The 48,116-nt window shown below is 46.8% G+C and carries 49 protein-coding genes (1 of these 49 running past the window's edge); 19 read left to right on the plus strand and 30 right to left on the minus strand.

Translation table 11 applies throughout. The features are described 5' to 3' along the window. Positions 1-837 carry the 5' portion of a LysM peptidoglycan-binding domain-containing protein gene (locus J4N43_RS15500; RefSeq protein WP_158159525.1) on the minus strand. 258 nt of this gene lie to the left of the window's left edge, so only the first 837 of its 1,095 coding nucleotides appear in the window; its start codon is at positions 835-837; the stop codon falls past the left edge of the window. 138 nt (positions 838-975) lie between these two features. Here J4N43_RS15500 and def point away from each other — a divergent pair, with 138 nt between their 5' ends. From def to J4N43_RS15530, 6 genes are all read left to right on the plus strand, one after another. Continuing rightward, a complete protein-coding gene (def, locus tag J4N43_RS15505) occupies positions 976-1,494 on the plus strand; it encodes a peptide deformylase (protein ID WP_158159524.1) in 519 nt (172 codons plus the stop codon). 33 nt (positions 1,495-1,527) lie between these two features. After that, the gene (gene fmt / locus J4N43_RS15510) at positions 1,528-2,475 is read left to right on the plus strand and encodes a methionyl-tRNA formyltransferase (protein ID WP_158159523.1); all 948 of its coding nucleotides are present in this window, start codon (positions 1,528-1,530) and stop codon (positions 2,473-2,475) included. A gap of 80 nt (positions 2,476-2,555) precedes the next feature. Continuing rightward, entirely contained in the window at positions 2,556-3,839 is a 1,284-nt protein-coding gene (rsmB, locus tag J4N43_RS15515; RefSeq protein WP_158159522.1) for a 16S rRNA (cytosine(967)-C(5))-methyltransferase RsmB, read from the plus strand. A gap of 63 nt (positions 3,840-3,902) precedes the next feature. After that, positions 3,903-5,279, plus strand: a complete 1,377-nt coding sequence (gene trkA / locus J4N43_RS15520) for a Trk system potassium transporter TrkA (protein WP_005379062.1) — start codon at positions 3,903-3,905, stop codon at positions 5,277-5,279. Positions 5,280-5,288: 9 nt separating this feature from the next. Next, positions 5,289-6,734 carry a TrkH family potassium uptake protein gene (locus tag J4N43_RS15525; RefSeq protein ID WP_017821575.1) on the plus strand — a complete coding sequence of 482 codons (1,446 nt, stop codon included), beginning with the start codon at positions 5,289-5,291 and terminating at the stop codon, positions 6,732-6,734. Between the two features lie 26 nt (positions 6,735-6,760). Beyond that, positions 6,761-7,345, plus strand: a complete 585-nt coding sequence (locus tag J4N43_RS15530) for a DUF3157 family protein (RefSeq protein WP_025768917.1) — start codon at positions 6,761-6,763, stop codon at positions 7,343-7,345. Between the two features lie 33 nt (positions 7,346-7,378). Here the strand turns inward: J4N43_RS15530 and trhA are convergent, their stop codons facing one another. Together trhA and J4N43_RS15540 are read right to left on the minus strand one after the other, a co-directional pair. Next, the gene (gene trhA, locus J4N43_RS15535) at positions 7,379-8,032 is read right to left on the minus strand and encodes a PAQR family membrane homeostasis protein TrhA (protein ID WP_025768918.1); all 654 of its coding nucleotides are present in this window, start codon (positions 8,030-8,032) and stop codon (positions 7,379-7,381) included. Positions 8,033-8,102: 70 nt separating this feature from the next. After that, positions 8,103-8,909 carry a sporulation protein gene (locus J4N43_RS15540; protein WP_017821573.1) on the minus strand — a complete coding sequence of 269 codons (807 nt, stop codon included), beginning with the start codon at positions 8,907-8,909 and terminating at the stop codon, positions 8,103-8,105. 296 nt (positions 8,910-9,205) lie between these two features. Here J4N43_RS15540 and J4N43_RS15545 point away from each other — a divergent pair, with 296 nt between their 5' ends. From J4N43_RS15545 to J4N43_RS15565, 5 genes are all read left to right on the plus strand, one after another. After that, positions 9,206-9,373 (plus strand): hypothetical protein, encoded by a 168-nt coding sequence (locus tag J4N43_RS15545; RefSeq protein WP_005379043.1) that lies wholly within the window; start codon positions 9,206-9,208, stop codon positions 9,371-9,373. A gap of 166 nt (positions 9,374-9,539) precedes the next feature. Further along, positions 9,540-9,806 carry a YihD family protein gene (locus tag J4N43_RS15550; protein WP_033906580.1) on the plus strand — a complete coding sequence of 89 codons (267 nt, stop codon included), beginning with the start codon at positions 9,540-9,542 and terminating at the stop codon, positions 9,804-9,806. Positions 9,807-10,113: 307 nt separating this feature from the next. Beyond that, positions 10,114-11,535 carry a cytochrome c oxidase accessory protein CcoG gene (ccoG, locus tag J4N43_RS15555; protein ID WP_033906581.1) on the plus strand — a complete coding sequence of 474 codons (1,422 nt, stop codon included), beginning with the start codon at positions 10,114-10,116 and terminating at the stop codon, positions 11,533-11,535. 53 nt (positions 11,536-11,588) lie between these two features. Then, positions 11,589-12,575: a serine/threonine protein kinase gene (locus J4N43_RS15560; RefSeq protein ID WP_005379037.1), complete on the plus strand. Its 987-nt coding sequence runs from the start codon at positions 11,589-11,591 to the stop codon at positions 12,573-12,575. Between the two features lie 34 nt (positions 12,576-12,609). Beyond that, on the plus strand, positions 12,610-13,212 hold the full coding sequence (locus J4N43_RS15565; protein ID WP_005379036.1) for a thiol:disulfide interchange protein DsbA/DsbL: 603 nt from the start codon (positions 12,610-12,612) through the stop codon (positions 13,210-13,212). Positions 13,213-13,258: 46 nt separating this feature from the next. On the opposite strand, the gene yihG is transcribed toward J4N43_RS15565, so the two are convergent. Further along, a complete protein-coding gene (gene yihG / locus J4N43_RS15570; protein ID WP_005379035.1) occupies positions 13,259-14,137 on the minus strand; it encodes a 1-acylglycerol-3-phosphate O-acyltransferase, YihG family in 879 nt (292 codons plus the stop codon). Between the two features lie 149 nt (positions 14,138-14,286). On the opposite strand from yihG, the gene J4N43_RS15575 reads away from it, so the two are divergent. Then, a complete protein-coding gene (locus J4N43_RS15575) occupies positions 14,287-15,243 on the plus strand; it encodes a DUF2860 domain-containing protein (RefSeq protein ID WP_158159521.1) in 957 nt (318 codons plus the stop codon). Between the two features lie 58 nt (positions 15,244-15,301). Here J4N43_RS15575 and J4N43_RS15580 read toward each other — a convergent pair whose 3' ends face one another. Beyond that, on the minus strand, positions 15,302-16,825 hold the full coding sequence (locus J4N43_RS15580) for a YifB family Mg chelatase-like AAA ATPase (protein WP_053350674.1): 1,524 nt from the start codon (positions 16,823-16,825) through the stop codon (positions 15,302-15,304). A gap of 465 nt (positions 16,826-17,290) precedes the next feature. Between J4N43_RS15580 and ilvG the strand changes: the two genes are divergently transcribed. Genes ilvG through ilvA form a run of 5 tightly spaced genes read left to right on the plus strand, consistent with a single transcriptional unit; the run spans position 17,291 to position 23,589 of the window. After that, positions 17,291-18,937, plus strand: a complete 1,647-nt coding sequence (ilvG, locus tag J4N43_RS15585; RefSeq protein WP_053350673.1) for an acetolactate synthase 2 catalytic subunit — start codon at positions 17,291-17,293, stop codon at positions 18,935-18,937. A gap of 11 nt (positions 18,938-18,948) precedes the next feature. Further along, positions 18,949-19,233: an acetolactate synthase 2 small subunit gene (ilvM, locus tag J4N43_RS15590; RefSeq protein WP_005378958.1), complete on the plus strand. Its 285-nt coding sequence runs from the start codon at positions 18,949-18,951 to the stop codon at positions 19,231-19,233. A 12-nt stretch (positions 19,234-19,245) separates the two neighbouring features. After that, positions 19,246-20,184 (plus strand): branched-chain-amino-acid transaminase, encoded by a 939-nt coding sequence (ilvE, locus tag J4N43_RS15595; protein WP_025768922.1) that lies wholly within the window; start codon positions 19,246-19,248, stop codon positions 20,182-20,184. A gap of 13 nt (positions 20,185-20,197) precedes the next feature. Beyond that, the gene (ilvD, locus tag J4N43_RS15600) at positions 20,198-22,039 is read left to right on the plus strand and encodes a dihydroxy-acid dehydratase (RefSeq protein WP_132937262.1); all 1,842 of its coding nucleotides are present in this window, start codon (positions 20,198-20,200) and stop codon (positions 22,037-22,039) included. Between the two features lie 2 nt (positions 22,040-22,041). Further along, positions 22,042-23,589 carry a threonine ammonia-lyase, biosynthetic gene (ilvA, locus tag J4N43_RS15605; protein WP_017635600.1) on the plus strand — a complete coding sequence of 516 codons (1,548 nt, stop codon included), beginning with the start codon at positions 22,042-22,044 and terminating at the stop codon, positions 23,587-23,589. Between the two features lie 54 nt (positions 23,590-23,643). Here the strand turns inward: ilvA and punR are convergent, their stop codons facing one another. Beyond that, positions 23,644-24,546, minus strand: coding sequence for a DNA-binding transcriptional activator PunR (punR, locus tag J4N43_RS15610; protein ID WP_005378948.1), 903 nt, complete (start codon positions 24,544-24,546; stop codon positions 23,644-23,646). Between the two features lie 152 nt (positions 24,547-24,698). On the opposite strand from punR, the gene punC reads away from it, so the two are divergent. Then, positions 24,699-25,904, plus strand: coding sequence for a purine nucleoside transporter PunC (gene punC, locus J4N43_RS15615; RefSeq protein ID WP_054579443.1), 1,206 nt, complete (start codon positions 24,699-24,701; stop codon positions 25,902-25,904). 44 nt (positions 25,905-25,948) lie between these two features. On the opposite strand, the gene J4N43_RS15620 is transcribed toward punC, so the two are convergent. Beyond that, positions 25,949-26,725 carry a transporter substrate-binding domain-containing protein gene (locus J4N43_RS15620; protein WP_005378944.1) on the minus strand — a complete coding sequence of 259 codons (777 nt, stop codon included), beginning with the start codon at positions 26,723-26,725 and terminating at the stop codon, positions 25,949-25,951. 115 nt (positions 26,726-26,840) lie between these two features. On the opposite strand from J4N43_RS15620, the gene J4N43_RS15625 reads away from it, so the two are divergent. Next, positions 26,841-27,581 carry an amino acid ABC transporter permease gene (locus J4N43_RS15625; RefSeq protein WP_005383852.1) on the plus strand — a complete coding sequence of 247 codons (741 nt, stop codon included), beginning with the start codon at positions 26,841-26,843 and terminating at the stop codon, positions 27,579-27,581. Between the two features lie 80 nt (positions 27,582-27,661). Here the strand turns inward: J4N43_RS15625 and glmU are convergent, their stop codons facing one another. The 23 genes from glmU to J4N43_RS15740 form a co-directional block, all read right to left on the minus strand. Continuing rightward, positions 27,662-29,023, minus strand: coding sequence for a bifunctional UDP-N-acetylglucosamine diphosphorylase/glucosamine-1-phosphate N-acetyltransferase GlmU (gene glmU, locus J4N43_RS15630; protein WP_158159520.1), 1,362 nt, complete (start codon positions 29,021-29,023; stop codon positions 27,662-27,664). Positions 29,024-29,172: 149 nt separating this feature from the next. After that, a complete protein-coding gene (locus tag J4N43_RS15635) occupies positions 29,173-29,595 on the minus strand; it encodes a F0F1 ATP synthase subunit epsilon (protein ID WP_005378937.1) in 423 nt (140 codons plus the stop codon). An 18-nt stretch (positions 29,596-29,613) separates the two neighbouring features. Then, positions 29,614-31,017 (minus strand): F0F1 ATP synthase subunit beta, encoded by a 1,404-nt coding sequence (gene atpD, locus J4N43_RS15640; protein WP_005378933.1) that lies wholly within the window; start codon positions 31,015-31,017, stop codon positions 29,614-29,616. 35 nt (positions 31,018-31,052) lie between these two features. Further along, positions 31,053-31,919 (minus strand): F0F1 ATP synthase subunit gamma, encoded by an 867-nt coding sequence (gene atpG / locus J4N43_RS15645; protein ID WP_005378932.1) that lies wholly within the window; start codon positions 31,917-31,919, stop codon positions 31,053-31,055. Between the two features lie 44 nt (positions 31,920-31,963). Next, positions 31,964-33,505: a F0F1 ATP synthase subunit alpha gene (gene atpA / locus J4N43_RS15650; RefSeq protein ID WP_005378931.1), complete on the minus strand. Its 1,542-nt coding sequence runs from the start codon at positions 33,503-33,505 to the stop codon at positions 31,964-31,966. Positions 33,506-33,518: 13 nt separating this feature from the next. Beyond that, positions 33,519-34,052, minus strand: coding sequence for a F0F1 ATP synthase subunit delta (gene atpH / locus J4N43_RS15655; RefSeq protein ID WP_005378930.1), 534 nt, complete (start codon positions 34,050-34,052; stop codon positions 33,519-33,521). Positions 34,053-34,066: 14 nt separating this feature from the next. Next, positions 34,067-34,537 carry a F0F1 ATP synthase subunit B gene (atpF, locus tag J4N43_RS15660; protein ID WP_005378929.1) on the minus strand — a complete coding sequence of 157 codons (471 nt, stop codon included), beginning with the start codon at positions 34,535-34,537 and terminating at the stop codon, positions 34,067-34,069. Positions 34,538-34,611: 74 nt separating this feature from the next. Beyond that, positions 34,612-34,866: a F0F1 ATP synthase subunit C gene (gene atpE, locus J4N43_RS15665; protein ID WP_002540812.1), complete on the minus strand. Its 255-nt coding sequence runs from the start codon at positions 34,864-34,866 to the stop codon at positions 34,612-34,614. Between the two features lie 57 nt (positions 34,867-34,923). Beyond that, complete coding sequence (gene atpB, locus J4N43_RS15670) at positions 34,924-35,736, minus strand: F0F1 ATP synthase subunit A (protein WP_005378922.1); 813 nt, start codon at positions 35,734-35,736, stop codon at positions 34,924-34,926. Between the two features lie 8 nt (positions 35,737-35,744). Next, positions 35,745-36,134 (minus strand): F0F1 ATP synthase subunit I, encoded by a 390-nt coding sequence (locus J4N43_RS15675; RefSeq protein ID WP_005378921.1) that lies wholly within the window; start codon positions 36,132-36,134, stop codon positions 35,745-35,747. Between the two features lie 189 nt (positions 36,135-36,323). After that, positions 36,324-37,205: a ParB/RepB/Spo0J family partition protein gene (locus J4N43_RS15680; protein ID WP_005383840.1), complete on the minus strand. Its 882-nt coding sequence runs from the start codon at positions 37,203-37,205 to the stop codon at positions 36,324-36,326. A gap of 24 nt (positions 37,206-37,229) precedes the next feature. Beyond that, a complete protein-coding gene (locus J4N43_RS15685) occupies positions 37,230-38,003 on the minus strand; it encodes a ParA family protein (protein ID WP_062730793.1) in 774 nt (257 codons plus the stop codon). Positions 38,004-38,013: 10 nt separating this feature from the next. Then, positions 38,014-38,649 carry a 16S rRNA (guanine(527)-N(7))-methyltransferase RsmG gene (gene rsmG / locus J4N43_RS15690; protein WP_005378902.1) on the minus strand — a complete coding sequence of 212 codons (636 nt, stop codon included), beginning with the start codon at positions 38,647-38,649 and terminating at the stop codon, positions 38,014-38,016. Then, on the minus strand, positions 38,649-40,544 hold the full coding sequence (gene mnmG, locus J4N43_RS15695; protein ID WP_062730794.1) for a tRNA uridine-5-carboxymethylaminomethyl(34) synthesis enzyme MnmG: 1,896 nt from the start codon (positions 40,542-40,544) through the stop codon (positions 38,649-38,651). Before mnmG ends, rsmG begins: the two co-directional genes overlap by 1 nt. Positions 40,545-41,021: 477 nt before the next feature. Beyond that, the gene (gene mioC / locus J4N43_RS15700; protein ID WP_005378900.1) at positions 41,022-41,456 is read right to left on the minus strand and encodes an FMN-binding protein MioC; all 435 of its coding nucleotides are present in this window, start codon (positions 41,454-41,456) and stop codon (positions 41,022-41,024) included. A gap of 100 nt (positions 41,457-41,556) precedes the next feature. Continuing rightward, on the minus strand, positions 41,557-42,918 hold the full coding sequence (mnmE, locus tag J4N43_RS15705) for a tRNA uridine-5-carboxymethylaminomethyl(34) synthesis GTPase MnmE (RefSeq protein WP_005383836.1): 1,362 nt from the start codon (positions 42,916-42,918) through the stop codon (positions 41,557-41,559). A 130-nt stretch (positions 42,919-43,048) separates the two neighbouring features. Beyond that, positions 43,049-44,671, minus strand: a complete 1,623-nt coding sequence (yidC, locus tag J4N43_RS15710; RefSeq protein WP_005383834.1) for a membrane protein insertase YidC — start codon at positions 44,669-44,671, stop codon at positions 43,049-43,051. A gap of 2 nt (positions 44,672-44,673) precedes the next feature. Continuing rightward, positions 44,674-44,931, minus strand: coding sequence for a membrane protein insertion efficiency factor YidD (gene yidD, locus J4N43_RS15715; protein ID WP_005378822.1), 258 nt, complete (start codon positions 44,929-44,931; stop codon positions 44,674-44,676). Then, positions 44,898-45,221 (minus strand): ribonuclease P protein component, encoded by a 324-nt coding sequence (gene rnpA / locus J4N43_RS15720; RefSeq protein ID WP_005394102.1) that lies wholly within the window; start codon positions 45,219-45,221, stop codon positions 44,898-44,900. Before rnpA ends, yidD begins: the two co-directional genes overlap by 34 nt. Before the next feature lie 46 nt (positions 45,222-45,267). Then, positions 45,268-45,402, minus strand: a complete 135-nt coding sequence (gene rpmH / locus J4N43_RS15725; protein ID WP_005378825.1) for a 50S ribosomal protein L34 — start codon at positions 45,400-45,402, stop codon at positions 45,268-45,270. Between the two features lie 242 nt (positions 45,403-45,644). After that, positions 45,645-46,382, minus strand: a complete 738-nt coding sequence (locus tag J4N43_RS15730; protein ID WP_005378827.1) for an amino acid ABC transporter ATP-binding protein — start codon at positions 46,380-46,382, stop codon at positions 45,645-45,647. After that, positions 46,379-47,050, minus strand: coding sequence for an amino acid ABC transporter permease (locus J4N43_RS15735; protein ID WP_005378829.1), 672 nt, complete (start codon positions 47,048-47,050; stop codon positions 46,379-46,381). The genes J4N43_RS15730 and J4N43_RS15735 overlap by 4 nt, the downstream gene beginning before the upstream one ends. Positions 47,051-47,164: 114 nt before the next feature. Then, positions 47,165-47,911: an amino acid ABC transporter substrate-binding protein gene (locus J4N43_RS15740; RefSeq protein ID WP_005378831.1), complete on the minus strand. Its 747-nt coding sequence runs from the start codon at positions 47,909-47,911 to the stop codon at positions 47,165-47,167. Positions 47,912-48,116: the final 205 nt, after the last annotated feature.

Below are 48,116 nucleotides of genomic sequence, written 5' to 3' on the forward strand. Positions count from 1 at the left end.
CAGATTGTCTGACGTGCCTTTATCAATCACCACGACTTGGTTAGTTGAACTAAAGCGAATGCCTTCGATATTACCTAGCAACTTTGCAGAACTGCCTTGTGGCGACGGCAGCGGATAGAACGTAGTCGTGAAGTCAGTATTCTCAACCGATTGATTTGGCAACGCGATATCGTTACGTAGGATTTCTTGCATTTGCGATGTAAGCTTCAAACCTGAATAATCACTCGAAGCTTCAACGAGCTCGCCTTTGGCAATCAAACGCAGCGCGGTAATCTCTTCGGACACATCGCCACGCGAAAAGGTAGCTACTGGTCGGTAAATAGCCCAACCTGTCGCGGTCTGATTGCCATTGATATACAGCACATCTTCTGCAGTCAGATACTTACTGCCTTTGCTGCTACCCATCACTTTTGCTGCTCTGTTCAACGAATCTTTATCTAGCAACCGATCCGATTTAAGGTAAGGCATCACCAAACCTTCCGCGACCGTTGGTACGGCTTTCTTTTCTGTGATGCGAGCTTTCGGGCTAAGCTTCTTAACCGGTTTTAGGCTCAACACGGGCTGACCGTTAATCCACACCAAAGACAGCTTATCTCCGGGATAAATTAAATGAGGGTTATCGATTTCCGGGTTTACTTGCCATAAACGAGGCCACAACCACGGGCTATCTAAGTACATGGCCGAAATATCCCATAGCGTATCGCCCTTCACGACTACATACGTTTGTGGCGCATCATCTTTAACAGTCAGTGGGTTCGCATCCACATTTGCTACAGCGTTGAAAGAGAAAAGTAACGGCAACGTAACACTGGCAACGTTGCGGAAAATTCGATTCATGACCCTCGTCCTTGGTCTATTAAGCAGGAACCAGAATGGAAATTGGTGCAAGGATGCTGTCATTTAGGCTATAAAATGTCTAGAATTGAGCCAACAAGGTTTGTGCTGTTTCGGCACAGTTCAATATTTCGAGTGAATATGTCTGTATTACAAGTATTAACATTCCCGGATGATCGCCTGCGCACAGTCGCAAAGCCTGTTGAAGCGGTGACCCCTGAGATTCAAAAAATCGTCGATGACATGATTGAAACCATGTACGACGAAGAAGGTATTGGCCTTGCTGCAACGCAGGTTGATATCCACAAACGTATCGTAGTGATTGATATTTCAGAAACTCGCGATGAGCCGATGGTGCTAATCAACCCTGAGATTCTGGAAAGGCGTGGCGAAGATGGCATCGAAGAAGGCTGTCTGTCGGTACCAGGTGCGCGCGCACTTGTGCCTCGCGCTGCAGAAGTTACCGTAAAAGCACTGGATCGTGATGGCAAAGAGTTCACCTTTGAAGCCGACGACCTGCTAGCGATTTGTGTTCAACACGAGCTTGATCACTTACAAGGTAAGCTGTTCGTGGATTACCTATCGCCACTGAAACGCAAACGCATTCAGGACAAGCTAGCGAAAATCAAACGCTTTAACGAGAAGCAGCAAAACGCTTAATCTCGAACCATACCAATTAGAAGGAAGTCTACCTTGAGTCAGTCTTTACGAATTGTCTTTGCAGGTACTCCGGATTTCGCCGCCCGTCACTTGGCGGCGTTGTTGTCTTCGGAGCATGAAGTCATCGCGGTTTACACAAACCCAGATCGTCCAGCGGGTCGTGGCAAAAAATTGGCTGCGCCACCGGTAAAACAACTGGCGCTAGAACACAATATCCCGGTTTACCAACCTGAAAGCTTTAAGCCCGACGAAGCGAAACAAGAACTTGCCGATCTGAACGCCGACCTCATGGTTGTCGTGGCGTACGGTATGCTGCTGCCACAAGCGGTTCTTGATACCCCTAAACTGGGTTGTATCAACGTACATGGTTCTATCCTACCTCGTTGGCGTGGTGCGGCTCCAATCCAACGCTCTATTTGGGCGGGCGATGCAGAAACTGGCGTGACCATCATGCAGATGGACATCGGTCTCGACACTGGTGATATGCTGAAGATTGCAACTCTGCCAATCGAAGCGACAGATACCAGCGCTTCAATGTACGAAAAATTGGCTGAGCTTGGTCCAGAAGCCCTGATTGACTGCCTAGTAGACATTGCTGCGGGTAAAGCAGTGCCAGTGAAGCAAGACGATGAGCTAGCGAACTATGCGAAAAAGCTCAGCAAAGAAGAAGCACGCATCAACTGGAACGACGATGCGGCGCACATTGAGCGCTGCGTTCGTGCATTTAACCCATGGCCAATGAGCCACTTTGAGGCGGCAGAAAACAGCATCAAAGTATGGCAAAGCCGTGTGGCAGAGCAAACCAGTGACAAGCCAGCCGGCACCATCGTACAAGCAGATAAAACCGGTATTTATGTTGCGACAGGCAACGGCGTACTGGTGCTAGAGCAACTGCAAGTTCCTGGCAAAAAAGCCATGTCAGTTCAGGATATTCTGAATTCGCGTGCGGCTTGGTTTGAAGTTGGCACTCTGCTGGTTTAAGCCATATTAGGGGTTATCATCCCCAATTATACGAACTTTTAGAGGGCAGAGATGCCCTCCTTTACTTTAAGGTACTCATCATGAATGTTCGCGCTGCGGCTGCTAACGTCCTGTATCTTGTCGTCGACAAGGGCCACTCACTTTCAAGCGCTCTTCCAGCGGCTCAACAAACGGTACGACCTCGTGACCACGCTCTGTTACAAGAGATCTGTTACGGTGCGCTACGTTACCTCCCTCGCCTAGAAATGATCGCAAACCAGTTGATGGATAAGCCCCTCAAAGGCAAACAACGTGTATTCCATCACCTAATTCTGGTTGGTATTTACCAACTGAGCTTCATGCGTATTCCTGCGCACGCAGCAGTCGGTGAAACGGTTGAAGGCACTAAAGAGCTGAAAGGTCCTCGTCTGCGTGGTTTGATTAACGCGGTATTGCGTAACTACCAGCGCAACCAAGAAGAACTCGACCAAATGGCCGTCAGCAACAACGCTGGCAAGTACGGTCACCCAAGCTGGTTACTAAAACTGCTGCAAGAGGCCTACCCACAGCAATGGGAAAGTATTGTTGAAGCGAACAACCAAAAAGCACCAATGTGGCTGCGTGTGAACCATCAACACCACACTCGTGATGAATACCTTGCGCTGCTCAAAAATGAAAACATTGATAGCACGCCACACACAGAAGCAATGGACGCCATAAAATTGGCCGCACCATGTGACGTGATGAAGCTACCTGGTTTTGATAAAGGTTGGGTTTCGGTACAAGATGCGGCGGCGCAGCTTTCGATCAACTACCTAAAACCACAAGACGGCGAACGGATTTTAGATTGCTGTGCTGCGCCAGGTGGCAAGACTGCGCACATTCTAGAGCGCACGTCGGGCAGTGAAGTGGTCGCGATTGACTGCGACGACACACGCTTGAAACGTGTGCATGAAAACCTGAAGCGTCTCAACCTTCAGGCAAAAGTGGTTTGCGGTGATGCGCGTAATCCACAAGAATGGTGGCAAGGCGAGCAATTTGATCGCATTTTGCTGGATGCCCCATGTTCTGCGACTGGCGTGATTCGTCGTCACCCAGACATCAAATGGCTACGTCGTGCAGACGACATCGCCGCATTAGCAGAGCTGCAAAGTGAAATTTTTGATGCCATGTGGACGCAACTGAAGCCCGGCGGCACCATGGTTTACGCGACTTGTTCAATCACACCGCAAGAAAACGTGGAGCAAGTAAAAGCGTTTTTAGCACGTACCGCGGATGCGCAACTGCTGGATTCTGATCCCGACCAGCCTGGTCGTCAAATTCTACCAGGCGAAGAAGATATGGATGGTTTCTACTACGCAGTGCTAACTAAGACACACGCGTAACAGCATGCTAAATAGGGCGATTGAAGTGATTTCAATCGCCTTTTTCAGATACGAGAAAAGAGTATGAAGATCATTATTCTTGGTGCAGGTCAGGTTGGCGGCACACTGGCAGAAAACCTAGTGGGTGAAAACAACGACATCACCATCGTCGACAATAATGCCGACCGACTGCGTGAATTGCAGGACAAATACGACCTACGTGTGGTCAATGGCCATGCGAGCCATCCAGACGTGCTACACGAAGCTGGCGCGCAAGACGCCGATATGCTCGTCGCAGTAACCAACACTGATGAAACCAACATGGCCGCCTGTCAGGTCGCGTTCACTCTATTCAATACCCCAAACCGCGTTGCGCGTATTCGCTCTCCAGAATACTTGGCAGAAAAAGAAGCCCTGTTTAAATCTGGCGCTATTCCTGTTGATCACCTTATCGCACCAGAAGAACTCGTCACGAGCTACATCGAACGTCTGATCCAATACCCAGGCGCGCTGCAAGTGGTGAGCTTTGCTGAACAGAAAGTCAGCCTAGTGGCGGTGAAAGCCTACTATGGTGGCCCGCTGGTGGGTAATGCGCTGTCTGCTTTGCGTGAGCACATGCCGCACATCGATACCCGTGTGGCGGCTATTTTCCGCCAGGGTCGCCCGATTCGCCCACAAGGCACCACGATTATTGAAGCCGACGATGAAGTGTTCTTCGTTGCAGCAAGTAATCATATTCGCTCAGTGATGAGTGAGCTTCAGCGTCTAGAAAAACCGTACCGCCGCATCATGATTGTTGGCGGGGGTAACATCGGCGCAAGCTTGGCTAAACGCCTAGAGCAAACTTACAGCGTGAAGCTGATTGAGCGTAACTACCAGCGTGCAGAAAAGCTCTCTGAGCAACTAGAAAACACCATCGTGTTCTGCGGTGATGCGGCAGACCAAGAGCTTCTCTCGGAAGAGAACATCGACCAAGTCGACGTCTTCATCGCGCTGACCAACGAAGATGAAACCAACATCATGTCTGCAATGTTAGCAAAACGCATGGGCGCTAAAAAAGTGATGGTGCTGATCCAACGTGGCGCTTATGTAGACCTGGTACAAGGCGGCGTAATTGATGTAGCAATCTCACCTCAGCAAGCCACTATTTCAGCCTTGCTAACGCACGTTCGTCGCGCTGATATCGTAAACGTATCCTCACTTCGCCGCGGCGCTGCGGAAGCGATTGAAGCCGTCGCTCACGGTGATGAAAGTACATCTAAAGTGGTTGGACGTGCGATTGGAGATATAAAGCTTCCACCTGGGACCACCATTGGTGCTATCGTTCGTGGCGAAGAAGTTCTTATTGCCCACGACCGTACGGTCATCGAGCAGGATGACCATGTGGTGATGTTCCTGGTCAACAAAAAATACGTATCAGACGTCGAAGCGCTATTCCAGCCGAGTCCATTCTTCCTCTAGGATTTTCCTATGGTCAACTTACGTCCCGTACTGTTTGTTATCGGGCTGGTTTTATCCAAACTGGCCCTGTTTATGTACGTGCCGACTTTGGTCGCTTTCTTTACCGGTACGGGGGGATTCCTCGATTTCGCCCAAGCCGTTGTGATCACGCACCTTGCCGCCTTCATCTGCCTGACGATCGGTCGCACCGCCAAGTTCAAACTCAGCGTACGCGATATGTTCCTCATCACCAGTTTGGTTTGGACCATCGCGAGTGCGTTCGCCGCCTTGCCATTTGTGTTTATCAACCACATCAGCTTCACCGACGCCTACTTCGAAACGATGTCGGGTATCACCACGACGGGCTCAACGGTGCTCAGTGGCCTAGACAACATGGCACCGAGCATCTTGCTATGGCGCTCTATTTTACAGTGGCTTGGTGGAATTGGTTTTATCGTGATGGCGGTAGCAGTGTTACCTATGCTGAATGTCGGTGGTATGAAGCTATTCCAAACCGAATCATCAGATTGGTCGGATAAAAGTAGTCCAAGAGCGAAAACGGTCGCCAAAAACATCGTAGCGGTTTATTTGATGCTAACGGGCCTATGTATTTTGGGCTACTTGATCACCGGCATGAACCTGTTCGAAGCAATCAACCATGCCTTTACTACGCTATCGACGGGTGGATACTCTACATCTGATGGGTCAATGAACCACTTCTCTAATGGCGCACATTGGGTGGCCACTACCTTTATGTTCTTAGGTGGTTTGCCGTTTTTGCTCTTTATCGCCGCGTTACGTAAACGCCGTATTGATGTGTTGGTTAACGACGCTCAAGTTAGAGGATTTGCGTACCTGTTCGTATTCTCAAGCTTAGTGATTTCAGCTTGGTTAGTGATTCGAGATGGGTACACCATTTTGGATGCCCTGCGAGTGTCGATGTTTAATATTGTCTCTGTCGTCACCACAACTGGCTTTGGCTTAGAAGACTTCACCGCATGGGGCGCATTACCCACTACTCTTTTCGCATTCTTAATGATGGCGGGAGCATGCTCAGGATCAACGTCTGGTGGGATCAAAATCTTCCGCTTCCAAATTGCGATGACGCTGCTAAACAAACAAATGATGAAGTTGATTCACCCTTCAGGAGTGTTTGTACAGCGTTATAACCAGCGACCGGTGAATGATGATATTGTTCGCTCAGTGGTGGCATTTGGCTTGATGTTTTTTATCACTATTATCTTTATCGCGGGTTGTTTAAGTGCACTAGGCCTCGACCCTGTGACCAGTATTTCTGGCTCAATCACCGCCGTTGCCAATGTTGGCCCTGGTATGGGCAGTGTGATTGGCCCGACAGGCAACTTCGCGCCTCTGCCCGATACTGCCAAATGGCTCTTAAGCTTTGGGATGTTAATGGGCCGCTTGGAAATTCTGACTATTCTTGTACTGTTCTTTCCTGCGTTTTGGCGCCGCTAAGCAGACTCTAATTAAAAGGTATAACAATGAAAACATGGATTACTCTGGCGACCCTACTTGCCGCCTCATCCACATACGCCGCCGAGGTCATCACTTTAGCCGATGGTCGAGAAGTGAAGTTGAACGATGACTTTACCTGGGAGTACGTCATGAAAAAACCGGCGCAGCAAGCGACGGAGACACAAACAACAGCAAGCGTAGTTGAAACAATCGCAGCTCCTGCGATTGCGACAATCCCAGTGATAACGAAAACCGTTGGCACGACCGTGGTGGTAAACGCCAAAAAGCCAACCATGCAGCTATCAGATTCAGGTGTGGATGTATTGATTGGTTCAGCAAGCTATCAAAGCGGTGAGCTTGTTTTACCTACATCAATCACTAACCAAAGCTCTCAATCTGTCATTCAAGTGGAAGTTGAGGTGCAAGTGTTTGATATGTCTGGTCAGCAACTGGCAAAAGAAAACGTGACTGTTTGGCAATCCATCAAGCGCATGGCGGATACCTACCTGCGACCTCAGCAAGCGGAGCAAGGTAAGAGCATTAAATTGGCTGTACCGCAATCACAGCAATACCAGTTTTCTGCCAAAGTGCTAGAGGTAAAAACTCGCTAATACGTGTTTAATATTCTTTGTTGAGCCTATCGGCTAGATAGGCTCAACAAAGTAATAAATAGCAAAGAAATGGCACACGCAGCCAGCCAAAACAAAGCCGTGCCAAATCGCATGGTTAAAGGGAATGCGCTTCGCAACGTAGAAAATCACGCCCAGTGAATACACAACTCCACCAGCAGCAAGCAGTGTAAGTCCGCCGACATCCAAGTTAATCGCCAACTGATAAATCACAATCAACGATAACCATCCCATCACCAAATACGTCATCAAAGAAAGCTTTTTAAATCGATAGACGAACGCAACTTTCATGATGATGCCGATCAACGCAATGCTCCAAATAACGATCATCAACCCAAATGCTAGAGGTGTTCTTAAGCTGACTAACAAGAAAGGGGTATAGCTGCCTGCTATCAAAAGATAAATAGCACAGTGGTCGAAGGTTTTTAGCCAACGTTTCGCTTTGGGATGAGGGATCGCATGATAGAGCGTCGAGGCCAAAAATAGCACGATAATACTCGCACCATAAATCGCCATACTGGTAAGCGTTAAAGTGTCAGCTTGATGGTCTATGGCTTTAACTAACAGCAGTATCAAGCCAACAATACCAAAAATCATCCCTATACCGTGGGTGATGGTATTGGCCAGTTCTTCACGTTGACTGTATTGAGGTTTCTGCAGCTCGGACATCAATGCGCCTATACTAGAGTTTGAAATTTGCTCTAGTATGGCACATTAGGCTTACACGTGTAAGCTTAAATTAAGACTCATGAACGGCAGTAGTTTGATCGAGATAATTGAGTACCAGTTCGCCAACTTGATCTGGCTTAGTCGTGGCAGGAATGGTCAGCTCTCGCTTGAGTTTGCCACTACTCAGTAAGCTCGCGAGCATGCCACCTTGCCCCTTGCGTGTGCGGTCAACTTCAAACCACAACTTGAGCTCTTGCTCACTGCGGTGGGCAACAAATTCTAATTCGCGCCACACGCCGTGGTAAGGTCCGTCGGTTGGCACCAGTTCAAACTCTTGCACAAATGGTAGATCGAATCCTTTCACTTCCTCGCATTCCACCTGGCGAATTCGTAAACCTTGCGCTTCAAATGCAGATAGTACCGCATCCATCAGTGGATCAGGTCGGACGGTGAGGATGTCTTTATCAGTCGGATCCAAAGCAGCAGCAACGTCTAAGCCAGTTTCTAACCATACTTTGGCATCACCAATGGTGACAGGCGTGTTCCAAGGCACATCGAGCTTAACATCGAAGGTACGCTCTTCGCCGGAATGGATGGTAAATGCGTAAGGGAGACTCCACTTAGCAAGCACATGAGTTTGAGGTACTCGGCGCATGCTGTGTCCTTCTCGCGCACCACGGTCATCAGGGGCTTCTGCGATGTAGCGGCAACAGAGTTTTAAATCAATGTTGTCGATCGCTTGTTCAGTCGCACCACCATATACATGGATCGACACATCCACACTTTGACCTGGGTATAGCACGTCTTGGTTTAAGATTGAGTCGACCTTCGCGCTCCCAATCCCAAAACTGGCAAGTGTCTTCTTCAAAAATGACATAGGCACCTCCTTCATCGAGATCTCATACTACTACTGCTGATCGTGGGATCAAACAAAAATTGCCTCGAACATCGCGACAAAATGACAAAATCTAAACAATTCAATTGCTCAACTATCGACCAATTATTACAAGGATGCTAATCTTACACTTGATATGCATGCATATCGGTATTCCTGACTCATTAACTGGATTGGCGAGAGCCAGAAGAGTGATTCTTCAATCTTGTTGGAGCCTAGCTCATAATGATTCAGGCCATTACATCGGCAATGGATATGCCTGACAGTTAGGTAAATTAATGCGCCCAACAACAGTCAGGTTCGCACACACTAATACTAGTGCAATGCGCCGCCGCAGTGGCTTTACTACTGCACCAAAGGCAAAGCAAGTTGCGCCAGCAATGACATTGGTTGAGAAGACAGCAATGATGTCGAGTGTTCCGGCCAAAGTTATCAAAGCAGCTTAATCAAAAGCGCGGCGCCAGCTGCGCTTTTTTCTTTGCACGAGACTCATAAAGCTTCAAAGACTTAGAACAAACCACGGTGAAAGAGATCGTTTTTCCTATTTGGTCTTCGCAAAGCAATTTGGTACCTTTACTGCTAATTACACCTATAAATTCTGTGGAGAAAGAAATGAAGTGTCATCGCATTGAAGAGCTGCTTGAGCTACTAGAGCCTGAATGGCATAAAGAGCAAGAGCTGAACCTATTGCAGTTCATCGTTAAGCTGGCAAAAGAAGCAGGCTATGAAGGAAAGCTAGAAGATCTGACCGACGATGTACTGATCTACCACCTTAAAATGCGTAATAGCAGCAAAGATGAAATGATCCCTGGACTCAAAAAAGACCAAGAGGACGATTTTAAAACGGCGATCCTACGCGCTCGTGGCATCATCAAATAACCAGCTCAACAGCCAGTATTCTTTAAGCGACTCTCCTGTGAGTCGCTTTTTTATAACCAAAGTTTTTAGTCCCACAATTGGTTATAACTGTTCAGCCAATTATCAGGTTAACTGTACTGATTTTTGTTGTTAAACATTGACTGCGTTAAAGAAACGGAATTGTTATTGATTGTATAATCGCCGTTCATCAGTATTTACTAAAATAATTATGTTCGGTCATCTTTATGACGGAACGAGCAGCAATGTCATCGAGCGACATCAATAGAAATGACGCCGTACATTATAAAAGCCTAAGAAGGATGAGTGCATGAGTCAGGACAAGATCGATATCAAAGATGTGACTCCTAAAACCTATAATCCCAAAACCCATAAAGGAAACGGGGATCGGTTCAACCCAAGTAATCGCATCTATGTACGCGAAAGCAAAGGGACTTACCAGAAACTGCGTCGTTACGGTGGTTGGTTCTTACTGCTTCTCTTCGCTTTGATACCGTGGATCCCTTACGGTGAACGTCAAGCGATCTTGCTTGATATTGGCAACCAGCAGTTCAACTTTTTCGGTACCACCCTGTACCCACAAGATCTTACCCTACTCGCCTTGCTGTTTGTGATCGCGGCGTTTGGGTTGTTCTTTATTACCACCTTCTTGGGTCGGGTTTGGTGTGGCTATCTCTGCCCACAAACCGTCTGGACCTTCATGTATATCTGGTTTGAAGAGAAGCTCGAAGGTAGTGCCAATAAACGCCGCAAACAAGACTCCAATAAGCTGACGGCGAATTTAGCGATGCGTAAAACCGTCAAACATATAGCTTGGTTTGCCATTGCACTCGCCACTGGTTTTACTTTTGTTGGCTACTTCGTACCAATGAAGCAATTGGTTATCGACTTTTTCACCTTTAACGCCAACTTCTGGCCCGTCTTTTGGGTAATGTTCTTTGCCATTTGTACTTATGGTAATGCTGGTTGGATGCGTTCCATCATGTGTATTCACATGTGTCCTTACGCGCGCTTCCAGTCTGCCATGTTTGATAAAGACACCTTCATCGTTGGCTACGATGCAAAACGTGGGGAAAAACGTGGCCCACGTCCGCGTAAAGCCGATCCAAAGCAGCTTGGTTTGGGTGATTGTATTGATTGTGATTTGTGTGTGCAGGTGTGCCCAACAGGTATCGATATTCGTGACGGCTTGCAGTATGAATGTATCAACTGTGGCGCCTGTATTGATGCGTGTGACAACACCATGGATCGCATGGGCTACGAGAAAGGCCTAATTAGTTACACTACCGAGCATCGCTTATCGGGTAAGAGTACCAAAGTCATGCGTCCGAAGCTGCTAGGCTATGGTGCCGTACTACTCGTCATGGTCGGTCTTTTCTTTGCCCAAATTGCAGCGGTAGACCCAGCCGGCATGAGTGTTATTCGCGACCGTAACCAACTGTTCCGCGTTAATAGCTCGGGAGAAGTAGAAAACACCTACACCCTCAAAGTGATCAACAAAACTCAGCAAGTGCAAGAGTACTCGTTGGATGTTGAAGGGCTATCCGATGTAAGCTGGTATGGTAAGCAGACAATTCAGGTCCAGCCAGGTGAGGTATTGAACCTGCCAATGAGTCTTGGTGCCGATCCTGACAAGCTAAACTCTGCGATTACGACAATTCAGTTTATACTCACCGATAAGAGCAACGAATTCACCATTGAAGTAGAAAGCCGTTTTATTAAAAAACTATAGCGCTACTTCAGTGACTAACGGAAAAAGGCTCAGTAATGAGCCTTTTTGTTTATATGTCCCAAAGTATGTTTAACTTTGACGCCCTTACCCCAGACTTTATGTGGTACGCGTTAGAAAGCATCGGCGTTCGCGCAGAATCAGGCTTTCTTCCCCTCAATAGCTACGAAAACCGTGTTTATCAATTTACTGACGAAGAGCGTCGTCGTTATGTCGTCAAGTTTTACCGTCCTGAACGTTGGAGCAATGAACAGATCCAAGAGGAGCACGACTTTACTTTAGAGCTGATTGGCAATGAGATACCCGTCGCACCACCTGTGCGCATCAACGGTGAAACCCTGCATCACTATCAAGGCTATGCTTTTGCGCTGTTTGATAGCGTGGGTGGTCGCCAATACGAGGTTGACAATTTAGATCAGCTCGAAGGTGTAGGGCGTTTCCTTGGCCGCATCCATAAAGTCGGCAGCCGCCAAGCGTTCCAACATCGCCCTACGATCGGCTTACAAGAATACCTGTATCAACCAAGAGAGATTCTGCAAAACGCCAATATGATTCCAATGCACTTGGAGAACAGCTTCTTCAATGACTTGGATATGCTGATCAAATCAATTGAAAGCCACTGGCAAGAAGGCTTCAATATGATTCGTTTGCATGGCGATTGCCACCCAGGCAATATTTTGTGGCGAGATGGCCCTATGTTTGTTGATTTGGATGACGCTCGTAACGGCCCTGCAGTACAAGACTTATGGATGCTACTGAACGGTGAACGCCAAGACAAACTGATGCAGTTGGATATTGTTTTAGAGGCTTACCAAGAGTTTTGCGACTTTAATCCTGCAGAATTGAAACTAATCGAGCCACTTCGCGGTCTACGAATGGTGCACTATATGGCATGGCTAGCAAAACGTTGGCATGACCCTGCATTTCCTCTCGCTTTTCCATGGTTTAATGAGCCAAAATACTGGGAAGGTCAGGTCCTTGCATTTAAAGAGCAGATCGCCGCTTTAGAAGAAGCACCGCTGTCTTTAATGCCTCAATGGTAAGTCAGGCCAAAAATTCAAAAATGGAGATATTTCGATGAAAAAACTGTTCGCACTGTTTTCTATGCTGATGTTAAGCCTGTCGGCACATGCAGCGCAATTCAAAGAAGGTGAACATTACAAAGTATTGGATCTTGAGGCATCAAAAAAACCTCTTGTGACGGAGTTTTTCTCTTTCTACTGCCCGCACTGTAATAGCTTTGAACCAGTTATCCAGCAACTGAAAAAGCAGTTGCCAGAAGGTACTAAGCTATTAAAAAACCACGTTTCTTTCATGGGTGGCAACATGGGCCCATCAATGAGCAAAGCCTACGCAACGATGGTTGCATTAAAAGTGGAAGACAAAATGGTGCCAGTGATGTTTAACCGCATCCACAATCTAAAGAAGGCGCCACGTAATGATGAAGAACTTCGTCAAATCTTCCTTGATGAAGGTGTAGACGCGAAAAAATTCGATTCTGCATTCAAAGGCTTCGCGGTTGATTCAATGGTTCGCCGTATGGACAAGCAATTTGAAAACAGCGGTCTAACCGGCGTTCCTGCGGTTATCGTTAACAACAAATACCTAGTTCAAGCACAAAGCATCAAAACGATGGATGAGTACTTCTCTCTGGTGAACTACTTGCTGACACTAAAATAAGCACATCGATATCAATCAAAAGGGGAACACGTCGCTCCCCTTTTGTTTATTTGTAAATCTCTTGTAGCAACCGATCTTTTTCTTGCCACACATCCCCCAACCATTGCTGAAATTGTCGCTTATAGGGCTTATCGTTGAAGTAATCACCAAGCACTCTTTCATCAACGGGTAACACATTTACACGCACAACCACCTTGCTCATGCGGCCCATCAATAAATCCTTGAACGGTTTATGCGTATTTTCTGGGTACGCCAACGTAACGTCGATAATGCTCTCGAACTGCTCCCCCATCGCCGCTAACGTGTACGCAATCCCGCCCGACTTTGGTTGCAGCAAATATTGATAGTTTGCTTTACTCTTACGCTGCTTTTCTTCGGTAAATCGGGTTCCTTCGACATAGTTAACCACTGTGGTTGGAGTGTGTTTGAATTTAGCGCACGAGCGACGTGTCGTCTCTAAATCTTGACCTCGCTTATGAGGATTGCGGATCAGATACTCTCGCGAATAGCGACGCATAAATGGCATATCGAGCGCCCAACACGCCATCCCGATGAAAGGCACATACAGCAGTTGTTGCTTGAGGAAAAACTTCGGCATGGGAATACGGTCTTTAAACACGCAGCAAAGCACAACAATATCTGTCCAACTGAGATGATTACTGATCAGCAGATACCACCCGTCTTTTTTAAGCGCTTCACCGCCCTGAACATCCCACTCAACACGGTTAGATACCGCCAGAATGCACGCATTAACGGTAGCCCATAACCACATCACCTTATTGGCACAAGCGGTCGCTATCGCTTTTAGCTTTACGCCAGGAAGCAATATTTTAAATACAGCGATAACACAAATTGCGAGTGAACAAACCGCAGAATTGAGAATCACAAAAGAAGCGTTAAAAAAAAATAACAAATATGCCAACATGATAGTCAAACAACAGTGATAATGTGTGAAGAATAAAACAGCGTGTAATTATACTGCGCCTTTGCCACATTGGAACATGCGTGGGAATGGTCAGATTTGTTACCGCAACCAATATGTGCACCACTCATTCGACAACAAGGAGATAACGAATGAAACCAAGGCTACTTCTCTTGCCTTTGGCCTTTGTCGTCAGTTCTGCTCAGGCTCAACTCGCTGAAACCGCAGGTTTTGGCGGTGAAATTTCGCTGAATGCCGGATTCATATCATCAGAATCCAATTTCAATACAGAAAATAGTAACACCATCGATTCTCTCGATAAGCGTGCCGATAGTGACAGTTCCGTTATCGCTGCACCGCTAGGGAGTGTGACATACACCTTTGGTAGCCGACTCAACCACCAAGTTTACGCCGGTACCACACGCTCAGATGTCGCCGTAGGTACACTCGCTTTTCAGTTGGGCTATCAACACGAGCTACAATCTGGCACCGTGCTCGATGTTTCCTATCTGCCGACGGTACTCAAAGGCGAAACTTGGCGCAACCCTTATCAAGTAGGAACCGCACGTAAAGAGACGGATGTTGACGGCAATGCGTATCGCTTTCAGATCAAAGGGTTAATTGATAAGAACTTCAACCTTGATCTTGCTTATGCTGATAAAGACATCGAGCAGGAGGAAGTGACAGACCACTCACTTGCTCGCGATGCTAACCTTTACTATGTCAAAGGCGACTATCGCATTCCACTCAACCAAACGTCTATGTTGCAACCCGCTTTCACCTACATCAATCAAGATGCCGACGGTAAGGCGGAGTCATTTGATTCGTACGGATTTGACATTAGCTGGTTTAAATTTATCAACCGCCATCGATTGGCCCTCACCGCGGGTTATGCATGGAAAGACTATCAAGCCGCTAGCCAAACTTTTGCTAAAACACGAAATGACGACACCATTAGCCTATTTGCGGCCTACGAATATCAAAACGTATTTGACTGGCAAGACTGGTCGTTCATTTCTTTAGCCGGCTATAGCCAAACTGACTCGAATATCACGTTTTATGAGGAGAAAGAGTACCTATTGTCGCTTGGTCTCAACTACACCTTCTAACGTCCTTCATCGCAACAAGGCGCTCACAACACTTGTTGCGATGACATTTTGCATGTCTCTATACCGCTTGCGCCGTAAGCTGTTTCAGCAAACGGTCCATCGCTCGATACCCAAGAGCTTCAGCCAAGTGCGTTCGTTCAATTTGCTCCGCCCCATCCAGATCGGCGATTGTTCGCGCCACTTTGATAATACGATGATACGCACGAATCGAGAGTCCTAAACGGTGCAAAGCGGTTTCAAGAAACTCAGCATCACTCTTGTGCAAGGGACAAAACGCCTCAATTTCTCGACTACCTAGCAGTGCATTGACCTTACCACTGCGGTTTAGCATATTGTTACGCGCATGGCTCACACGCGCTTTTACGATAGCAGTCGGCTCACCGCGATCACCACCTTCTGCTAATGTCCCTTTGGGCAAAGCTGGGATTTCTAAAGACATATCAAAGCGATCTAACAGTGGTCCAGATAATCGACCAAGGTAGCGCAAAATAGCTTGTGGATTGGTGCGCGCTTGATTGCCTTCGTAATATCCTGTCGGGCTTGGGTTCAAGGCTCCAACTAATTGGAAGCGAGCCGGAAAGCGTGTTTTACCTTGCGCTCGAGAGATAATGATCTCGCCAGATTCGAGCGGTTCGCGTAACGAGTCTAGAACTTTACGATCAAATTCGGGCATTTCATCGAGAAACAATAACCCGTTGTGGGCTAAAGAGATCTCCCCTGGTCTGGGTACCGAACCACCGCCGACTAATGCCGCCATTGAACTTGAATGGTGCGGAGAACGAAACGGACGCGACTTCCAGTTATGCTCATTAATTTCACTCTGAGTCAACGATGCCACCGAAGCGGTTTCCATTGCTTCTTCGTCACTCATTTCCGGTAATAAGTCACACAAACGCGAAGCCAACATCGTTTTTCCAGTACCTGGCGGGCCAAGGAAAAGTAAGTTGTGGTTTCCAGCGGCAGCAATCTCCAGTGCTCGCTTACCTTGTTGTTGGCCAATAATATCTTGTAAGTCTCGACCATGTTTTTCGATCGTTTTTCGCTTAGGCGTTTGAAAAAGATTCAGTCGATGTTGACCACAAAGCTCGGCACATACTTCCAGTAATGATTGGGCCGATTTATGTTGTTCCTTCCCCACCAGCGCCGCCTGATCGCCATTCACATGTGGGACGACCAAATGACGTTGAATCTTACTGGCTTCCAGCGCAGCAGGCAGCACACCTTTTACAGGTCTCAGACCACCAGATAGTGCTAACTCACCCACAAATTCGTAGTTTTTGAGCTTATCTGTCGCGATTTGCTCCGAAGCGGCCAAAACCCCCAATGCTATAGGAAGATCAAAACGTCCTCCCTCCTTGGGTAGATCTGCCGGAGCCAAGTTCACGGTGATCCGCTTAGCAGGAAATTGAAAGTTAGAATTAATGATCGCACTGCGTACGCGATCTTTGGACTCTTTTACCGTTGTCTCTGGCAAGCCTACTAAGGTAAACCCTGGCATGCCGTTGCTGATATGAACTTCTACACTAACCGATGGCGCTTGCACCCCGACGCTTGCTCGACTATGAATGATTGCCAGCCCCATACCTTCCTCAGTTTTTTTGAACACTCTGTAAACAAATGTTTTATCTAGTTGGTTATGTTATATACCGCGTCCCAATTGAGAGTTAATGTGAAAAAAGAATGACTTTTTGCTTGTCATGCAGCGGAATTGTGTGATACCACTAATGACGCAAACAAATTCGTAGAACATTACACAACATTTTTTAACGAAAAAAGAACGACAGACAGATGAACCTTTTCGCTCATATCAACGCACTGCTAGCCCTGATTATCGTGGTCATTATTGGCACCGCGCGGGGTATTGTGGGCGAAAGGTAACCACAAATTACAAAAAACCCCCGCACTGAAAAGTCCGGGGGTTTTTTTACAACTACAAGTTGTCATCTGTCTAACCCTCGGACAGTTTAACGGGAAAAATGGGAGTGCACATGAAGTGCAATAAATATGGCAATCGCTACGAGCCACAACGTAGCAAAGGAGGTTTACGATGACTGGTGCACAACTTGTCGTAGCCGCTTTAAGACAGCAAGGCATCGAAACCGTTTTTGGCTACCCCGGCGGGGCCATCATGCCAATCTATGATGCTTTGTATGACGGTGGGGTGGAACATATCCTATGCCGTCACGAGCAAGGGGCCGCTATGGCAGCTATCGGGATGGCTCGTTCCACTCAAGACGTTGCTGTGTGCATGGCAACTTCTGGCCCAGGAGCCACTAACCTTGTTACCGGCCTTGCCGACGCTTTCCTTGACTCCGTACCTCTAGTTGCCATCACAGGCCAGGTTGCTAGCTCTCATATCGGTACCGATGCATTCCAAGAAATGGATGTGATCGGAATGTCCCTAGCCTGTACTAAGCACAGCTATCTCGTGACCGAAATTGAAGATCTAGCTCCGACACTTGCCGAAGCCTTTGAGGTCGCAAAAACCGGTCGTCCGGGTCCAGTCATTGTCGATATCGCCAAAGACGTTCAACTCGCTCAAGCACCCACAGACCTTCTTCCTCCATACATAGCACCAGCAATCGAAGATGTCAGCGCTGAAGATATCAAACGTGCGCAAGATGTGCTGGCAGCATCTACTCGCCCAGTGTTGTATGTTGGTGGTGGCGTGCAACTTGCGAAAGCAACCGATGCAGTACGCGAATTTCTTCGCTTAAACCCAATGCCTGCAGTTAGCACATTAAAAGGCCTCGGTACCATTGAACGCCATGATCCCCACTATCTTGGTATGTTGGGTATGCATGGCACCAAAGCCGCCAACCTAGTGGTTCAAGAAGCCGATCTATTGATCGTGGTTGGCGCGCGTTTTGATGACCGTGTGACGGGTAAGCTCGATACGTTTGCACCAAATGCGAAAGTGATTCACATCGACATTGATGCTGCGGAGATTCATAAACTGCGCCACGCCAACGCACCATTACGTGGCGACATCAACACCATTCTTCCTCAGCTAGAGCTGACTCAAGATATCTCACCGTGGGTTCATCACAGTGAAAGTCTGCGCAGCGGCTTTAAGTGGCGTTACGACCACCCAGGCGAGTTAATCTACGCACCGTTATTGCTTAAACAACTGTCTGACATGATGCCAGATAGCTCAATTGTCTCGACCGACGTCGGTCAGCACCAGATGTGGACAGCGCAACATATCCAGCCACGCGAACCACAAAATTTCATCACTTCTGCTGGCCTTGGCACCATGGGCTTTGGCTTGCCAGCAGCGATGGGCGCTGCAGTCGCACGTCCTGATGATCAGTCTATCCTTATTACAGGTGACGGTTCATTTATGATGAACGTTCAGGAATTGGGCACGCTGAAGCGTCGTCAGATTCCAGTGAAGATTGTCCTTCTTAATAACCAACGTCTTGGCATGGTTCGCCAATGGCAGTCATTGTTCTTTGACGGTCGCCACAGTGAAACCATTCTTGATGACAACCCAGATTTCGTGATGTTAGCAAAAGCGTTCGATATCCCGGGCAAAACCATCACCAAGAAAGAAGAAGTCGAACCTGCTCTCAAAGAGATGCTAGCGAGTGAAACTTCTTACATGCTTCACGTTTTGATTGATGAAGAAGAAAACGTGTGGCCATTGGTGCCACCTGGCGCATCAAACAGTGATATGTTGGAAAATACATAGGAGACAATCGCATGGACAGATATTTACTCGACATCAAAGCCGATGACAAACCGGTACTGTTGGAGCGCGTTCTACGTGTGATTCGTCACCGAGGTTTCGTGATCAAACAAGTCGCTGCTACGCAAAACCACGAAAGCAAAGTAGCCAGCGTCGAGATCATCGTCGACAGCGATCGACCAATCTCGTTTTTGATCAATCAAATAGAGAAGTTGTGGGACGTTCGTAAGGTTGAGGTGCTAAAAATCCGCAACGATGAACTGCCAAATCACAACTTACAACAACACGTAAGTGCATAAGGAAGGCAACAAATGGCAACGAAAACTGCAGATTTCATTTGGTTTAATGGTGAGATGGTTCCATGGGCAGAGGCGAACGTTCACGTTCTGACTCACGCAATGCACTATGGTACATCCGTGTTTGAAGGCGTGCGCTGTTACAACACACCAAAAGGCCCAATTGTCTTCCGTCACCGTGAGCATGCACAACGTCTAAAAGATTCTGCCAAGATTTACCGCTTTCCGATCCCTTTCTCTGTAGAAGAAATCATGGAAGCGACCCGCGAAACACTGCGCCAAAACAAACTCGACAGCGCTTACATTCGTCCATTGGGTTTTGTCGGGAATGTTGGCTTAGGCGTATGTCCACCAGTTGGCACTGAGATGGATCTAATCATTGCAGCATTTCCTTGGGGCTCTTACTTAGGCGAAGAAGCGCTAGAAAAAGGTGTCGATGCGATGATTTCAAGCTGGAATCGCGCTGCGCCAAACACCATCCCAACTGCGGCTAAAGCAGGCGGTAACTACCTATCTTCACTACTGGTTGGTGGTGAAGCGCGTCGTCACGGTTACGACGAAGGTATTGCGCTAAGCGTAGATGGTTACCTATCGGAAGGGGCTGGTGAAAACATCTTCGTTATCAAAGATGGCGTAATCACTACACCACCAGCAACTAGCGCGATTCTACCGGGCATCACTCGTGACTCGATCATGACAATTGCACGCGATAAAGGCTACAAAGTACGTGAGGCGAACATTGCTCGTGAAGCCCTTTACCTTGCCGATGAAGTCTTCATGACAGGTACTGCGGCTGAGATTGTACCAGTGGCAACCATCGACAAAATTGAAGTAGGTACAGGTAAACGCGGCCCAATCACTAAAGAACTACAAGCAGCCTACTTTGGCCTATTTGACGGCACCACGGAAGATAAGTGGGGCTGGTTAGACTATGTGTACCCAGAACAGAAGTAAGAAGGATTAGGAAATGCCAAAATATAGATCAGCTACCACCACACATGGTCGTAACATGGCGGGTGCACGAGCACTGTGGCGTGCAACGGGTGTGAAAGAAGAAGACTTCGGTAAACCAATCATCGCCGTTGTAAACTCGTTTACTCAATTTGTTCCGGGTCACGTACACCTGAAAGACATGGGCCAGCTTGTAGCGCGTGAAATCGAAAAAGCCGGCGGCATCGCAAAAGAATTCAACACCATCGCGGTTGATGATGGTATCGCAATGGGTCACGGCGGCATGCTGTACTCACTGCCTTCACGCGAACTGATCGCAGACTCTGTGGAGTACATGGTCAACGCGCACTGTGCCGATGCCATGGTATGTATCTCTAACTGTGACAAAATCACTCCGGGAATGTTGATGGCATCTATGCGTCTCAACATCCCGGTTATCTTTGTTTCTGGTGGTCCAATGGAAGCGGGTAAAACCAAGCTTTCTGATCAGATCATCAAACTAGACCTTGTAGATGCGATGATCCAAGGCGCGGATCCAAAAGTGTCTGATGAGCAAAGCGAGCAGATCGAACGCAGCGCATGTCCAACGTGTGGATCGTGTTCAGGCATGTTCACTGCAAACTCAATGAACTGTCTAACGGAAGCACTGGGTCTTTCTCAACCAGGTAACGGTTCTATGCTGGCAACGCACGCTGACCGTGAACAACTGTTCCTTAATGCAGGTCGTCGTATCGTTGAACTGACTCGTCGTTACTACGAGCAAGATGACGAATCAGCACTGCCACGCAACATCGCTACGTTTGATGCGTTCGAAAATGCGATGGCACTGGATATTGCAATGGGTGGCTCAACCAACACCATTTTGCACCTGTTGGCTGCAGCGCAAGAAGGTGAAGTGGATTTCGATATGGAAGATATCGATCGCCTATCACGCCAAGTACCACACCTATGTAAAGTGGCACCATCTACCCAGAAATATCACATGGAAGACGTACACCGCGCTGGTGGCGTCATGGCAATTCTTGGTGAGTTAGATCGTGCAGGTCTTCTACACAATGATGCGCGCACCGTGCTTGGCCTTTCGATGAAAGAGCAGCTGGCGAAATACGACATCATCCAAACTGAAGACGAAGAAGTACTTAAGTTCTACCGCGCAGGTCCTGCGGGAATTCGTACTACTCAAGCGTTCTCACAAGATTGCCGCTGGGATCGCCTTGATGACGACCGTGCGGAAGGCTGTATTCGTACTATCGATCATGCCTTTAGCCAAGAAGGTGGCCTAGCCGTTCTATCAGGCAACATCGCATTAGATGGTTGTATCGTTAAGACTGCTGGTGTGGATGAGAGCATTCATAAATTCACTGGCCCAGCCGTAGTTTTCGAAAGCCAAGAAGACGCCGTAGAAGGCATCTTAGGCGGCAAAGTAAAAGCTGGCGACGTGGTTGTTATCCGTTACGAAGGCCCTAAAGGTGGTCCGGGCATGCAAGAAATGCTTTACCCAACCACTTATCTAAAATCGATGGGCCTTGGCAAAGAGTGTGCACTTCTGACTGACGGCCGTTTCTCTGGCGGCACATCAGGTCTTTCTATCGGCCACGCCTCTCCTGAAGCAGCAAACGGCGGTGCAATTGGCCTGGTAAAAGAAGGCGATATAATCGCAATTGATATTCCAAACCGTTCAATTTCACTCCAAGTGTCTGAACAAGAACTTGCTGAGCGCCGTGCAAAACAAGACGAACTAGGCTGGAAACCAGTTGACCGCCAACGTGAAGTTTCATTTGCACTCAAAGCGTACGCGAGTATGGCAACCAGTGCTGACAAGGGTGCAGTACGAGACAAGTCGAAGCTAGAGGGCTAGCAATGATGGAAGCTCAACCCGAAAAACAAGTGAACCAAACTGGCGCAGATTATCTGCGCCAAATCCTTCGCGCACCTGTTTATGAAGTAGCAACAGTGACGCCACTGCAAGAAATGCCTCGTTTATCTGCACGTATCGGGAATAACGTGCAGATCAAGCGTGAAGATCGCCAACCCGTACACTCGTTCAAATTGCGCGGTGCATACAACATGGTGGCGAGTTTATCTGAAGCACAAAAAGCCGCTGGTGTCATTGCAGCATCGGCAGGTAACCACGCTCAAGGCATGGCGCTCTCTGGTACTAAGCTAGGCATCAAAACCACCATCGTGATGCCTAAAACCACACCAGACATCAAAGTCGATGCGGTACGTGGCTTCGGTGGCAATGTAGTGCTGCACGGCAGCAACTTTGATGAGGCAAAAGCGGAAGCGGAACGCCTTTCTGATCTGCATGGGTACACATTTGTCCCTCCTTTCGATCACCCACTGGTGATTGCAGGTCAAGGCACCATCGGCATGGAAATGCTGCAGCAAAATGGTCACCTTGATTACATTTTCGTCCCTGTCGGTGGTGGCGGTTTGGCTGCGGGTGTTGCGGTACTTGTGAAGCAGCTCATGCCAGAAATCAAAGTGATTGCAGTTGAGCCAGAAGATTCGTCATGCCTCAAAGCTGCTTTGGATGCTGGTGAGCCAGTAGTACTAGACCAAGTCAGCATGTTTGCCGATGGCGTCGCTGTAAAACGCATTGGCGAAGAGACTTTCCGTCTATGCCAAAAGTACATTGATGGCCATATTGCCGTCTCTAGCGATGAAATCTGCGCAGCAGTAAAAGACATCTTTGAAGACACCCGTGCGATTGCAGAGCCTTCTGGCGCGCTTGCTCTGGCGGGTTTGAAGAAGTTTGCTGAGCAAAACAAACTGCAAGGTAAGAATTTAGGTACTGTGCTGTCTGGTGCCAACACTAACTTCCATGGCTTACGTTATGTTTCTGAGCGTTGCGAGCTTGGTGAGAAACGTGAAGGTTTGCTTGCCGTCACCATTCCTGAGCGTCAAGGTGCCTTCTTTGAGTTCTGTAACCTCATTGGCGGCCGCGCCGTAACGGAGTTTAACTACCGCTACAACGATGACGCATTGGCAAATATCTTTGTCGGTGTGCGTTTGCAAGGCGGTCAGGAAGAGCTAGAACATATCATTCACGACTTACGTGATGGTGGCTACCCAGTGGTTGATTTGTCTGATGATGAAATGGCGAAGCTGCACGTGCGCTACATGATTGGTGGTAAGCCGTCTAAGCCGCTTAAAGAGCGCCTCTACAGCTTTGAATTCCCAGAATATCCGGGAGCGCTACTCAAGTTCTTAAGCACACTCGGTACTCATTGGAATATCAGCTTGTTCAACTACCGTAACCACGGCGCTGACTACGGACGTGTTTTATGTGGTTTCGAGTTAGATGAAAGCGATTTAGCTCAGTTTTCTGCACATTTACGTGAACTTGGCTATCAATGCAAAGACGAGACAGACAACCCATCGTATAAGTTTTTCTTGTCATAAAACGCCACATTTTAAACATATCAATGAAAACACCTCGCTAATGCGAGGTGTTTTTTATGACTGTAACCAATCTTTATGTAGCTGATTAGGCGACCCAAGATAGTCCACCATCCACTGGATCAATTTATGATTATCATCTTTGCGCCATACTAAGCAGCAGTGACTGAGCGGTTTATCATCCGGCATGACCTTCTCCACCAGCACACCATCATTGATTAAGGGTGTTGCAATATGACGTGGCATGTAACCCACGCCCACCCCATTTTTTAAACATTCAATCGCACTATACCAATTGGGCAATAATAATCGGCGCTGTTGCGGATAATGGCCAGTATGGCGTTTTGGCAGCACGTTCGAAGTATCATCAAGACAGATCGCCGGAAATTGACTCACAAACGCTTCAGTAAGCACTTGTTGTCGAACGCAAGGATGAGCGGGTGACATTACAAATGCCCAATCTAATACGCCCATATCTTTGACTTCAAAATCTCCCCCAACGGGAACCGCAGATGTCGCGCCAACGACAATGTCGGCTCGACCTTGTGCTATGGCTTCCCAAGAACCATTGAAGACCTCCATATTGATCTGCAATTCAGCAAATTCAAACTCGCGATAGAAATCTTCCACCAAAGGTTTGAGTTTTTCTAACTTCACCACGTTATCTAAGGTCAGCTTTAACGTGCTTTTCCATCCTTGAGCCGCTCGCCGCGTTTGTGCTTTCACCTCTTCCATTTGACGCAGCAAAGAGCGCGCCTCGGCCATAAAAAGTTCACCCGCTGGAGTTAGCTCGACTTTCCTTGGTAAACGTCGAAACAGCACCACATCTAAATCTTGCTCGACCTGCCTTACTCCATAGCTGATGGCTGAGGGGACTTTATGCAATACCTCAGCCGCAGCGGTGAAACTGCCTAAACGGGCAACCGTATCCAGCATTTCCAAAGACGCTTTAGAGAACATGATTTAACCTTTCAAAAAATTTGATTGATAACCAACAATTTTAGCGTTTTATTTTCTCAAAATCGAAAAATAGAATAATAAGGTAAATAAATCAGGGTTGGCGCCAACTGATGTTGATTAAAAAATGATTAAATAATTTGACTGGTTGAATCATGAAAATCTCAAAACTACAGCTCATTTATCTGGCAGCATTATCGATGCTTGGCTTCGTTGCTACCGATATGTATCTGCCAGCATTCAAAGCGATGGAAATCGACTTTGCAACAGGCCCTGAGCAAATTGCGCTCTCTTTAACGGTATTCCTCGTTGGTATGGCGATTGGCCAGCTAATGTGGGGATTGGCATCCGATAAATTTGGCCATCGTAATACACTCGCAGCCGGGTTGGTGCTATTTACTATCGCGTCATTCGGTTTGGCTTTCTGTGATCAAGTATGGCAACTACTCACACTGCGCTTTATCCAAGCTATCGGTGTGTGTGCACCAGCCGTGATCTGGCAGGCTATGGTCATTAAACGCTACTCAAGCAGTAGCCAACAAATTTTTGCGACAATCATGCCACTCGTCGCGCTATCACCAGCACTAGCACCTCAATTAGGGGTAGTGTTGGCAGATAACTTCGGCTGGCACAGTATCTTTATTACGCTAACACTGGTTGGTGTCTTTTTGGTCTTTGCGACCATGGCACAAAAAGACGAGAAAGCAGAAATCAAACAAACCAGTATGTCTGCCGACATCAAAGCGCTGCTGAGTTCTAAAAAATACCTTGGCAACGTGTTTATGTTTGCGACGGCTTCAGCTGCATTCTTTGCTTACCTAACTGGGATGCCAGAAATCATGGCGCAACTGGGCTACGAAGCAAAAGATATTGGTTTGAGCTTTATCCCACAAACCATCGCGTTTATGGCTGGTGGCTACTTAGGTAAAGTAGGCGTTCGAAAATTTGGTGATGAAAAGGTTCTGCGCCAACTGATTGGCCTATTTAGTGTCGCGGCATTAATGATTTTCATTGCTTCACAGTGGGATCTGTCATCGATTTGGCCTATTCTTGCGCCATTCTGTTTGATTGCCGTTGCTAACGGCGCGCTGTACCCAATCGTGGTAAACCGTGCATTGGCCAGCGCACAACAGAGCCCTGCAACAGCAGCAGGTCTGCAAAACAGCCTGCAAATCTGTGTAAGTAGCTTCTCAAGTGCATTGGTAGCCGCAATGGCAAGCCAAGCTCAGATGGTTACTGGCATCGCAATCATCATCTGTATGGGTGGGCTGTGGATGGGATACATTCTGTCGAATCGCGAATTATCCAAGCACTTTACGACTCCTGACAACGCCCGAGTCGTGAGTGAAGACGAACTTTAATCGTTCAGATAATAAAAAGAGCCGCGCAATGCGGCTCTTTCTGTTTATAAGCTTTTCAACCCCCACTTCTTGGCAGTCTGCTTAAAAAAGCCTTGAGTCTTTTTCAACTCTACCCAGTGATTGATGTAATTAATCCATACTTGATCGTCTTGCGGCAACAACATAGCAATTGGGGTTGGTTTACGCGGTGCGGTCACTGGCACTATCGCCAACTGTTTAAACTTGTCCACTAACGTCGCTGCTTCCACATTGGACGTCACCGATACATCGGCCCTGCGAGCTAGTAGTTCTTGGAAGTCGCGCGCTGGCGCTTCAATAACAATATGTTGAGCAGACGGGAAGAATTCTTTCACCATTTTTTCTTGTACCGTACCTAACGTCGCCGCGACTTTTACTTCTGGTTTATTAAAATCCGCCCAATCAGAGAATTTGGCGAGATCTTTCTTTTGCACCACAGGTACAAAGGCAAGGTAGAAATACGGCTGGCTGTATCCAGCTACTTTCGCGCGCGACATGTTCAGAGATGCGCTGCCAGTAATATCGTATTTGTTGGCGGTAATGCCATTAACTAGCGTCTTCCAATCCGTGGGCACATACTCCACTTTTACACCAAGATCTTTAGCAAGCTCTGTTGTTACATCAATATCGAAGCCACGATAACTGTTTGTCGCAGGGTCTTTCATCGTCATCGGATTCCAATCTCCCGTCGTTCCAACTCGGAGTACGCCATTGTCTAAAATGGATTGAAGACGGCTTTCAGCGTGAGCGACTTGAGTCGCAGCAAGCAAACACATTCCTAGCACTAGTAAAATCTTTCTCATTTTTATTCCCTTAAAAATAATGACCTTATACGGTTTAATAATTAACCTTTATTAGAGCTCTACTGATAACATAGCAGCAACAAAGGAAGTTTTTTAGTTAATTCAGGGAGTAAATGTGACGTTTCGAACTCTATGGCTGTTTTCACTGCTATTACTCACTGGTTGTTCAGATTATCAATGGGGCTGGTATGTACTTGACCCTTCGACGGATCAAGGGCTCACCAATCTAAAGTTTTTAATCGCTGGGTTTAACGACACCATTCAGGTATCACTCCTCAGTATGTTATTTGCGATGAGCTTGGGTCTGATCGTTGCGTTACCCGCTCTGTCGGACTCAGCCTCTCTGAAGTGGATAAACCGTATTTATGTCGAGGTGATCCGTTCAGTGCCAGTTTTAGTCTTACTACTTTGGGTGTATTACGGCATGCCTACACTATTGGATGTCTCACTCAATCACTTTTGGGCGGGTGTTATTGCACTGACTATCGCTGAGAGTGCGTTTATGGCGGAAGTGTTTCGCGGTGGGATACAAGCTATCAGCCGTGGCCAACATGAAGCGGCTGAATCTTTGGGCTTAAGCTATTGGCAAAAGATGCGCTTGGTAATTCTTCCCCAAGCATTTCGACAAATCCTCCCTCCACTGGGCAATCAATTTGTCTACATTCTCAAGATGAGTTCTTTAGTCAGCGTGATTGGTTTAAGCGATCTCACTCGCCGTGCTAATGAGCTGGTGGTGAATGAGTACTTACCCTTAGAGATTTATACCTTCCTCGTTTTGGAGTACTTGTTGCTCATCCTATTTGTATCTCAAGCCGTTCGTTGGCTCGAAAAACGTATTGCCATTCCTAGCTACTAGCGATGAAGCCTTAGCTAGAAACAACAAAGCCGCTCTTGTTGAGCGGCTTTGACAATATAGCGACAGAGTGCAGGTAATGCTTATTTCTGTTTTACGGGACGCTGCCAGCCAGTAATTTTGCGCTCTTTGACGCGAGTAATTACTAACTCACCTTCTTCAACATCTTTTGTTAGTGTCGTGCCTGCACCGATGGTTGCGCCATCAGCGATAGTGACAGGCGCCACCAGCTGGCTATCAGAACCAACAAATACATCATTACCGATGATGGTTTTAAACTTGTTCGCACCATCGTAGTTACAAGTGATAGTACCTGCACCGATGTTAGTACGTTGGCCGATCTCTGCATCACCTAAGTAAGTTAGGTGGTTCGCTTTTGAACCTTCTCCGATGCGCGCATTTTTCACTTCAACGAAGTTACCCACATGGGAATCGTTACGCATTTCAGCACCAGGACGAAGGCGAGTAAATGGACCAACCGTACATTCTTCACCAACCGTTGCACCTTCAATCACACTGTAAGGGCGAACGATGGTGTTGTCGTCGATTTCACAATCTTTCAGTACACAACCCGCACCGATAACCACGTTATCACCCAGTGAAACTTTACCTTCGACGATAACATTCACGTCGATTTCACAGTCCATACCGCACTGTAACTCACCACGCAAATCAAAGCGTGCTGGATCGCGTAGCATGACACCTTGCTCTAGTAGCTTCTGAGCTTGCATTGACTGGAAAGCACGCTCTAGACGAGCAAGCTGTGCGCGGTCATTGACCCCTTCCACTTCAATGGCATTGACTGGGTGTACAGCCTCAACGGCACGACCTTCATCGTGTGCAACTGCAATAACGTCAGTTAGGTAGTATTCGCCTTGTGCGTTGTTGTTGTTTAAGCCAGACAACCAACGCTTAAGATCCCCACCAGTCGCAACCATCACGCCAGTATTGATCTCTTTAATTTGTTTTTGTTCTTCTGTTGCATCTTTTTGCTCAACGATCGCCACAACAGGACCATTCTTACGGATAATACGACCGTAGCCTGTCGGGTTATCTAGAATCACTGTTAGTAGTGCAATACCGCCTGTTGGCTGTGCATCTAATAGGTTTTCAATCGTTTCAGCTGAAATCAGTGGAACATCACCGTAAAGCACCAGTACTTTTTCATCGTCTTCAAACTTCGGAGACGCTTGATCAACCGCATGACCTGTACCTAGTTGCTCCGCTTGCAGTACCCAGTTTACAGGCTCTTCTGCTAGCGTTTGCTGCATTTGATCACCACCGTGACCATAAACTAAGTGGATGTTTTGTGCGCCAAGACCTGTACATGTATCAATCACATGTTTTGCCATTGGCTTCCCTGCCAAAGTGTGTAGCACTTTAGGCATGTTTGAATACATACGGGTACCTTTACCCGCAGCAAGGATCACAGCACTGAATTTCATTAATAACCTATTGACGTTCTATTTTAATTGGGCGTTATTTTAAACACCTTGGAAGGATTAGTTAATGGTGGGATGTAAATTTCCAACTAAAATTAATCAAAAAGGCGACCAATTGGCCGCCTTTTTTCATGCAACGTTGCTAATTGAGCTTAGCGACGCTTTTTTGTCAGCTCGATAACTCGTAGCTGAGCAATGGCTTTAGCCAGTTCACTGGCCGCTTGTGCGAAGTCCATGTCACCATGCTGATTCTGGATTTGCTCCTCAGCGCGGCGTTTGGCTTCTTCTGCCTTCGCTGCGTCTAGCTCTTCACCACGGATAGCTGTATCAGCTAGTACAGTCGCTGTACCAGGCTGAATCTCTACCATACCACCAGAAACATAAATAATTTCTTCGTGGCCGTGCTGTTTCACAATACGCACCATACCAGGCTTGATAGCGGTCAGCAGCGGTGTGTGACCATGGAAAATACCAAGTTCACCTTCGCTACCGGTCACCTGAAACGTTTCAACACGACCAGAGAAGATTTTCTTCTCAGCGCTTACTACGTCTAGGTGAAAGGTTATTGCTGCCATATCGCCTCCTAGTTAGCCTTATAGCTTCTTCGCATTCTCAATAGCATCGTCGATGCTACCGCAGTACATAAATGCCTGCTCAGGAATGTCGTCGTATTCACCAGCTAGTAGACCTTTAAAGCCACGTAGAGTCTCTTTTAGAGGTACGTAAATACCAGGGTCACCTGTAAATACTTCTGCTACGTGGTAAGGCTGAGTTAGGAAACGCTCAATCTTACGTGCACGAGATACAACTTGCTTATCTTCTTCAGATAGCTCGTCCATACCTAGGATAGCAATGATATCTTTCAGCTCTTTGTAGCGCTGAAGAGTCTGCTGAACACCACGAGCAACTTCGTAGTGATCTTGACCAACGACTAGTGGATCAAGCATACGAGATGTTGAATCTAGCGGGTCGATCGCAGGGTATAGACCCATTGCAGCGATGTTACGGTTAAGTACAACCGTTGCATCCAAGTGCGCGAACGTTGTTGCTGGAGACGGGTCAGTCAAGTCATCCGCTGGTACGTATACCGCCTGTACAGACGTGATAGAACCTGATTTCGTTGACGTGATACGCTCCTGAAGTACACCCATCTCTTCTGCAAGAGTTGGCTGGTAACCTACCGCAGAAGGCATACGACCTAGTAGTGCTGATACCTCTGTACCTGCAAGTGTGTAACGGTAGATGTTATCAATGAACAGTAGTACGTCACGACCTTCGTCACGGAAACGCTCTGCCATTGTTAGACCAGTCAGTGCAACACGTAGACGGTTACCTGGTGGCTCGTTCATCTGACCGTAAACCATCGCTACTTTTGATTCTTCAGGCTTCTCAACGTTTACAACGCCCGCTTCCTGCATCTCGTAGTAGAAATCGTTACCTTCACGAGTACGTTCACCAACACCAGCAAATACTGATAGACCTGAGTGCTGTAGTGCGATGTTGTTGATAAGTTCCATCATGTTAACGGTCTTACCTACACCTGCACCACCGAATAGACCGATTTTACCACCCTTAGCGAATGGACAAATTAGGTCGATTACTTTAACGCCCGTTTCTAGAAGTGCAATTTCGTTTGATTGCTCTTCGTAGCTTGGTGCACTACGGTGGATAGAGTAAACCTCTTCCGCACCCACTTCACCACGCTCGTCAATCGCGTCACCTAGGACGTTCATGATACGACCTAGAGTTTTAGTACCTACTGGTACTGAAATTGGAGCGCCAGTGTTAACCACTTCAACTCCACGACGTAAACCATCAGAGCTACCCATTACGATACAACGAACTACGCCACCGCCTAGCTGTTGTTGAACTTCAAGAACTAGACGCTCTTTTGAGTCCGTTACGTTTAGAGCGTCATATACACTAGGTACATCGCTCTGTGGGAACTCTACGTCGACTACCGCACCGATGATCTGTACGATCTTACCTGTAGCCATCGTTAATCCTCTAAACTATTTCGTTTTACCTAAGCTTAAACCGCAGCTGCACCACCAACGATTTCTGATAGTTCTTGTGTAATCGCAGCCTGACGGGCTTTGTTGTACACAAGTTCCAAATCGTCAATCAAACTGGTTGCGTTATCCGTTGCAGCCTTCATCGCAATCATTCGAGCCGCTTGCTCACAAGCAAGGTTCTCAACCACACCTTGGTATACCTGAGACTCTACGTAACGCACTAATAGCGTATCCAGTAGAGGTTTTGGTTCAGGCTCATAGATGTAGTCCCATGAATGCTCACGCTGCATCTCTTCGCTGTCCGATTTAGGCAAAGGTAGCAATTGATCGATCGTTGGTTGCTGAACCATAGTATTTACAAACTTGTTGAATACTACATATAGACGGTCCAGTTCACCTTCATCGTATTTCTTCAGCATTACGCCAACAGAGCCGATTAGGTCTTGTAGGCTTGGATTATCTCCAAGACCAGAAACCTGTGCCGCAACTTTTGCGCCACCATGTTTAAAGAAAGCTGTTGCTTTTGAGCCAACAACGGCTAGCTCAATCTCAGCACCTTTCTCTCTCCATGCTTGCATGTCTGTAACGGCTTTTTTGAACACGTTAATGTTCAAACCACCACACAGACCACGGTCTGTCGAAACGATGATGTAACCAACACGTTTAGCTTCACGCTCTTCTAGGTACGGATGACGGTACTCTAGGTTTGCGTTAGCCACATGACCGATCACTTTACGCATTGTTTCAGCGTATGGACGAGAAGCTTCCATTGCATCTTGAGAACGACGCATTTTTGAAGCTGCTACCATTTCCATCGCTTTCGTAATTTTCTGAGTGCTTTTAACACTACCGATTTTATTACGTATCTCTTTTGCGCCGGCCATCGTTACTCTCCGTTAGTTGGTGGCAGAAACTGCCACCGACCTAATTACCAAGTTTGGGTTGCTTTGAAGTCGTCAGTCAGTTTCTTCAACTGAGCTTCGATTTCATCGTTGTAAGCGCCAGACTTGTCGATCTCAGCTGCTAGTTCAGCGTATTGACCGCGAGCGTACGATAGTAGAGCCGCCTCGAAATCTAAAACTTTGTTAAGTTCTACATCATCAAGGTAACCGCGCTCTGCCGCGAAGATAGTTAGAGCTTGGTCAAATACAGACATTGGAGCGTACTGCTTCTGCTTCATTAGTTCTGTAACTTTTTGACCATGGTCTAGCTGTTTCTTCGTTGCGTCATCAAGGTCAGAAGAGAACTGAGCAAATGCCGCTAGTTCACGGTATGCAGCTAGTGCTGTACGGATACCACCTGATAGTTTCTTGATGATTTTCGTCTGAGCTGAACCACCTACACGAGATACTGAGATACCAGGGTCAACAGCAGGACGAACACCAGCGTTGAATAGCTCAGTTTGTAGGAAGATCTGACCATCGGTAATCGAGATTACGTTAGTCGGTACGAATGCTGAAACGTCACCTGCTTGAGTTTCGATGATAGGAAGAGCAGTCAAAGAACCAGTCTTACCTTTCACTTCACCGTTAGTGAAACGCTCTACGTACTCTTCGTTTACACGAGCTGCACGCTCTAGTAGACGCGAGTGTAAGTAGAATACGTCACCTGGGAATGCCTCACGGCCTGGTGGACGTTTAAGTAGTAGAGAGATCTGACGGTAAGCTACCGCTTGCTTAGATAGATCATCGTAAACAATCAGTGCGTCTTCACCGCGATCGCGGAAGTATTCACCCATCGCACAACCTGCGTAAGGCGCTAGGTATTGAAGCGCTGCAGATTCAGAAGCTGATGCAACTACAACGATAGTATTTTGTAGTGCGCCGTGCTCTTCTAGTTTGCGAACAACGTTAGCGATAGTCGATGCTTTCTGACCGATTGCTACGTAGATAGAGAAAATACCAGAGTCTTTCTGGTTGATGATCGCGTCGATCGCCAGTGCTGTTTTACCAATCTGACGGTCACCGATGATAAGCTCACGCTGACCACGACCGATTGGGATCATTGAGTCAACTGACTTATAACCAGTTTGCACAGGTTGGTCTACCGATTTACGGTCGATTACACCTGGTGCGATCACTTCTACAGGCGAAGTCATTTTCGCTTCGATTGGACCTTTACCATCGATAGGCTCACCCAGCGTGTTTACTACGCGGCCTAGTAGTTCTGGACCAACTGGCACTTCAAGAATGCGGCCAGTACCTGTAACTTTCATGCCTTCCTTAAGGTCAGCATATGGGCCCATTACAACCGCACCAACCGAGTCACGCTCAAGGTTAAGTGCCAGTGCATAACGGCCACCCGGTAATTCAATCATTTCACCTTGCATCACGTCCGCTAGGCCGTGGATGCGGATGATACCATCGCTTACCGATACGATAGTACCCTCGTTGCGAGCTTCACTAACAACTTCGAAAGATTCGATACGTTGTTTGATCAGATCGCTAATTTCCGTGGAATTAAGTTGCATGCTCCAATCCCCATTAAGACTGCAATGCATCGCTCAGGCGGTTCAAACGACCACGCGCTGAGTCATCGATGACTAGGTCTCCGGCTCGAATAATAACCCCACCAAGTAGGGTCTCATCTACACTGCAATTCAGCTTCACTTTGCGTTCAAGACGCTTTTCAAGTTTGCTGCCAATGTTTGCAAGTTGTTCATCAGAAAGCTCTGTTGCTGAAATTACTTCAACATCAATTTCTTTCTCATGTTCTTTTTTCAGAGTAAAAAACTCTTTACAAACATCAGGAAGGGCCGCTAAACGACCATTCTCAGCCATTACCTTCAAAAGGTTTTGACCGTGCGCATCAACTTGTTCGCCGCAAACTGCAACAAAAATTTCTGCCATTTTATCAGCAGAAACCGAACCCGTTAGTAGTTCGTTCATTTGTTCGTTTTTGGCCACTTCAGCAGCAAAAGATAACATTTGGCCCCATTGGTCCAACTGGTCTTTCTCTAAAGCAAAGTCGAAGGCTGCTTTAGCATAGGGGCGTGCGATAGTAGTCAAATCAGACATATGCGCCCCCAGACTTAAAGTTTTGCAGTAATGTTGTCGAGAATATCTTTTTGCGCATCTTTATCGATAGAACGCTCAAGGATTTTCTCAGCACCAGCTACAGCCAGAGTAGCAACTTGTTTGCGCAGCTCATCGCGTGCACGATTGCGTTCAGCTTCAAGTTCTGCTTCTGCTTGCGCTAGGATTTTCTGGCGTTCTGCCTGAGCTTCCTCGCGAGCTTCATCAAGAATTTGAGACTTACGTTTGTTCGCTTGTTCGATGATCTCAGTTGCTGTGCGCTTCGCTTCTTTCAATTGATCAGAAGCGTTGGCTTGTGCTAGATCCAAGTCTTTCGCAGCACGTTCTGCTGCTTGAAGACCATCAGCAATTTTCTTCTGACGCTCTTCGATCGCTTGCATCAATGGTGGCCATACATACTTCATGCAGAACCACACAAATAGTGCGAACGAGATTGCTTGACCTAGCAGAGTTGCGTTTATGTTCACAACAGCTACCCCTCTATTTGGACTTAGTGTTAATCAGTGACAAGCGATAATCGCCCGTCCCGAGTTAAAGGTGATTAACCTAGTTGACCAACGAATGGGTTTGCGAAAGTGAATAGTAGCGCGATTACGATACCGATCATTGGAACCGCATCAAGTAGACCCGCGATGATGAACATCTTAACTTGTAGCATAGGAGCCATTTCTGGTTGACGTGCAGCACCTTCTAGGAATTTACCACCTAGCAGTGCGAAACCAATCGCTGTACCAAGAGAAGCAAGACCGACGATAATACCTACGGCGATTGCAGAAAAGCTCAGTAAAGTTTCCATTACTATCTCCAATTTATAGTTGTTGGCTTAGTGCCCAAATAAAAAGCTTTAAAAAAATTAATGATCAGGATCTTCGTGTGCCATTGACAGGTAAACAATTGTCAACATCATGAATACGAAGGCTTGAATCGTAATAACCAAGATATGGAAGATTGCCCACGGTAGTGAACCCATCCATTGTAAGTACCATGGTAGCATTGCCGCACAAAGAATGAATACAACCTCACCCGCGAACATGTTACCGAATAGACGCATACCAAGTGATAGAGGTTTCGCTAATAGCGATACCACTTCAATTAGTAGGTTAAACGGAATCATCAGTGGGTGATTGAATGGATGTAGTGCAAGTTCTTTTGCGAATCCACCTAGACCTTTTACTTTGATGCTGTAGTAAATCATCAATGCAAAAACGCCTAGAGCCATAGCCATGGTGATATTCACATCAGCAGACGGTACAACCTTAAGGTAAGGAATACCTAGCCAATGCTCTGCTGGGTATGGTAAGAAGTCGATAGGAACTAAGTCCATCACGTTCATCAAAAATACCCAACAAAAGATAGTCAGTGCTAAAGGCGCGATCAGTGGGTTGCGTCCATGGAACGTGTCTTTGACGTTATCGGCGACAAATTCAACGATCATTTCTACAGCACACTGAAGCTTACCCGGTACACCCGCTGTTGTTCTCTTTGCTACTTTGTAAAAAATTCCGAGGAAGATTAAACCAGTAAACCAAGAAAAAAACAGGCTATCGATATGTACGTTCCAGAAACTTGTCTCCGACCCTACTAAACCCAACTTGTATAGCGATAGGTTAGAAAGGTGGTGGGCAATGTAACCGGACGATGTTAGCGCTTCACCTGGCGCAGCCATAACTCATCCTATTTTTTGTTGTTAATGAATAGCACTGGTGCACAGATATTAATACCTAGTACCAGCAAATAGGTTAGTTTGAGGGGAACAAGTTCCACCTGCATATACATGTAGGCAACATAGAACAGTGCAACCGTGATGAGAATTTTCAGTACTTCACCCGTATAGAAGGAAGCAGCGATGCGCTTGGCAGCGCGAGCTCCACTAAACATGAAAGCACACAGCGCGAATACTGCATTGGCAACAACAAAAATGCCTCCGCCAATCAGCGCTGAAAATCCCCAGTCAGGATTTATGGCTACCGCCATTCCTGCTGCCACAAAAATAACCGCGCCAGACTGGATCATTAACAATTGCCTTGCGAGCTCTCGTCCTGGTCTAGCTAACGCAGCTACCATGTATTCGTACCTCTAGTAATATCCACTTCGCACTTAACTCTCTGTGCTGGGAAATTGGCGAAAATTATACGTTCAGTTCAACGTAAAGCAATTCGATTGCATCAAAAACTTACAGTTTTGTTTACAAAACGACAACTTTCGCACAAAATTCGATTAATTAGATTAATTGACCTAAATCAATTATCTCATCTAGGCCTCAAGCTTGGCAATTAGTTGGTCCAATTTGTGAGGCTCATCAAGACTTATCGTCAATTTCGCTTTTCCGTTTGCAGAACGGGTAAGAGAAACTTTTGCATCAAGCAGCTGACTCAATTTATGCGACATTTGCTCGGCTTCGGTATCCTCTTGTTGCCCTTTTTGCTCATTTTGTGGGGCTAAGCACTTTTTTACTAACTGTTCAGTTTGGCGAACAGTCATTTGCTTCTTAGCCACTTGTTGAGCTACTTCGACTTGCTGTTCGCCTTCTAACGCTAACAGAGCTCGAGCATGACCCATTTCCAATTTTTTATCTGCAACCAGACCTTTTACATCAACTTCCAACTGATTCAGACGTAATAGGTTACTCACCGTCGTTCTTGATTTACCAATCACATCGGCCACTTGCTGATGTGTCAGCGTGAATTCATCTTGTAGACGCTCAAGCGCTTGGGCTTCCTCAATCACATTCAAGTCTTCACGTTGAATGTTTTCAATCAACGCCATGGCGATGGCGGCACGATCTTCAACTTTTTTCACCAAACACGGCACGCGTTTTAAACCCGCCTGCCTTGCAGCACGCCAGCGGCGCTCACCTGCGATGATCTCAAACTGACCATTTTCGACCTGGCGAACCACGATTGGTTGAATAATGCCTTGTGATTGAATCGAAGCCGCTAGTTCTTCTAGCGCTTCAGGCGCCATATCTTTACGCGGTTGGTATACGCCCGGCTGCAATTGACCAATCGCTAAATCGGTTAACTCACCGTCTGCCGATAATTCTTGGCTATGCGATGCAATATGCTGTTTTTCACGAGCAAACGAACTGGTCGACAATAACGCATCCAGTCCTTTTCCGAGACCACGCTTAGACATGGGATTGAATTCCTTAGGTTAGAGTTAAACTGGGATTTCTTCGCGGCGGAGCATTTCGCCCGCTAGAGCAAGATACGCTTTGGCACCTGCGGAGTACTTATCGTAGTACATTGCTGGCTTACCGTGACTTGGCGCTTCAGCCAAACGAACATTACGCGGAATGACAGTACGGTAAACTTTATTCCCAAAGTGTTTTTTAAGTTGATCGGATACTTCATTCGATAAGCGGTTGCGTGGGTCGTACATGGTACGCAATAAACCTTCGATTTTTAGGTTTTCATTCACAACAGCCGCTAACTTGCTGATTGTATCCATAAGAGCAGTTAAACCTTCTAACGCAAAGTATTCACATTGCATCGGCACCAGCACAGAGTCAGCTGCCGCCATCGCATTGATTGTAAGAAGGTTTAGAGAAGGAGGACAATCAATAAAGATGAAATCATAGTTATCGCGAACTGACGACAATGCATTTTTTAGACGCACTTCACGAGCGAAAACTTCCATCAATTTGATTTCTGCCGCGGTTACGTCTCCGTTCGCCGCGATCAAATCATACTTCCCTGTTGTTTGGGTACAAGCGACTTGATCGAACGGTGTATCTTCGACCAAAAGATCGTATGCGGTGGCGTCGACCATATACTTATCCACGCCACTGGCCATCGTAGCATTGCCTTGCGGGTCGAGATCGATCACCAAAACCTTGCGCTTTGTTGCCGCCATCGAAGCCGCTAAGTTAATGCACGTTGTTGTTTTGCCGACCCCACCTTTCTGGTTGGCGATTGCTACAATTTTACCCACGATTACCTCGCTAATTTTCCTTGCGCGATAAGATTACTAGATGACGATCACCTTCCAACTCAGGAACAGCCAAAGATATGATCTCTGTCACACTGCACCATTCAGGAAGCTGATCCATTTCATCTTTAGGGTGCTGTCCTTTCAGCGCTAGAAACACCCCGTGCTCTTGTTTCGGCAAATGGTGGCACCATTCCACCATGTCTGTCATTGAAGCAAAAGCTCGACTCAAAACGCCATCAAATTTTTCTTCAGGTTGGAATTCTTCGACGCGACTTTGAATTGGTGTCACGTTTTTCAGCCCTAATGTGTGCACGACTTGCTTGATAAAACGAATGCGTTTGCCAAGACTGTCGAGCAAAAAGAAGGTTTTCTCAGGGTTCATTATTGCCAAAGGGATGCCCGGTAACCCCGGACCAGTACCAACATCAATGAAGCGCTCACCGGGCAGGTGTGCGCTTACAACGATACTATCAAGAATATGTTTCACTAACATATCAAGCGGATCACGTACCGATGTTAAATTGTACGCTTTGTTCCATTTGTCGAGCAGTTCGACATAACCAACTAACTGCTCTCGTTGCTGTTCTGACACTTCCAAATCGGTTTTCGCGATCAGTGAATCCAGCTTTGTTCGCAATGCGCTCATTATTCTTCCTCACCTTTCTTCAGCAAACCATGCTTTTTCAAGTGAACAAGTAGAATAGAAATTGCAGCAGGCGTAATACCAGAAATGCGTGATGCAATACCGATGCTCTCTGGTTTGGCCTCGCTCAGTTTAGCAACGACTTCGTTTGATAAACCTTTTACATCGCGGTAATCCAAATCAGCAGGTAACTTGGTATTTTCGTGACGCAGTGATTTTTCGATCTCTTCCTGCTGACGCTTGATGTAACCATCGTATTTCACTTGAATTTCAACTTGCTCAGCCGCTTGCTGATCTTCAAGAGCAGGAGCAAACGCTTCAAGTTGCGTCAGTTGCGCATAAGTGATCTCTGGACGACGCAGAAGATCCTCACCACTCGCTTCACGGGCCATTGGGGTTTTCAGTAGCTTGTTCAACTCATCAACACCCTCTGACTTCGGATTCATCCACGTTGCTTTCAAACGCTGACGCTCCGTTTCCATATTGTTGATTTTCTCGTTAAAGCGAGCCCAACGAACATCATCAATCAAGCCTAGCTCGCGCGCTTTTTCCGTTAAACGTAAATCGGCGTTATCTTCACGAAGTAGCAGGCGGTATTCCGCACGAGAAGTGAACATGCGGTACGGCTCTTTAGTACCCATGGTCGATAAGTCATCAATCAACACGCCCATGTAAGCTTGGTCACGACGTGGGCTCCAGCCTTCTTTGTCTTGGCTAAACAAGCTTGCGTTTAGACCGGCCATCAAGCCTTGCGCTGCGGCTTCTTCGTAGCCAGTCGTACCATTAATCTGGCCAGCAAAGAACAAACCATGGATGAACTTCGTCTCGTACGTTTGCTTCAAATCACGTGGATCGAAGAAATCATATTCAATCGCATAACCTGGGCGAACGATGTGTGCATTTTCAAACCCTTTCATTGAGCGCACGATTTGTACTTGCACATCAAATGGCAAGCTGGTCGAGATACCATTAGGGTATAACTCGTGCGTGGTTAGGCCTTCTGGCTCAATGAAGATTTGGTGGCTGTTTTTGTCAGCGAAACGCATCACTTTGTCTTCAATAGACGGACAGTAACGCGGACCAATACCTTCAATCACACCTGCGTACATTGGACTGCGATCCAAGTTACTACGGATCACATCGTGAGTTTGTTCATTGGTGTGGGTGATGAAACATGGAATCTGACGCGGATGCTGTTCACGTTTGCCCATGAACGAGAATACAGGCGTTGGGTTATCACCGTGCTGAGCTTCTAGCACTGAAAAATCAACAGTACGAGCATCAATGCGCGGTGGAGTACCTGTTTTTAAACGATCCACACGGAACGGCAGTTCACGCAGTCGATCCGCTAATGCGATCGATGGTGGATCCCCGGCACGACCACCAGACGAGCTTTCCATACCTATGTGGATCTTACCACCAAGGAAGGTACCCACGGTTAGCACAACGGCTTTCGCATGGAAGCGAAGTCCCATTTGAGTTACCACACCAACTGCGCGATCTTGTTCAACAATCAGATCATCAACTGATTGCTGGAACAACGTTAAGTTAGGCGCATTTTCTAATGCATTACGAACGTACGCTTTGTACAGAGCGCGATCGGCTTGAGCTCGAGTTGCTCGTACTGCAGGACCTTTGGAGGCATTTAGTGTACGAAACTGAATACCTGCATGGTCGATGGCTTCAGCCATCAAACCGCCCATAGCATCTACTTCTTTTACTAAGTGACCTTTACCAATACCACCGATCGCCGGATTACAAGACATCTGGCCTAATGTATCGATGTTATGGGTAAGGAGAAGCGTTTTTTGTCCTGTGCGTGCAGATGCGAGCGCGGCTTCCGTTCCTGCGTGTCCGCCACCGACAACAATGACGTCAAAGTTTTCGTGATAAAGCATGAACTGACCTCAGGTATTCAAAGGGATTTAATGGACAGATAAAGGAGCCGTATTTTACCTGCTTTATGCCAGAGAGAAAAACGTTTTCTCGTTTTATCCGTTTTAAGCTTCAAGATAAATATATATAAGATCTATATATATGATCTTTTATTAGATCTACTATTAGGATCGACCGTTTCTGTGGATAACCTAAAAATGATCAACAAGATCATAGATCTTCTTTGGATCATATCTTGTGATCATGATTGGATCAGATCGAGGATTACCTGGGATCAAAAGTGGTGGTTATACACAGGGGGTAAAATTGATCAAAGTTGTTATTGGGATAACTAAAGGAAAATCACTGGATCTTATTGTAGTTATCCACAGTCTGTTTGGTTGGTTTTTGAGCGGTTAAACAAAATAATTTGGTGGGAGTTATTCACATGGGAGAAAACAGAGCCGAATTTCGACTCTGTTGAAGGGAAAGTCGTGAGTTTAAAAACGTTCGATATTCTCTTTTAACCACATCTCTGCGGCGTCTTCTGGCACATCATGGCTCAGTACATCGATTTTAAAGCAATCTGCGAGAGGGGTTGCACCAATATCCTCTAATAAATCATAAGCGTGTTGACCAGCGGCACAGAACGTATCGTAGCTAGAGTCACCAATCGCAATCACCGCAAATTTTACATCAGTCATTTTTGGCGGTGTATTTTGTAATGCTGCGATAAAAGGTTGGATATTATCAGGATACTCACCAGCTCCATGTGTAGAGGTGATCACCAACCACGTACCTTGATTTTCGATATCACTGAGGGAAGGCTGGTTGTGGATCGTTGTTTCAAATCCATTCTCGTTGAGTAGATCACTCAGGTGATCCCCTACGTATTCTGCGCCACCTAACGTGCTGCCTGTAATAATGTGGATCATACTTCTTCCTTATTGAATGCGACGGCTAAAGCTCATGGATGGCTTGCCGTACAAAAAGAAACGCGGTGTGAGTTAAGCTCAGCACCGCGCGTTCGATTATTTACTTCCCGATACAGAATGAAGAGAAGATTCGTCCCAGTAAGTCGTCAGAACTGAACTCACCGGTAATCTCATTGAGATGTTGTTGGGTGATGCGTAGCTCTTCAGCCAATATTTCACCTGCCATATAGCCTTCAAGCTGCTCCTGGCCTATTTGAAGGTGCTGTGCGGCACGTTCTAATGCATCGAGATGACGACGACGAGCCATAAACCCACCTTCACTGTTGCCAGAGAAGCCCATACACTCCTTGAGATGATCGCGCAGAGCTTCAACCCCTGCACCAGTCTTCGCTGACAAACGGATAAGAGTAGGGTTATTGACGTGGCAGATCCCCATATCTTCACCCGTTTGATCCGCTTTATTACGGATCACAGTTATGCCAATGTTGTCTGGTAGGCGATCCACAAAATCTGGCCAGATATCTTTCGGATCGGTGGCATCGGTTGTCGTGCCATCCACCATGAACAACACGCGGTCTGCTTGGGCTATTTCATCCCACGCGCGTTCGATACCGATTTTCTCTACTTCATCGGAAGCATCACGCAAACCTGCAGTATCGATGATGTGCAGAGGCATGCCATCAATATGGATATGCTCACGCAGTACATCACGCGTAGTTCCTGCGATGTCGGTTACGATTGCAGACTCTTTACCCGATAGCGCGTTCAGCAGGCTTGATTTGCCCGCATTTGGACGACCCGCAATCACGACTTTCATCCCTTCACGCATAATAGCGCCTTGGTTAGCTTCTTTGCGCACCGCATCTAGGTTGTCGATGATGGCTTGTAGGTCACCAGCCACTTTACCGTCGGCCAAAAAGTCGATCTCTTCTTCAGGGAAGTCGATGGCTGCTTCAACATAGATACGCAAATGAATCAGCGACTCAACTAAGGTATTAATGCGGCCTGAAAATGCGCCCTGTAAGGATTGCAGCGCCGATTTTGCTGCTTCTTCAGAACTGGCATCAATGAGGTCTGCAATCGCTTCGGCTTGAGCTAAGTCGAGTTTATCGTTCAGAAATGCGCGTTCAGAGAACTCACCAGGGCGAGCAGCTCGAATACCATCTATACCTAGAATGCGTTTTATCAGCATATCCATCACGACAGGGCCGCCATGGCCTTGCAGCTCAAGTACGTCTTCACCTGTAAATGAGTGTGGGTTAGGGAAGTACAGTGCGATGCCCTGATCAAGCACAGTGCCATCTTCTGACTTAAACGGCAGGTACTCTGCGTAGCGGGGCTTTAGTGTTTTGCCAGTGACTTCTAACGCCACTTGGTTGGCTTTAGGGCCAGAAACTCGAATAATACCGACACCGCCACGACCAGGCGCGGTCGCTTGAGCGACAATCGTATCTGTAGTCATAATTTTGCCTTTTGAGCTGGGCTATAGGGAAGATACCTAGGGAGCCATCACAATTAATTAGCTGAATTGTAATCAGCCAAAAACAAAAAGGCGACCTTTTGGCCGCCTTTCTCAATCATTTCCTAAAAGGTTACTTGCTGTGTAAGCCTTTTTTCTCTAATCCTTTGTAGATCAGAGTTTGCTGGATAAGCGTTACGATGTTCGACACCAACCAGTACAGAACGAGACCTGATGGGAAGAACAAGAAGAAGAAGGTAAACATAACCGGCATAAAGGTCATGATCTTCTGCTGCATTGGATCCGTTACCGTTGTCGGGCTCATCTTCTGGATTAGGAACATAGACGCACCCATCAATAGCGGCAGGATGTAGTAAGGGTCCTGTGCTGAAAGGTCATGAATCCAACCGAAGAATGGTGAGTGACGTAGCTCTACCGATTCCATTAGTGCCCAGTAAAGCGCGATGAAAATAGGCATCTGTAGGATAAGAGGTAAACAGCCACCTAGTGGGTTCACTTTCTCTTTCTTGTACAGTTCCATCATTTCTTGGCTCATGCGCTGACGGTCATCACCGATACGCTCACGCATTGCTTGCAGCTTAGGCTGTAGCATGCGCATTTTCGCCATAGACGTGTATTGCGCTTTTGTTAGTGGGTACATTGCACCACGAACGATGAAGGTCAGACAGATGATTGCCACACCCCAGTTACCAACAAAGCTCTGGATGAATGAAAGCAACATATGAAGAGGCTTCGCAATGAACCATAACCAGCCGTAGTCCACTACTAGGTCTAGGTTAGGTGCCACTTCTGCCATTTCATCTTGCAGTTTTGGACCAACCCAAAGTGTTGCTTCAAACTTAGCCTGATCGCCTGTTGCGATAGTTTTGTTCGGCATACGAACGCCGATGTCGCCTAGGTTGCCAATTACACGAGTGTATAGGTTAGTACCTGGTTCGTTACGTGGGATCCAAGCTGCGGCAAAGTAGTGCTGAATCATTGCTGCCCAACCTTGGCCATCGGCTAGGTTAAGAGACAGGTTGCGATCCTGCATATCATCAAAGCTGTACTTCTTGTAACGCGTATCTTCTGTTGAGTATGCGCCACCACGGTAAGTAGGCATTGTGATGCTACCACCATCGTCCATTAGGTTTTGACGTAGGTGAGCGTACATACCAAATGTTGCGTTGTTGCCTGAGTTGTTCACTACATCGTATTCAACATTAAGCGCGTAGCTGCCGCGTTTAAAGATGTAAGTTTTGGTGTATTCGATACCGTTTGCAGTGAATGTCATCGGAACGCGAAGTTCATCTTGACCGTCAGCCATTGTGAAGCTGTCTGCACTTACGTTGTAGTGAGGGCGATTTGTGCTGCTCAAGTCGATACCTTGAGGGCCCACTAGACCGCTTTGAGCGATAAATTGGTGACCTTGAGCGTCTTTAAGCAGAACAAAGGAATCTGATGAATCTAACTCAGCAGAGTATTCGTTAAGGTTGGCATGTACCACATCGCCACCAACGGTGTCGATCGACAGAGTTAAAACATCAGTCGTTACTGTGATAGTTTTTGCAGAAGCTTGCTGTTGACCAGGAACTGGGTCAAGTTCATCAGCAAAAGATGGTGCAGGTAGAGTGCTGCTTGATTGAGCCTGTTCAACTGCTTGAGGTTCTGGATTCTTTGCAACTTGCCATTGTTGAAACAGCAAAAAAGAAACCAGGGCCAAACCGATGAGCAGGATATTACGTTGAGAATCCATCGTTAGTTATCTCTGTCTTGTTTTTGGACTGGTGGAACGGGGTCATACCCCCCTTCATTCAAAGGGTGGCATTTTAATAGACGTTTGCCTGATAACCAACATCCTTTTACAAAACCGTGAGCTCTCAAAGCTTCTAGCGCGTAAGTGGAACAGGTTGGTGTGAACCGGCAACGAGGACCAATCAAAGGGCTGATAAACCAGCGATACAGATAAACGAGCCCAATGGCTATCCACGTGAAGGGCGAGACAGGCGTTGCCATAGCTTATCAAACAACTTAAAAATTTCCTCATTGCTTAAATCTTGCGCGCTTTTCTTCGCAATCACAACAAAATCTTTGTTTGGAAGCTGATGTTGATTGTTACGAAAGCTTTCACGAGCCAAACGCTTAAATCGGTTACGACCGACAGCCGTTTTGATTTGCTTTTTGGGAACCGCTAAACCTAATCGTGGGTGAGAAAGTTTGTTATTGCGAGCAATGATGGTGAAATGAGGCGAGCCAGCTCGATGAGCTTGCTGGAAGACGTTTTGATAATGCTCGGGAGTTAACAAACGTAACTCCCGATTAAACGCGTACGTGTTCAAAATAAACTAGCGATTATTTTGATAGGCGCGCACGGCCTTTTGCACGACGTGCGTTGATAACTTTACGACCGTTCTTAGTTGCCATGCGAGCACGGAAGCCGTGAGTACGCTTGCGCTTTAGAACTGTAGGTTGAAAAGTGCGTTTCATGATAATTACCTTTACTGATCAGTAGTTTTAGGTTCTTGTTAAACCCGGCGTGGGTATTTGCTTTCTTATATAAAGAAGCTCTTTATATAGAGAAGGACAACCGACGCCTCTCAACAAAGAGGCGGAATTGTAATCACACTCACATAATGTGTCAATGACTCAATGAGTACGAAATTCCGGCCGGGCGATTATACGTAGTGTGAGTAAAATCTCAAGGATCAATCGATCCTGATGCTTGATCGTTACTCTATTCCTACTTGGTTAAGGAATTTTTTCAAACGAGGATCTTGTGGATTATCGAAGATATCCTGTGGAGAACCTTGCTCAACGATATTGCCTTCCGCCATGAAGATCACTCTATCAGCGACTTCTTTCGCGAATTGCATCTCGTGCGTCACCACCAGCATGGTTTGATGCTGATTAGCTAACTTCTTCATTAATGAGAGAACTTCACCGACCCATTCAGGATCCAGCGCAGAAGTTGGTTCGTCAAACAACAGCAGTTCTGGTTGCAGCGCCATCGCTCGGCCGATACCCACGCGTTGTTGTTGGCCGCCAGATAATGCCGCTGGATAACTATCGCCTTTATCCCCAAGGCCGATGTCATCCAGAATTTGTTGCGCTCGTTTGAGAGCATCGGCTTTTTTCCAACCTCGAACGGTCACTAGACCTTCGGCAATGTTCTGGCGCGCATTCATATGGGCAAACAGGGCATAGTTTTGGAACACAAAGCCAGTTCGACGACGCAGCGCTAATACTTCGGCTTTAGTGTGTTTTTGAGTATCAACGGAGATGTCATCTATCGTGATACGACCTTCATCTGCTTGTTCTAGAAAGTTCACCGTACGCAGCAAGGTTGATTTACCCGTACCACTTGAGCCGATAATCACGATGATCTCACCTTGCTTAATATCGAGGTCGATGCCTTTCAGCACTTCAGTCTCACCAAAACGTTTGTGAATATTTTCTAACTTAATCATCGTACGTACGCCTTATTCAGTTTTGCTTCTGCCCAGATTTGTACGCGAGTCAGAATTACCACCACGCCCCAGTAAATAAGAGCAACCGCAAGGAAAGCTTCAAAGAAACGGAAACTTGATGAGGCTTCCATCTGTGCTTTCGCCATGATTTCGGCCACACCAAGCGTGAAAGCGAGAGACGTTGACTTGATCATATCGATGAAATAGTTCATCAATGAAGGCAGTGCGACACGCGTTGCTTGAGGTAAAATCACTCGGCGCATTGCTTGGGATGTCGTCATACCGACCGATAAGCTCGCTTCCATTTGGCTGCGATCAATGCCAATAATGGCGGCACGAATACTTTCCGCCATATAAGCGGCAAAGTGCAGCGTTAAACCGATAACCGCTGCTGAAAAGGCGTCGATACCGACCATCAATGGAAAAATTTGCGGTAAGCCGTAATAAAGCAGGAAAAGCTGAACCAACAGTGGGGTGCCACGGAAGAAGCTGATGTACAGTTGGCTTAATTGATCCAGAACTGGCAGTTTAAATACGCGAATATTGGCTAAAATGACGGATAAAATCAGCGAAAACACCAATCCCCATGTCGCCATTTCCATGGTTGTGCCAAGATATTTCAGCAATATCGGCAGCAGTTCCAACATGTAATTAAAGTCAAATCCCATACGGCTTACCTAAAGGCTAGAGAAAAGAAAAGGTGGAAAACAAGTTCCACCTTTACGTAAGTTTATTTTAGTCCGAGAGTGATACCACTTTGCGGCCTAAAGTACAAAGAGTTCTTATTTCGTGATGTCAGCGCCAAACCACTTCACGGAAATTTTCTCTACTGTACCATCTGCGCGCATCTCAGCCAGTGCTTTGTTTACTTCTTCTTGCAGCTTACGACCTTTCTCGTTGTCAACGAAAGGCCATGCGTTTTGAATGGTCTCAAACGGTTCGCCTGCCAATTCCAGAGGAAGGCCAGTTTTCTTAATCAGCTCTAACGCAGAAAGACGATCCATTACAAACGCGTCTGCACGACCGAGCGCCACGTCATGTTCGATACCTGTGTCGTACGTTTTAATGTTGATCTTGCCGTCTTTGTCGTATTGACGCAGCAGTTGCTCAAAGTTAGAGCCTAGGTTCACCGCAACGGTTTTGCCCGCAAGATCGTCAACACCTTTGATGCTGTCGTTGCCTTTACGCACGGTAATTTGTGCGCCATCTACAACGTAAGGGTCAGCAAATAGGTATTTAGCTTTACGCTCATCAGTCATGGTGATTTGGTTGGAGATCGTATCGATACGACCAGTTTCTAAAAGACCAAATAAACCAGAGAAGTTGGCTGTTACGTATTCGATTTTGTAATCGTTACGTTTACCGATTTCATCCCACATGTCGACTTCAAAGCCTTGTAGCTTGTCTTGCTTTACAAAAGTAAACGGGAAGTAGCGACCTGACATACCAACTTTGACTTCAGTAGCGGCTTGTACGGTTGCTGCCGACAGTGCAATGGCTGCAACGGCAACCTTAATCCAGTTTTTCATAATACATCTCCATAATTTTATGGTTGGAAATACTACTGTTAGTTAGCTCAATTAAATAAATAACCAAGAGCAATAACCTAGACCTGTGAGTTATTAGATAATAGAAGAAGAATGTTAAATGTGACGAAAATGCGAACTGAACCTAGCGAAATGATCGACAAAATCAGCATTGGGAATAAAATAATACACAGACTTATCACCAATC

The organism is Vibrio sp. SCSIO 43009, assembly GCF_023716525.1.
Classification (GTDB): Bacteria; Pseudomonadota; Gammaproteobacteria; order Enterobacterales; family Vibrionaceae; genus Vibrio; species Vibrio alginolyticus.

Coding starts and splice junctions, on each gene's coding strand:
- def (WP_158159524.1), top strand. CDS start 976: ATGTCTGTATTACAAGTATTAACATTCCCGGATGATCGCCTGCGCACA.
- rsmB (WP_158159522.1), top strand. CDS start 2,556: ATGAATGTTCGCGCTGCGGCTGCTAACGTCCTGTATCTTGTCGTCGAC.
- trkA (WP_005379062.1), top strand. CDS start 3,903: ATGAAGATCATTATTCTTGGTGCAGGTCAGGTTGGCGGCACACTGGCA.
- J4N43_RS15525 (WP_017821575.1), top strand. CDS start 5,289: ATGGTCAACTTACGTCCCGTACTGTTTGTTATCGGGCTGGTTTTATCC.
- J4N43_RS15530 (WP_025768917.1), top strand. CDS start 6,761: ATGAAAACATGGATTACTCTGGCGACCCTACTTGCCGCCTCATCCACA.
- trhA (WP_025768918.1), bottom strand. CDS start 8,032: ATGTCCGAGCTGCAGAAACCTCAATACAGTCAACGTGAAGAACTGGCC.
- J4N43_RS15540 (WP_017821573.1), bottom strand. CDS start 8,909: ATGTCATTTTTGAAGAAGACACTTGCCAGTTTTGGGATTGGGAGCGCG.
- J4N43_RS15545 (WP_005379043.1), top strand. CDS start 9,206: ATGCGCCCAACAACAGTCAGGTTCGCACACACTAATACTAGTGCAATG.
- J4N43_RS15550 (WP_033906580.1), top strand. CDS start 9,540: ATGAAGTGTCATCGCATTGAAGAGCTGCTTGAGCTACTAGAGCCTGAA.
- ccoG (WP_033906581.1), top strand. CDS start 10,114: ATGAGTCAGGACAAGATCGATATCAAAGATGTGACTCCTAAAACCTAT.
- J4N43_RS15560 (WP_005379037.1), top strand. CDS start 11,589: ATGTCCCAAAGTATGTTTAACTTTGACGCCCTTACCCCAGACTTTATG.
- J4N43_RS15565 (WP_005379036.1), top strand. CDS start 12,610: ATGAAAAAACTGTTCGCACTGTTTTCTATGCTGATGTTAAGCCTGTCG.
- yihG (WP_005379035.1), bottom strand. CDS start 14,137: ATGTTGGCATATTTGTTATTTTTTTTTAACGCTTCTTTTGTGATTCTC.
- J4N43_RS15575 (WP_158159521.1), top strand. CDS start 14,287: ATGAAACCAAGGCTACTTCTCTTGCCTTTGGCCTTTGTCGTCAGTTCT.
- J4N43_RS15580 (WP_053350674.1), bottom strand. CDS start 16,825: ATGGGGCTGGCAATCATTCATAGTCGAGCAAGCGTCGGGGTGCAAGCG.
- ilvG (WP_053350673.1), top strand. CDS start 17,291: ATGACTGGTGCACAACTTGTCGTAGCCGCTTTAAGACAGCAAGGCATC.
- ilvM (WP_005378958.1), top strand. CDS start 18,949: ATGGACAGATATTTACTCGACATCAAAGCCGATGACAAACCGGTACTG.
- ilvE (WP_025768922.1), top strand. CDS start 19,246: ATGGCAACGAAAACTGCAGATTTCATTTGGTTTAATGGTGAGATGGTT.
- ilvD (WP_132937262.1), top strand. CDS start 20,198: ATGCCAAAATATAGATCAGCTACCACCACACATGGTCGTAACATGGCG.
- ilvA (WP_017635600.1), top strand. CDS start 22,042: ATGATGGAAGCTCAACCCGAAAAACAAGTGAACCAAACTGGCGCAGAT.
- punR (WP_005378948.1), bottom strand. CDS start 24,546: ATGTTCTCTAAAGCGTCTTTGGAAATGCTGGATACGGTTGCCCGTTTA.
- punC (WP_054579443.1), top strand. CDS start 24,699: ATGAAAATCTCAAAACTACAGCTCATTTATCTGGCAGCATTATCGATG.
- J4N43_RS15620 (WP_005378944.1), bottom strand. CDS start 26,725: ATGAGAAAGATTTTACTAGTGCTAGGAATGTGTTTGCTTGCTGCGACT.
- glmU (WP_158159520.1), bottom strand. CDS start 29,023: ATGAAATTCAGTGCTGTGATCCTTGCTGCGGGTAAAGGTACCCGTATG.
- J4N43_RS15635 (WP_005378937.1), bottom strand. CDS start 29,595: ATGGCAGCAATAACCTTTCACCTAGACGTAGTAAGCGCTGAGAAGAAA.
- atpD (WP_005378933.1), bottom strand. CDS start 31,017: ATGGCTACAGGTAAGATCGTACAGATCATCGGTGCGGTAGTCGACGTA.
- atpG (WP_005378932.1), bottom strand. CDS start 31,919: ATGGCCGGCGCAAAAGAGATACGTAATAAAATCGGTAGTGTTAAAAGC.
- atpA (WP_005378931.1), bottom strand. CDS start 33,505: ATGCAACTTAATTCCACGGAAATTAGCGATCTGATCAAACAACGTATC.
- atpH (WP_005378930.1), bottom strand. CDS start 34,052: ATGTCTGATTTGACTACTATCGCACGCCCCTATGCTAAAGCAGCCTTC.
- atpE (WP_002540812.1), bottom strand. CDS start 34,866: ATGGAAACTTTACTGAGCTTTTCTGCAATCGCCGTAGGTATTATCGTC.
- atpB (WP_005378922.1), bottom strand. CDS start 35,736: ATGGCTGCGCCAGGTGAAGCGCTAACATCGTCCGGTTACATTGCCCAC.
- J4N43_RS15675 (WP_005378921.1), bottom strand. CDS start 36,134: ATGGTAGCTGCGTTAGCTAGACCAGGACGAGAGCTCGCAAGGCAATTG.
- J4N43_RS15680 (WP_005383840.1), bottom strand. CDS start 37,205: ATGTCTAAGCGTGGTCTCGGAAAAGGACTGGATGCGTTATTGTCGACC.
- rsmG (WP_005378902.1), bottom strand. CDS start 38,649: ATGAGCGCATTGCGAACAAAGCTGGATTCACTGATCGCGAAAACCGAT.
- mnmG (WP_062730794.1), bottom strand. CDS start 40,544: ATGCTTTATCACGAAAACTTTGACGTCATTGTTGTCGGTGGCGGACAC.
- mioC (WP_005378900.1), bottom strand. CDS start 41,456: ATGATCCACATTATTACAGGCAGCACGTTAGGTGGCGCAGAATACGTA.
- mnmE (WP_005383836.1), bottom strand. CDS start 42,918: ATGACTACAGATACGATTGTCGCTCAAGCGACCGCGCCTGGTCGTGGC.
- yidC (WP_005383834.1), bottom strand. CDS start 44,671: ATGGATTCTCAACGTAATATCCTGCTCATCGGTTTGGCCCTGGTTTCT.
- yidD (WP_005378822.1), bottom strand. CDS start 44,931: ATGGCAACGCCTGTCTCGCCCTTCACGTGGATAGCCATTGGGCTCGTT.
- rpmH (WP_005378825.1), bottom strand. CDS start 45,402: ATGAAACGCACTTTTCAACCTACAGTTCTAAAGCGCAAGCGTACTCAC.
- J4N43_RS15730 (WP_005378827.1), bottom strand. CDS start 46,382: ATGATTAAGTTAGAAAATATTCACAAACGTTTTGGTGAGACTGAAGTG.
- J4N43_RS15735 (WP_005378829.1), bottom strand. CDS start 47,050: ATGGGATTTGACTTTAATTACATGTTGGAACTGCTGCCGATATTGCTG.
- J4N43_RS15740 (WP_005378831.1), bottom strand. CDS start 47,911: ATGAAAAACTGGATTAAGGTTGCCGTTGCAGCCATTGCACTGTCGGCA.